Origin of the sequence: Acutalibacter sp. 1XD8-33 (genome assembly GCF_003612555.1) — a bacterium.
Classification (GTDB): domain Bacteria; phylum Bacillota; class Clostridia; order Oscillospirales; family Acutalibacteraceae; genus Acutalibacter.
In genome coordinates this window covers 1-57,671 of record NZ_RAZF01000011.1, presented here as the reverse complement: position 1 = coordinate 57,671, position 57,671 = coordinate 1, and the positions used below count along the sequence as shown (strand labels likewise).

Here is a 57,671-nt window from a genome sequence, read left to right as displayed (position 1 = left end):
GGATTTGTCGCTGAACAGTGGGTAGAACAGGTGCTGGGCCTGTAGGTAGGATTCCAGGCTTCGGTAAGAGGAAAGCTCGAAGCTCAGAGCGTGGAGCTGGCTGTCATAATCCGGGCTTTTCAGCAGGGTGGGACTGGAAGTGCTTTCAAAGGCCTTCAGCACCTGATAAGGAGTGGTGCCTCCGGCCCGCAGGGTATACAGTGCCGCTTCATATTCCCCAGAGGCAATTTTTTCTTGGAACTCCGCGTCCTCCAAGGGCTGAATATTATAGGCGGTGCTGAATTTTGAGTTCCAGGAAAGCAACAGGCCGTTGGCGATATTGATAGATTCCTCGTCGTTGGGACAGATTACGGTGATGCTGGGGAGGCGCTCCAGCTCCAGGGTTTCTAAGAGGGCGGGGAGCCGTTCTTCCAGAATACTGTCGTCCTGGGTGGAGAACATGACCGCGCCATCGGCATAATAGGGTTCTCCCCCCCAGCGCACACAGCTTGCCATAATCCCCATAGCTTCGCTGCTGTTTTTGTCCATGCGCCGGTCTAAGAGAGCCTGCCGGTCAATGGTTTTGATAAAGATTTCCCGGGCTTCCAGATGTTTTAAAATTCCAGACTCCGGATTGAGCAGCAGACCGGTTACAGAGTCGTCCAGCACCTGAATACCGCAGCCCCGATTGGCGGCTTCTTCGGCAGCGGTTTCCATCAAGCTGGCGTTATCAATGGCGCCAGAAACCAGGGCGGAAACGGGATCCTGGACAACGGCTTCCTCGTAGTCGATCAGATATGTCAGCTTTGCAGGGGCCACGTCCTTTGCCCGATGGTAATTCTCAGAGGGGGTAAGCTCAACTTTTCGGCTGCCATAGGTAGTATTCCAGGCATAGATGCTGGAAAAGGTGAAGGGACCGTTGGTAATCAAGTATTCAGAGGATAGGCCGTAGTGTCCGGCACAGCTTTCGAAGTATTCCTGATTGCAGGGCATATAGTGGGCGCCGGCGGTGAGAGCGGGGAAATCCGCATAGCTCCGCTCCAGCTGCACAATGAGGGTATGCTCATTCTCTGCCCAGACCCCCAGAAAGTCCTCGCTGGCTTCTCCATTATAGACCGCCCTGGCGCCCTGGATGATGAAAAGATCGTCTACAGAGGGGGTGGCGGTTTCCGGGCGCAGCGCTCTCCGGATGGCGAACAGAAAATCGTTAGCCGTAACGGGGGTGCCGTTGCTCCATTTTGCATTGGGATAAAGATGAAAGGTGAAACGGGTATTATTATCAGAGGCCTCCCACTTTCGGGCAACGCCGGGGATGATATCCCCGTCAGAATCTATTTTGCACAGACCTTCAAAGATAGAGCCGATTACCAGATACGAGGATTGCCGGGCGGCGGTTTGAGGGTCCAGAGAGTCTACGTTTTGGGGCAGGGCATAGGTGAATTCCATGCCGGACTGATATCCATCGCCGCAGGCGGGAAAAGTGGCCAGCAGAGAGAAACAGAGAAGCAGGGATAAGACGCGGCGCATGGAGGGCCTCCTTTTGCTTTTTGATTATTTTATGGAGAGGGCAAAGATGGCGTGAAAGCAGGGTGAGGAGCACAGGGCTGGGCACGCAAAACGGCTGGGAAACTGCGCAGGAAGGGTGAATGAAAGTCTCCGGTGGAGACTTTCAGAGGGAACCCCTCGCCGGGGGTTTCCCTAGATGTGCTCTCAGCCAGCTCTGTGCGCATGGAATCAGCCGAAAGGCCCGCCTGGCCCTGTGCTCCGCAATCAGCCAGTGCGCGCACTCACGCGCCCATATAAAAACAACACACAGTACAAAGCTGGCGGGTTCCGGTTTCCAGGCCCCTTTTTCTCTTGCAAAAAGGGGCCTCTTGCAAGAGTTTTGCTTTGCAAAACTCGGATAGTTAACCGAGCAGAGCGAGTGTTAACTTATTATTCACACACCCAAAATGCGCTTCTCAGGTGTTGAGGTCAAGAGATAAGACCTTGGAGGCTCTGAGTCTTAGCTGGTCTCGTCTGCCGACTCGGTCGGGTCAGAACGCTCCCCACTGGGGAGCTTCCCCGCTTTGGTCGGTTTGCAGCATTGTCTGCAATACTTGGCTTTGCCAAGTATCCGGCAGAACGCTCACCCCTCAAACTCCCACGAGCTTTTGAAGAAAGCTAAGACTTCGCAGAGCGAAGTCTGCAAAACTTTTTCCCTGGTTAGCTGGGTGCGTCCCCAAAAAAATGCGGGCAAGACGACATTTTCACGCCCTCTACCCCTAAAGTATACACAGTCAGGCGGAAATTATAATTCTTAACAAGAAATATCATAGGATTACAGACCCGAAATCAATAACAAAAAGGCCCCCTGCCAAGGCAGAGAGCCATTTGTTCACGAAAAATTTACAGGTTGGCTTTTAGCCAGGCGATATCCTCTTTCAGGCAGTCCATACGGGCTTTGCCGCCGTAATTAGCTTCGCGCTCGACAACATAAATCACGCCATCGCGCTGGGCATCCGCAGCCGCCTTAACAGCCTTCCAGTCTACAATACCGCTTCCGGTAGGCACGTTCAGCTTGTCCCGCTCTTCCATCATCTTTAGGAATTCAGGGGGGAAGATGGGCTTGCCGTTCTCATCCAGCTCAAACTTGGGCCACTCCGGAGGATTTTTCCGGGAGGAAGCCTTGTCCGGGCCGATCACCGCGCCATTTTCTTTGATGTGGATGGCGGCAATGCGGCCGGCGTGCTGGTTGATATACTCCACCGGGTTGATCCCAGCCGCAGAAGCCCAGCCGCAGTCGATCTCAAAAGCGACGGTTTCCGGGTCGGTATTCTCCATTACCCAGTCGAATAGGTACTTGTCCTGATCCTTGTTGAACTCCTGGGTGTGGTTATGATAGCCAATCGTAATGCCGTATTTCTTGGCTTCCCGGCCCCACTTGTTTAGCTCTTCCGCCACTTCCTTGGCCTCTTCCGCGTCGCAAAAAGAGGTCATGGGGCAGGCGACATATTTTACGCCAAGCTCCGCTAGATAGGGCAGGTGCTCCCCCATTTTCTCAAAGGGGACATGAGCAGAAACAGCCTTGACCCCGGCGTCCGCCAGAGCCTTCTTGATGTCCTCCACAGGTACGCCGTCATACTCCTGGGCAAATTCTACGCCTGCGTAACCCATCTCGCCCGCAGCCTTGATCTTTTCTACAGCGGAAAGGGGGCAGTCGTGGCCAAAAGAGTACATTTGCAGATTGATATTTTCCATTCTCTCTACCTCGAAGTCGGCTTAAAACTTGATAGCCTGGCCGGTCTTGGAGGACTGATAGATGGCGTCCAGAATCTTGGTGACTACGAAAGCCTGGTCGGCGGTGACGAACAGCTCACCCTCGCCGCGCAGAGCCTTCACCCAGATGTCATGCTCCTTGGAAAGGGGGGCGGGACCCTGGCTAAAGCCGGGGATAAAGCCCATCACCTTATCGCCAACCCAGGAGATGGTCTGCTGATTGGCAATAACATGGTTCAGGCGCACACGGCCTTCCAGAGTGTCCAGACCGCCCTTGGTGCCGCAGAGCAGAACATGAGCGGAGTTGTCGCAGCCGGCTTTTTCCGCCATGTTGAGAGCCCAGGAAGCGCGCAGGTTGATCACGGCGCCATTCTTCATCTTGATGTGGCCCACGGCGGAATCCTCTACGTCATAGGTCTCGTTGTTCCAGTTGTCGGGCTCGCCGCGCCAGTTGTTCTGGCCCTGATGCTCGGGGTCCAGCAGCCGGCCCAGCTTCTCGAAGGAGGTGCCTACCACATAGTCTACATCGTAGTTGTTCATCATGAACAGCGCGTTGTCCAGGGCATGGGTGCCGATGTCGATCAGGGGTCCGCCGCCCTGCTTGGACTTGTCGGTGAACACGCCCCAGGTGGGCACGCCACGGCGACGCAGATAGGTGGCCTCGGCGTAATAAATGTCGCCCAGCCAGCCGTCGGCAACCACCTTGCGGGCCACGGTGTTCTCATGGAAATGACGGTACTGATAGCCGATGGTCAGCATCTTGCCGGTGCGGTCCCGGGCCTCCAGCATCTTCTGGGCGTCCTCGGGGGTGGCGGCCATGGGCTTCTCGCAGAGAACATGCTTGCCGGCTTCCAGAGCGGCCACAGTGATCTCACAGTGGGCGATGTTGGGAGTCAGCACGTGAACCGCGTCGATGGTGGGATCGGCCAGCAGCTCGTGATAGTCGGTATATACCTTTGCGTCGGGGGTGCCGTACTCTTTCGCGGCTTTCTCGGCACGCTCGGGGATCAGGTCGCAGAAAGCGCACAGATCTACATACTCAGTCTGCTGGGCCATGCCGGGCAGATGCTTCTGGTTGGCGATGCCGCCGCAGCCGATAAAGCCAATTTTTAACTTAGCCATGGGAATCATCCTCCTAATATTCTATGCCTCCCGGAGGGGGAAAGGCTTTCAGAAGCCCTCTCCGCCGCTCTCATCCGGAGCCATACAGATTACAAGTCTATTGTACAGCAATTGGAAGAAAAAGTAAAGCCTTCTTTGTGATTTTTATAGAAATAATTTCTTTGCTCTTTGAAATATTGGGAAATTAGCTTGGCCCGCTGGAGTGCGCTCCGTTAGTTTACATAAATCAAGATCAAGAGCTTATCCCCAAATTAGGCGCGTGCAGATTGCCAAGGAGATTTTTCGTCAGAGCCGTGTGGATTGAGCGCCGTCAATCCCGCGATTGGCAAGCGAAATTGGCTGGTTATGGGGGAAAATCCACTGGCAAGCTGCGCGCGGATAATTTCGGGATAAGTTCTAATACTGCCGGCCCCAATAGAGCATATGCTTGGCTGGCTTGCCGCAACAGGCGCATACATCGGAGATGTGCTCCTCCTCAAAGGGGATGCAGCGGGATTTTACGCCGCCGGTTTCTTCCTTCAGCTTGTCCTCACAGGCGCTGTCCCCGCACCACATAGCCTTGATGAAGCCGGGCTTGTTCGCGGCGATGTCTAGGAACTCCTCGTGGTTGTGGGCGGTGAAGGTCTTGGAGTCAAAGTTCTCCTGGGCCCTGTGGAGCATGCTGTCGTGGATGATGTCCAGGGAGGCGGCCACCTTCTCCTCCAGGGTGTCCAGGTCCCTGGGGAACTTCTCCCCGGTGTCCCGGCGCACGAACATGCACTGGCCCTGCTCGATGTCCCTGGGCCCGATCTCGATGCGCAGAGGCACGCCCTGCATCTCATACTGGGCAAACTTCCAGCCGGGGGAGTTGTCGCTGTCGTCCAGCTTCACCCGGAATTTCTCGCCGAGGCGGTCCCGCAGCTCCGCCGCCTTCTCCAAGACGCCGGGCTTGTGCTGGGCGATGGGCACGATCACCACCTGGATGGGGGCGATCCGGGGGGGCAGCACCAGGCCGTTGTCGTCCCCGTGGACCATGATTACCGCGCCAACCAAGCGGGTGCTCATGCCCCAGGAGGTCTGGAAGGGGGCGTGGAGCTGGTTGTCCCGACCGGTGAAGGTGATGCCGAAGGCCTTGGAGAAGCCGTCCCCGAAATAGTGGGTGGTGCCCCCCTGGAGGGCCACGCCGTTGTGCATCATAGGCTCCAGGGTGTAGGTGGCCTCGGCCCCGGCGAACTTTTCCTTCTCGGTCTTTCTGCCCACCACCGGGGGGATGGCCAGGGCCTCCCGGTAGACCTCCTCGTAGACCCGCAACATCTTCAGGGTGAATTCCTGGGCCTCTTCGGCAGTCTCGTGCATGGTGTGGCCCTCCTGCCAGAGGAACTCCATGCCCCGCAGGAAGGGCCGGGTGGTCTTTTCCCAGCGCACCACGGAGCACCACTGGTTGTAGAGCTTGGGCAGGTCCCGGTAGGAGTGGATTACCTTCTGGTAGTGCTCGCAGAAGAGCACCTCGCTGGTGGGGCGGATATAGAGCTTTTCGGCCAGCGATTCGCCGCCTCCCTGGGTGACTACCGCGCATTCAGGGGCAAAGCCCTCGATGTGGTCTTTCTCCTTTTGAAGCAGGCTCTCAGGGATGAGCATGGGCATCGCCACGTTCTGCACCCCCAGCTTTTTAAAACGGGTATCCATTTCCCGCTGGATGTTCTCCCAGATAGCATAGCCGTAGGGCTCGTAGACAATGCAGCCCTTCACGCTGGAATAGTCCGCCAGCTCGGCCTTTTTCACCACGTCTGTGTACCACTGGGCGAAATCCACGTCCATGGAGGTGATGTCCTCCACCATCTTTTTCTGTTGCGCCATATTGAACCGTCCTCTCTTTTCGCTTTGGAACTATTATAGCGGGAACGGGTGGGATTTGCAAGGTGTTTTTGTGGACGGGAGTGTCCAGAACGCGTGTTTTTTGAAGGAATGGGAGGCCTCCGGGCGTACAGGTCACGGGTCTCGCCTACCGGCTCGGTCGGTTCGCAGCTTGTGTGCCACAGGCACACGCTCACCCCTACGGCAAGACCGTGGGGCTCCGCGCCCCACACCCCCGCCAGCTTAAGACCAGCTGGACCGGTCAATGTTGTTAACTGTAGCGTTCCAAGCTAACCAGGGCAAAAGTTTTGTCCACTTTTTCAAAAGTGGCGGGGTTCTTAGGGGCGGAGCCCCTGAGCCGCCGGAGGGCAAAACGTCGTCCCCAAACATGCGCTTTGGACAGAGCGCAAAAGTGGCAGTGGGATAAAAATACCCCCCAAAAGGGGGTGGTTCATTTGGGCTACATAGCACCCATAAAAGCGTGTTAGCCGTTCGGCTGGCACCCAAACGGCTAACTATTTGAAAAAACTCTTAGTCAACAAGACTAATCGCTGGTAGTCGCTGAAAGTACAGGCAGTGTCCTTTCTATTTTTATACCCCCGGCGGTACTGAAATGTCAAGCACGAAAAATCAACGGGAGAACCCCAGCTCATTGCCGTCGGGGTCGGCGATGGTAAACTTCCTGGTGCCCCAGGGCGTGTCCCATATGGGTTCTATCACTGTGACCTTATCCTTCAGCCGTTCCCACAGGGCGTCCACGTCCTCCACCTCAAAGCCCAGCACCTGGGTGTACCACTTCACAGAGCGCTTCAGGTCGCTGGCTCCCAGCTTGATATGTCCCAGTTTCATCCGCATATCCGCTTCACCCTTTTAAAATCAGTATGATGTTGCCGTCCGGGTCCTGGAAGCTCAGCTCCTGGCCGCCCCAGTCGGCGGTCCTGGGCGGGTCGATGGCAAAGCCCTTGGCTTTAAGCTCTTTATAGGTTTTCTGCGCGTCGCCGGTGTTCAGCACAATGGTGGCAAAGTCCGCCGTGGATTTCCCCCAGACATTCTCGTCCCAGCAGCAGACATAGCCGCCTTTCTCCGGGCCGCCGATGTTCCACCCGTCATAGCAGTCGTTTTCCACGAATACCGAGGCCCCGATGGAGCGGTAAAAATCCGCCAGGGCCTTCGGGTCCTTGGAGCTGATGTCGACGCATTGAAAATTCAGAGCCATAGTCTTACTCCTTTCTGAAGGAAGAATACTATACTTTTTATGACCCTGTGCGTACGAAGGCCACACAGTATTACGCTCAAAACCTATAGCGACTCGCCGCTTGGAGGGCTTCCAGGCGGTTTTTTACGGAATTCTTACTTTTTTGATATACTGTTGACAAAAGCAGTACTATGCGGTACGATGTATATAAGGGAGGTGATGGAATGAACCTGGACGACTGGAAATCCCAAATCAAGCGAGGAACTTTGGAGTTCTGCATTTTGCGGATGATCTCCACCGCACCCCGCTATGGCTATGAAATCATCAGCAGCCTGGAGAAATGGCCCATTCTATCCGCAAAGGAGAGCACAGTCTATCCCTTGCTCCGCCGCCTGCAAAAGGAGGAATATCTTGTCTCTTTCTGGCAGGATACTACCCAGGGCCTTCCCCCCAGAAAGTATTACCGCATTACGGAAAAGGGCTGGGAAAATCTGGCGGCTATGAGCACGGAATGGGAAAATTTGACGGCGGCTATCGCCGGAATGCAAGAAAAATCGGAGGGTGAACGGTATGAATGAGCAGATGAACCGGTATTTGGAAAAGGTGGAGAAATATCTGCGGCCCCTTCCTGCGGGGGAGCGGATGGACATTGTGGTGGAAATCAAAAGCGGGATTTTGGAGCTTCAGGCTGAAGGAAAGAGTCCGGAAGAGATTGCCGCCCGACTGGGCACTCCGGAGGAGCTGGCCCGAGGTTATCTGGGCGAGGCCATTGGAAAAACTACCCGCTTCAGCTTTCGAAGGCTGTGCGCGGTGATGGCGTTTTACAGTCTGGCCGGGGCGGCCTGGCTGTTTGTGCTGCCGGTGACCAGCGTTACGGGAGTCAGCTTCATGCTGGCCGGAGCGCTGTCCCCTGTGGTGGGACTGATCAAATTCGCGGCTCACCTTTTGGGCTGGGAGCTGCCCTGGGTGGGGGCGCAGTTTGGAAGCTATGTGATGTCCGCCCCCCTGTTCCTGCCCTATTCCATTCTGATAGGAGCCGTCCTGTTTGTATTGGGCAGGCTGCTCTGGGGCTTCACGGTGAAAATTGTCCGGAAGATCAGCGCCGCGAAGGCTAAAATAGGGGGATAAGGAGGCATGGCTTTGGAAACGATTTTAGTGGTCGATGACGACCTGCACATTGGCAACCTTCTGGAGGAGATCCTCTCCAAGGCGGGCTACCGGGTGAAGCGGGCCTATTCCGGCACAGAGGCGGCCGGGATTTTGGGGGAGGAGGAGCCGGATCTGGTGCTTCTGGACCTGATGCTGCCGGGGCTTTCCGGGGAGGAGCTGCTGCCCCGGATCGACGGGATCCCGGTGATTGTGGTGAGCGCCAAGGCCGGGATCGACAGCAAGGTGGACCTGCTGCTGGGAGGCGCGGCGGACTATATCACCAAGCCCTTTGACACCAAGGAGCTCCTGGCCCGGGTGGCGGTCCAGCTGCGGGACGGCCCCCGCCGGGAGAAGAACCGCCTCTCCTATAACGGCCTCACCCTGCACACGGACACCCACAGCGTCTTTTGCGGGGACGCAGAGGTGCGCCTGACCCCCACGGAATACGCCATTCTGCGCCAGCTTATGCGCAATCCCGCCCAGGTGGTCACCAAGACTCAGCTCCTGGACAGGATCTCCCTGGACACCCCGGACTGTACCGAGAGCTCCCTGAAAATGCACGTGAGCAACCTGCGCCGGAAGCTGCGGACGGCCACGGGCCGGGAGTGCGTGGAGGCGGTCTGGGGCATCGGCTTCAAGCTGGCGGAGAATTAGGGGAGGCTGGCAAGGCCGTGGGGCGTTGCCCCACACCCCACCAGGGGCCTAACGCCCCTTGACCGCGTAATGTCACTCCTCATTACATTCGTCGTGAACGTTTTAGATGTTTTGACGAGCTAACCGAACAACCGTAAAAGTTTCGTCAACCTTTTTAAAGGTTGCAGGGTGTGGGACAGCGTCCCACGGTTTTATCTCTTGCCCTTAAACTCCTGAGAAAATAACGCAGGAGGGTAGCATAAACGTCCCGGTGGGACGTTTTGCGTAGGGGACCCTCGTCGGGGGTCCCCTATCCCGACTGCGGAGCAGGCGGGACAAAGGCCCTGGGTTTTGGAATCAGCCGTCGCCGGGCGGAGGAACATAGCCAATTCGCCTGCTTGGCCTGGTGCTCCGCAATCAGCCAGCGCACGCACTCACGCGCCCATATAAAAACGCCCCAAGGTCTCCCGGCGGGGGCCGAAAATCTTTACCATTTCTTTACGCTTTTCTTTACCGTTTTCTTTACCTTTTAGGTGTATGATGTCTTTCAAGAGGGGAACCCGTCCCTCCCAAGTCCTTTCATCACCCAAAGGAGGTACTCTCATGGAATACGTACTGCAGACCAGCGCTCTGGGAAAGAGCTACGGGCATTTCAAGGCGCTGGAAAACTTCAACATCGCGGTGCCCAAGGGCGCCATCTATGGCATTGTGGGCCGAAATGGCGCGGGCAAGACCACCCTGCTGCGGCTGGTCTGCGGCCTGCAGACCCCCACCTACGGCACCTATAGCATCTACGGGGCCAATAACGGCAGCCTGGAGATCATCAAAGCCCGGCGGCGCATGGGCGCGGTGGTGGAGACTCCCTCCATCTACCTGGACATGTCCGCCGAGAATAACCTGCGCCAGCAGTGCAGGATTTTGGGCCTGCCGGACTTCTCCTGCGTGCCGGAGCTTCTGGAGCTGGTGGGCCTGGAGAGCGCCGGGCGGAAAAAGGCCCGGAACTTCTCCCTGGGGATGCGCCAGCGGCTGGGCATCGCCGTGGCCCTGTGCGGAAGCCCGGATTTCCTGGTGCTGGACGAGCCGGTGAACGGCCTGGACCCCCAGGGCATTGTGGAGGTGCGGGAGCTGATCCTCAAGCTGAACCAGGAGCGGAACATCACCGTGCTCATCTCCAGCCACATCCTGGAGGAAATGCACAAGCTGGCCACCCACTACGGTTTTATCGACGGGGGGCGCATGGTCCGGGAGATCAGCGCCCAGGAGCTGGAGGCCACCTGCCGCAAGTGCGTGCGGGCGGACGTGTCCGAGCCCAAGGCCGTGGCCCTGGTGCTGGACGAGATGCAGCTGGAATACAAGATTCTGGACGGCAGGCAGGTGGACATCTACGACGCGGTGAACGTCTCCAAGCTGGTGAGGGCCCTCAGCGAGCGGGGCTGCGAGGTCTACAACATCCAGAACCACGACGAGAGCCTGGAGAGTTATTTCCTCAGTCTGGTGGGCACCGGGAAAGGGGGCGATGGCCGTGATTAACCTCCTCTCCGCCAATTTCTTCTCCATGATCCGCTCCAAGCGCTTCTGGCTGGGCACGTTTATCATGGCCGCCGGCGGCGTGTACATGGTGCTGGATATCAACCGGATGAAAGACATGGCCGAGTTCGACGGGCTGCTGGATTCCGGCGTGTTCCAGTACGCCATCCTGCTGTTCCTGATCCTCCCGGCCCTGGGGAGCCTCTTCATCAATACGGACTACAACGACGGCACCATCCGGAACAAGCTCACCGTGGGCCGCACCCGGACCCAGGTGTACCTCTCCAACCTGATCACCGTCTACGCCGCGGGGGTGTTCTACACCTTGGTCTATGAGGCGGTCTATCTGCTGGTGGGCTTTCCGGTTCTGGGGAGCCTGAGGCATCCCCAGGCGGCACTTAGCAAGCTGCTGATGATGCTCCTCCTGTTCCTCGCCCTCTCGGCCCTGTTCACTCTGCTTGCCACGCTGATCACCAACCGGTCGGTGCTGCTGATCTGTGTGTTCATGGCCTTCGGGCTGATCCTTGGGGCGCAGATTATCAACGCCAAGCTGGAGGCGCCCGAGATGATCGAGGACTACGGCGGCGTTACGTATATCACCACCGAGGACGGGAACATGACCGTCCAGTATATGGACAAGAACGGCAACCCCATCGACCCGGAGGACATCCCCCGGGTCCCCAATCCCCGCTATGTGGCGGAGCCTATGCGCACCGTTCTGCGCAAGGTGAACGACATCCAGCCGGGCGGCCAGCTGGCGGAGCTTCTGGAGGACGGCCACCTGGAGCCGGACGGGTTCAAGACCGCGACGCCTTATTGGCAGCTGGCGCTCTACGCCGCCGGGCTCGCCGCGGCCGTCACGGCCGGGGGATTGATCTTCTTCCGGCGCAAGGACCTGAAATAAGATAAGGAGTGAGAAATATGACGAATCTGCTTTCCGCCCATTTCGCCCGGCTCTGGCGGTCCGCGTGGTTCTGGGTGGGGTCCGTCGCCATGGCCTGGATCGCCTGGAGATCCGTGGAGGGCGCCCGCACCCTGGCAAACTACGGGGAACCGGTCTCCATTCTCAGCTATGCGCTCAACTTTGTGCTGGTGCTGCTCATCGCCCTGCCCGTGTTCGCGGCTGTCTTTCTCAACGCGGACTACTACTACGGCGTCATCCGCAACAAGCTCACCGTGGGCCAGAGGCGCGGCGCCGTCTACCTCTCCGATCTGATTCTGGTGGCCTCGGTGGGGCTGATCTACACCGGCGTCTATCTGGGGGTTCTGCTGGGCTTCGGCCTGCCCCAGGTGGGGGCGGGGGAGCGGTTCCCGTTGCTGCCCGGCTGGGGGGAGGTCGCGCCCAAGCTGGCGGCAAGTCTGGCGGTGATCCTGGCCATCGGGGCCATGTCCGTGCTGCTGGCCCGGCTGATGACCCATCGCGCCGTGCCCCTGGCGGCGCTGGGCCTGGCTCTGGCCCTGATCTTCGCCGCGCGAACCGCCGACCAGATGCTGCTGACCCCGGCGGAGGTGCCGTCCTACGACGAGATCGTGCCCATCATGGACGAGAGCGGCCGGACGGTGAAGGGCTACCGGAAGGACGGCGTGGACTATACCCTGGAGGACTGCCCCACGGAGCCCAACCCGGAATACATGGGGGAGCCCCTCCACGCGGCCCTGGCCTTTGCCCAGAATTTCAGCCCGGCGGGCCAGGCATACCAGCTGTATAGCGATACGGTGTCCGGGCCGGTGTCCGCCCTGCCGCCACCGCCCGGAGTGCTGGCCGGGTTTGCATTGGGATTCACAGCGGCGGCTACGGGCCTAGGGCTGGCGGTGTTCCAGCGGAAGGACCTGAAATAGAGGAGGGGAAACCATGAGAAACCTGCTTTCCGCCAACTTCGCCCGGCTCTGGCGCTGCGTCTGGTTCTGGCTGGGCGGGCTGGGGATACTGGGCTACACCCTATGGGAGCTGTCCGAGATGTTTTCCTGGGCCCTGGGGCCCAACGGTGGCCATCCCGCCGACTACCTGAGCAGCCGGATCGCGGATTTCACTGTGCCCTTGTTCCTGATTCTGGCGGCGCTCTGCCCGCTCTTCCTGAACGAGGACTACCACAACGGAACCCTCCGGAACAAAATCGTGGTGGGGCGCACCCGGGCTCAGGTCTATCTGGCCAACTATTTCGCCCTGCTGGCGGCGGCTCTGTTCTACGCGGCGGTCCATGTGGCTCTGTCTGTGGGGGCGGTGTGTCTGGTGAAGTCCCATATCTGGGTGTGGGAGGATACGGCGAAGGCGCTACTGCCCTGCCTGCCCTACATTCTGGGAATCACGGCCCTGTTCACTCTTCTGGGGATGCTAGTACGGTCCCGGGCGGTGTCCATCGTGGCGATTCTGCTGGCTGTGGGGCTGCTCTGGCTGCCCCAGCATCTGTTTCGGCATCTGTGCATTCTCCCCGCCCAGCCGGATTGGGACAAGGTGACCCAGACGCTGGAGCCCAACGAGGAGGGAGATTTCGATCTGGTATACTGGCAGGACGGCAGGCGAGTGGAGGAGGATGATCTGGAAATGATTCCCGATCCCCGTTATGTGGATGAACCCTTGCGCAGCCTGTATTATTTTGGGATGGAGGCCTTCCCCGGCGGGCAGGCGTTTCTGCTCTGCCAGAGCTTGCCCTTGGAGCGGGGTTCTCCTGGACTGCTGGCGGCGTACTCGCTGGGACTGTTTGTCCTGGCGGGCGGTGGGGGATTGCTGGCGTTCCGCCGGATGGACCTGAAATAATTTTTTGAGTGTTGACGGCCTCCGGCGGCTTAGGGAAGTTTTTGAAAAAAGTTCCCTAAGAAGCCTCAAAAACTTTTACCCTGGTTAGCTGGGTGCGTTTGCTCCTAGCTTGGTAGAGTTTTGTGAAGCAAAACTCATGACGCCTGACGAAGCCTAGCTTTCTCATCTCGCCATTCTCGGCGTCAGGCGCCCCGCTCGGGTTCGTCCTTCGGGAGAACCGCCGGGGGAAACGGGCAAAGCCCGTTTCCCCTACGGCCATTTTGCGGCCTGCCGCAAAATGCGAGCGGGGCGGATGCGGAGAGAGCCAGCTCTGTGCGCAGTTGCCGAGCCTTAGCGCCCGCCGGGACTTGGTGCTCCGCAATCAAGCGGCGCGCGCACTTACGCGCCCATAAAAAATAAAACGCAATCGAAACGAACGGATAAGGAGGCACGCGCCTTATGGAAATCCTGTGGTGGAGCCTGATTGGGGCGATGGGGGCGGCGGTCCTGCTGCTGGCCGGGAAAATCTATCTCATGCGCAGGGCCGCGCGGGAGCTGGAGGAGGGCCTTCGGGAAAAGCTCCGGGCGGACACCAACACCCTCATCGACATCTCCACCCGGGACCGAGACATGCGCCGGCTGGCCTCCCGGATCAACGGGGAGCTGGGGCGGCTGCGGGCCCAGCGCCTGCGCTACCAGCAGGGAGACCTGGAGCTGAAGGCAGCGGTGACCAACATCTCCCACGACCTGCGCACGCCCCTCACCGCCATTTGCGGATATCTGGAGCTGCTGGAACAGGAGGACGTCTCCGGGCAGGCCAGGGAGTATCTAGGGATCATCCAGGGCCGGGCGGAGTTGCTCCGGCAACTCAGCGAGGAGCTGTTCCGCTACTGCGTGGTGCTCTCGGACCCTGGGGGCCTAAACCGGGAGGAGCTGTGCCTGAACGGGGCGCTGGAATCCAGCTTGGCGGCGGCCTACACCAACCTCACCGGCGCGGGGATTATGCCCCAGGTGGAGATACCCGAGGAGAAGGTGGTGCGCAGGCTGGACCGGGCGGCGCTCTCCCGGATCTTCTCCAACCTGCTGAGCAACGCGGTGAAGTATAGCTCCGGCGACCTAGAGGTGACCCTCACCGGGGATGGGAAGGTGATCTTCGCCAACCGCTGTCGGGCCCTGACCACTGTAGAGGTGGAGAGGCTCTTCGACCGCTTCTATACGGTGGAGGCGGCGCGGAAGTCCACGGGCCTGGGGCTGTCCATCGCCAGGGCTCTGGCCGAGCGTATGGACGGCACCCTCACCGCCGAGTATAAGGACGGTAAGCTGGTGCTCACCGCGCACTTCCCCTAAGACCTTGGGGACTCCGGTTTCGCCTGGTCTCGTCTGCCGACTCGGTCGGGTCAGAACGCTCCCCACCGGGGAGCATCCCCGGCTCGGTCGGTTCGCAGCGTTGTCTGCAATACTTGGCTTTGCCAAGTATCCGGCAGAACGCTCACCCCCAAACCCCACAAACTTTTACTGCTTTTGACAAGCTAACCTAACAACCGTAAAAGTTTTGGTCGAGCTTTTTCAAAAGCCTCGCAGGGTGTGGGACAGAGTCCCATGGTCTTGCCCTTGCCCTTAACACCTGAGAAAACAACGCAGGAGGGTAGCATAAACGTCCCGGTGGGACGTTTTGCGTAGGGGACCCTCGTCGGGGGTCCCCTGTTTCGCTTCGCAAATGCGAAGCGAACGAAAGCTATATAGCACTGGGTGCTTCCGGTTTCCAGGAAACTTTTTTCTCTTGCAAAAAGTTTCCTCTTGGCGCTATGCGCCAATTCACCTTCAAAAAATGCGCTTCTCAGGTGTTTAAGGTCAAGACCTTGGAGGCTCTGAGTCTCAGCTGCCGCTTCGGTCGGTGACGGGAAATCGCCACTGGCGATTGTCGCCCTCCAAACCACCGCGAGCTTTTGAAGAAAGCTAAGACTTCGCAGAGCGAAGTCTGCAAAACTTTTACCCGTTTCGCGCCCGTTCTGTTGGCGTGCGCCGCCGCCGGGCCTCAGCGCTTGCCGGGACTTGGTGCTCTGCAATCGGCCAGCGCGCGCACTCACGCGCCCATATTCAAAAAATCCAAAGCACAGAAAAAGGACCCCTTCGAAAAGGGGTCCTTCGTTATGTTATGCAAGAATTCAGTCCCTGTGGGCGCATAGTTAACGCGGTTCAAAAGAGGTATTTGACCTCTTTTGAACTAGGCGGCGTAGCAGTCCAACTTAAAAATCAGTATATACCGATTTTTAAGTGCGTTTACTATAGTTGAGCAGGTAATTCTTCATGATCTCCGCGATCTCCACCCGCTTGGCATTTCCCCTGGGATCCAGAATGCGGTTCGGCCGGCCCTTGATGATGCCGTTCTCATAGGCCCAGCACATAGCGTTCCAGGCATAGCTGCTGGTGGCCCAGTCGTCATAGAAGGGGAGGTTATAGGACCGGGGGGCAGGGGAGCCCGCGTGCCGCCACAGGATGGTGACCACCTGTTCCCGGGTGATATTGTCGTTGGGGCCAAAAGCCGTGGCGCTGTAGCCGTTCACCACGCCTGTGCGGGTTGCCCAGACAATGCACCGGTAGAACCATTCCGTGGAGGGAACATCCTTATAGGGGCGGGTCAGGGCACCGCCTCCTACCGCGTCGGGACGGCCTTCCGCCCGCCAGAGGGCCATGGTGAGCATCGCCCGGCTGGTGGGCATATTGGGCCCATAGCGGTTGGAGGAGACGCCGTTCATGATTACCTCATCCAGGCAGTAATGGACCGCGTCATGATACCATTCTCTGGGATTCAGGTCGCTGAACCGGCTCAGGGGACAGGTGTAGTCCCGGGGGCAGGTAATATAATCATCTGGGGCGATCCGCTGGAATACCGCGTGAATGGTGTGGTTCTCCATCACAGAGCGGAAGGTATAGCTCTCCAGGGCATAGAGGCTTTCGCCGTCTACAATCAGGTCCACCAGCTCATAGCCATAGTTGGCGGTGGCGTTGAAGGTCACGTCCTGGCCCTTATCCACTGTGACGGTGTTGGACTGACCCGTGGTGGTAATCAGGGACCCGCCGGAGGTACAGGTGGCGGTGATGGTGACAGGGGATTCCTTCCAGGTAGCATAGAGGGTGGTGTTCCGGTTAAAGGTGTGGGTGGCACCGGCAGTCAGGTGCTCGCCCTTGAGAGAGCCCACAGCCCAGCGGTCAAACACCATGCCATAGGGAGGCGTAAAGGTACAGGAGGGCAGGGTGAAGGGGGAGTCCATGGGAGCGGTGCTGCTCTCCATTTCGCCGGAACCGCCGTTGGCCTCATAGCTGATCTGGAATCCCCAGTGGGCATACAAAGTGATGGAAAGCCCTTCAGTTTCATCCGTTCCTTCCGGCACGGAGACGGTGCTGTCTTTGGTAATCTGGGTTCCGCCGGTGGCGGCGGTGAACCAGCCCAGGAAGGTGTGGCCGTCCCAGCGGGCGGAGGCGGGAAGGTTGGTATACTTCGCGCCATAGTTGTAGGTTCTGGGGTCTCGGCTGCCAGGAGCGCCGTTGTAATCGAAGTTTACGGTGACCTTTCGGGCGGTCCAGTGGGCGTAGAGCTTCTCGGGGGCCTTTTCGCCCACGGAATCACCGCTTTCCACCTGAGAGCCGTCCTCGGCCTTGGTGAACCAGCCCTCAAAGGTATAACCGGTGCGGGTGGGCACAGGCAGGGTGGGGTATTTCCCCCCTGGGGTAACGCCGATTCTGCCGCTCACGCCATCGGGGAGCTTTCCGCCCTGGAGCTCCAGGGTCACAGGGTCGCCCCCTTGCCAGTGGGCGAAGAGCGTCTGTTTCTGGGTGATTTGCACCGTGTCCTCGGCCTTGACCTCCAGGCCGCCGGAGGGCTGGGTGAACCAGCCCAGGAAAGTATAGCCGGAGCGGTCGGGCTGGGCAAGAGGGCCGTATTTCTGGTCGTAGGTGACGGTTTTGTCGGTGGGTGCGGCAGGAGCGCCAGTGTAGTTCAGGTCATAGGCAACGGTGTAGGTGTTGGCTTTCCAATGGGCGTAGATCATCCCGATGTCCGCGGGGGAAACGGCGTCGCCCTCTTTTACCCTCACGCCGCTGTCCTTTTGGGCGGTGAACCAGCCCTGGAAGGTGTAGCCCGCGCGAGTGGGGTCAGGCAGCTCGGGATATTTGCCGTCTACAGGGGTCACGGACTTGGGTTCGCCGTCCGCCAGAGTGCCACCGTCCGGGTTTAGGTTGATGGAGCCCATCTGGCCCCAGTGGGCGTAGAGGGTGTGGGATTCCTGCTTGACCAGACTTCCGTTGGTTTTGGCCTCGGTTCCGCCGCTCTTCTCCGCGAACCAGCCTAGGAAATTGTAGCCGGCGCGGGTTACTTGGGGCAGCTGGCCGTATTTCAGGGTATCCCCGATTTTGATATCCGCCGGGCCTGCGGGCGCGCCGGTATAGTTCAGGTCAAAGGAGACGATGATCTCGTCGGCGGGGGGAGTGGTGACCGCTTTCCAGGCCGCGTGAATGGTAATGTCCTGGTTGAACTCGTCGTTATCCTTGAGGATATGGAATTTGGTGGCGTCGTTGGGATACATCTCATCCCGAAGATACCAGCTGGAAAATTCCCGAAGAGCGCTGTTGTCGGGTTTCAAAAGCTCCTGCTTCAGGTAGTTGGCCTTGAAGTCCGCGAAGGTGGTGCCGCTGGGAATATTTATGGATTTGGGCAGGGCGGATCCATCATATGTGCCGCCGTTGGGGTTAACGGAGACGGTGATCGCCGTTCCCCACACGGCATAGATGGTTTGGCTGCTGTTGATGGGAGCGGTCAGGTCAACCGGCACGTATCCAGTAGATGAGGTGCTCCAGCCCTTAAGGATGAGGCCAGAGTCCGTGTTGGTGGCGGTGACATCCTTAAGAGCGTTCCCAAAGGTAGTGCCAGAGGCAACATTGATGTCAAAGTTATCTCCTTTATCCACGCCTTGATAAGTGAATTTGCCGCCGTTGCCTGTCAGGGTGAGCTTCACCGTATCGGCGGAGACAGTGCCGTAGACGGGGTAGAGCGAAAGAACAGGAACCTCTTTCCCATCGTGCACTTCCAAGGGAGCGTAGGCGGCATTGTCGCAGAGGAACTGCAAAATAGTGCCGGAATTGGCTCTGGCACGGGATGCAGTGCTGGCCGCGGGCCTCTTTAGAACAATATCCGCATCAGTATAGGCAGACTGATCTTTATCCACGAAACTCCAGCCAGTAATGATTTCGCTATTGGGTCCTTGAATGTTTTGCCGGTCCACTTCATCCCAGAAATCCTGAAGAGATGTAGTTTGGTTGTAAGAAACGGAGATATTGAGAGTGGAGGAATTTTGAGGTAAGTAAGCCGTTAATTTGCTGCTTTCGGGAATCCACCGGGCATAGAGCTGCTTAACCTCTCCCGCCGAAAGCCCGTTGGCATCGGTTTCTTCAAATTTTGTCGCGCCTTTGAGTGTGTCGTCATACCAGCCGCAGAACCGATAGCCGGAACGGGTAGGAGCAGGCAGAAGAACACTGGTCCCTGTGCCCTGACTGGATATGGCTTCTAAGTAAGTACCTGTGGCGTTCCGATAATTATAAACAATCAGATAACTGTTTGTCAGGCTGGATTTGTCAAAATACTGGGCGTACAGATGGGTGATATCCGGATTAACCAGCTCGTCATTGGAGATCTTTATGCCTCGGTCATTGAAAGAGGAATTTGTGTACCATCCAAGGAACACTTTATCGGAATAAAGCGTTTCGGAAATAGTAGGCAGAGCCGGGTTCTCATATGCGCCGTTCTTCTTATAAGGAAACGTCGCGCTTTGGCTGCTATCGCAGCTGTCATTTTCAGAGCAGTTCCTATTAAAATTGTAATGGAATTTGACGGATATTTCTTCATCCGAGCCCTTCACGGCCCAGGTGTTCAGGACCAGCCGAGAGTTGATGTCGTCGGGGTCCTCATAGTGAAACGTAATCGTATGGGAATCGCCCGGATTCTTTGCCGCCCCCGCCGAAAGGGGCAGAGCGCCCAGGGCGAGAATCACGCAGAGCAGCAGACTGACGAATTTTTTAACCATATTTTCAGCCTCCGTTTTTCTTTTATATGTAAATTTATTATAGCCGCGCCGCCCTGGAAAGTCAAGGCAAAAAACAGCGGCGGAGCCCGCGCCCCGCCGCCAATTTTTTCCTATTTTTTCGCGATGAGCCCGTCCACATACTGCCGGGCCGCCCGGGCCGAGCGGCTGCTCCGGGACAGGGCGAACCGCTCCGCCCCCGCGCACAGCTCCTCGTCCGGCAGGTCCAGCTCCGCCTCTTCGGCCAGACTGCGCACGATGTTCAGGTAGGTGCTCTTGTCCGGCCGCTGGAAGGTGATCCGCAGGCCGAAGCGCTCCGCCAGGGAGGCCGCCTCCTGCATGCTGTCCCGCCGGTGGACCTCGTCCCCCTCCCGGTCGGAGAAGCGCTCTTTCACAAGATGCCGCCGGTTGCTGGTGGCGTACACCGCCACGTTCCCGGATTTGGCGGAGACCGAGCCCTCCAGCATCCCCTTCAGGGCGCTGAAATCGTCGTCGTCCCGCTCAAAGGACAGGTCGTCGATGAAGATGATGAATTTCAGGGGGTTCTCGGTGAGCTCCTCCAGGATTCCCGGAATCTCGTGGAGCTGCTCCTTGCGCACCTCCAGAATCCGCAGGCCCTCCTCCCACAGCTCGTTCACCACAGCCTTCACGGTGGAGGACTTCCCCGTGCCCGCGTCCCCGGTGAGGAGGATGTTGGCCGCGGGCTTGCCGGAGAGCAGCGCACGGGTATTTTCCAGGATCAGGTCCTTTTCCCGCTGGTAGTCGATGAGCTGGGAGAGGCGGATGGGGTCCGGGGAGCGCACCGGGACCACCCGGCCCTTGCCGTCCAGACAGAGCATCCGGTTCCGGGAGTAGATGCCGTAGCCGTAGCGGCCCACCTCCTTGGCCCGTTCGCCGTATTCGTTGGTGAGGTTGACCTTTTTCCCCTCGAACCGGGCCAGGGCCAGATTGCAGTTGGCCTCTTCCAGCAGACGGGCGGCGTCCAGGCCGGCGGCGTCGCTGAGGGTGTCCAGGTCCAGAATGGTGCTGTCTAGCAGGAGCTTGTCCGGCAGCCTGCCCACGCCCATCATTCGGATGTATACATTGTCGCTGTCAAAGACCAGGTCCCGCAGGTAGTCGGTGAGGCTTATATATCCCGCCTGGTACAGCCGGGAGACGAACTCCCCATAGGCCGGCACAAACCGTTCTGGGCCGCCGGAGGTCCTTTCCAGGCAACGGATCAGAGCGGAAACTACCGGATCCTCCAGCAGATTGCGGAAAACAGTCATGGACCGCAGCCGCAGGGCTAGTTTGGATAATTTTTTCGCCATTAGTTCAGCACCGCGCCCTTCGCCCCGCTGGAAACCAACGCCGCGTACCGCTGCAGATAGCCGGAGAGATCCTTCTGCTTGGGAGTGAAGCCGGCCATGCGGGCGGCGAATTCTTCCGGAGTGATTTTCAGCTCGATTTTATTTGCCGGGATGTCGATGAGGATCTGGTCCCCCTCCTCCACAATGCCGATGGGCCCGCCGCTGGCGGCCTCGGGGGAGACATGCCCCACGCAGGCTCCCCGGGTGGCTCCGGAGAACCGGCCGTCGGTGATGAGGGCCACGGAGTTGCCCAGGCCCATGCCCATAATGGCGGAGGTGGGGTTCAGCATCTCCCGCATACCGGGGCCTCCCTTGGGGCCTTCGTAGCGGATGACCACCACGTCGCCGGGGTGGATTTCTCCGGCGTTGATGGCGGTCTGGGCGTCCTCTTCGCACTCGAACACCCGGGCCGGGCCCTGGTGCCGGAGCATCTCCGGGGCCACGGCGGAGCGCTTCACCACCGAGCCCTCTGGGGCCAGATTGCCCTTGAGCACGGCGATGCCGCCGGTCTCGGAGAAGGGGTTCTCGATGGGGCGGATCACGTCTGGGTTTTTATTTTGGGCGGGGGCGATGTTCTCCCCCACGGTTTTTCCGGTGACGGTGGGGCAGTCCGTGTGCAGCAGGCCCTTCTTGTTCAGCTCGTGCATGATGGCGTAGACGCCGCCGGCCTCGTCCAGGTCCTCCACATAGGTGCGCCCGGCGGGGGCCAGATGGCACAGGTTGGGGGTCTTTTCGCTGATGGCGTTGGCGATGTCCAGGTCGATGTCAATGCCGCACTCGTGGGCGATGGCGGGCAGGTGGAGCATGGAGTTTGTGGAGCAGCCCAGAGCCATGTCCACGGTGAGGGCGTTCTGGAAGGCCCCCTCCGTCATGATATCCCTGGGGCGGAGGTCCCGCTTCAGCATGTCCATCACAGCCATGCCCGCGTGCTTGGCGAGCTCGATCCGGGCGGAGTACACGGCGGGGATGGTGCCGTTGCCGGGCAGGCCCATGCCCAGGGCCTCGGTGAGGCAGTTCATGGAGTTGGCGGTGTACATGCCGGAGCAGGAGCCGCAGCTGGGGCAGCCCTTCTGCTCGTATTCCCGGAGCTTTTCCTCGGTGATCTTCCCGGCGTTGAACTGGCCCACCGCCTCGGAGATGGAGGAGAAGCTGGTCTTGCAGCCGTCCACCCGACCGGCCAGCATGGGCCCGCCGCTGACGAACACCGTGGGCAGGTTCAGCCTTGCCGCCGCCATCAGGAGGCCGGGGACGTTCTTGTCGCAGTTGGGCACCATGACCAGGGCGTCAAAGCCGTGGGCCAAGGCCATGGCCTCGGTGGAGTCGGCGATCAGGTCCCGGGTGACCAGGGAGTACTTCATGCCCACATGGCCCATGGCGATGCCGTCGCACACGGCGATGGCGGGGAACACGATGGGGGTGCCCCCGGCCATTGCCACGCCCAGCTTCACCGCGTCCACGATCTTATCGATGTTCATGTGGCCGGGCACGATCTCGTTATAGGAGCTGACAATGCCCACCAGGGGCCGGGCGATCTCCTCTTCTGTGAGGCCCAGCGCGTGGTAGAGCGCCCGGTGCGGGGCGTTCTGGGGCGTCAGCTTGATTTTGTCGCTTACCATAAGAATTCTCCTTTAAAAAAATGCAGAGCGAAAGCCCGGTTCTCTGCCGGGCTTCCTTTGCCGCGTTCTAAGGTTTCAGAAGGTCGAAGAGCGGCTGAAAATATTCCGGGTCGGCGCTGTCGTAGGACACGGAGCCGCCGTTCCCCTTTGAAAATTTGATCGCGCCGGGGGAGACCCCAAAGGATGTGGGCTGGAACAGGATCGGCCCGCCAATGGTGGCCCAGGTCCCGCCGCTGCCGGCCGGGGGATACTGCACCCTGGCCTCGTAGCGGAAGCCGTTGAGCAGGTCCACAATCTTTTGCAGCTTCTCATCGTCCGAAACGTTGATGTGGGTCTGCATGTCCCGGTTCTCGAAGGAAATGGTGACCACAGTGCCGGGAAGGAAAAAGAACAGGCGGTGGGAGGCGGCCTGATAGATGCGCAGGGAGACGATGGAGACCGCCAGAAGGGCGCAGGCCCCCAGAAGGAATTTCCTCGCGATTTTCTTGAGCTTTTCCTTTTTCATAGAGACCTCTCCCTTCCAAACAGATTCTATGGGTTTTTGTGGGCCCGGCTATCCCTCCGGGATTTCCAGCTCTTCCACCGTCACGCCCTCGCCGAACTCCTGGAACAGCTCCTCCAAGGCCCCGGCGGAGCCCTCCTCCAGCGCGCCGCTGAGCAGAAACGCGGCGTTGGCCTGCAGAGAGGCCGTGCCGTTGTGGAAGGAGACCATCACCGGGCAGGCGTCGGGGTAGAAGTAGAAGAAAATGGCGTTTTCGGGGATATTCTCCACCTCGTAGGTCTGGGAGACCGTGCAGATGCTGGCCGCAGCAAGGGTCTCGGCCCCGGCCCGGCTGTTGAGCATGGACAGGACGGAATTCTGCATCCGGTGGAGCACGAACTTCCGCAGGGGCCGGGAAAACTCCTCCAGGTCCACCGCCCCCTCGCTGGCCAGGGAGGCCAGAACCTCCTGGCTGAAGGTGACCCTGTATACGCTCTCCGGCCGGCTGAAGTCCTGGCCCTCCAGGGGCTCCAGCACCGCCCGGACGCTCTCCGCTGTGCTCATCAGGTCCAGATATTGTTCGCTGTTCACCATCTCCTCCAGCAGCCCGGCCATTTCCAGGCCCTGGCTATAGAGGGTGGCGTCGTCCGCCAGGGGCACGTCGGTCTGGGCGGACTGCCCCACGCAGGAGCACAGGAGCGCGCACAGGCAGAGCGCCAGCACAGAGCATATGATTCGTTGTCTCATGAAAATTTCCTCATTCCAGATCAATATACGCCTCGCCCTGGGCCCGCCGGGTGTAGATCTCCCGCAGCTCCTCCAGCACCTCCTCCTTTGGGCGGGCGAAGGGCTCCCCGTGGCTCAGAAGGAACCAGGGAGCGGAGAGGGCCTCCAGGGTCCGGATGGTGTCCTGGAGCAGGGTGGCGTTGTAGCGGATTCTGCCGTCTACGCGGGTGCTATAGGCGGCGTCCCCCAGAAAGGCGTACCGGCCCCCGACCTCCATCCCCAGGCAGCCTTTCGCGTGGCTGGAGGGGATGGGGAACAGGCGCAGGCCGGGCTCGGGCTCCATGGGCGCTTCCACCACCTGGCCCGCCCCCGCGTGGCGGAGGGTGTACCGGCCCAGGTAGAGCTCCTCCCGGGAAATCCGGGGCAGATTGCCCATGTGGTCCTGGTGGAAATGAGAGATCGCCACCCGCTTTTTTCCGGGCAAGCGGTTGATCCGCTCCGCGGCCTGCTCCCCGCAGCCCACGTCGAAAATCCACAGGCTGTCCCTGCCCTCATACACGCCGATGTCCGCGCAGAGGGGGTCCGGACTGGCGGGCCAGTAGCCGAGCCTCGGCGAGATAGATATTAGACCAAGCTCACCAGACGCCCACAGGCCAAGGTTCTGTTCCATAGGCGCGCTCACTGCTTGTCGGGGTTTGGACAGGTGACAAACCAGACATATCCAAACCGGTCCCGGGTGGCGGAGCCGCAGCCGCCGTCGTCTGGGGCAGGGTGGGGGTGCAGGGGAGAGAGGACGGTTCCGCCCCCGGCCGCCAGCGTGTCAATGGCGTGCCGCGCCTTCTCCATGGTGTCCAGGTGTACCATCAGCTTCACGGCGGGGTCCCCGGAAAAGTCGAAGTTGTCGCCGGCTCCCATGGGGGTATTGCCCAGCCGGAACTCCACGTGCATGACCGTTCCAATTTGCTCGGGCCTCCCGCAGTTCTGCCGGTCCCAGCGGGACAGATGATGGATTTTCCCGCCAAAGGCCTCCATATAGGTACGCAGGGCCTCCTCGCAGTTCCCGTTGAAGGTCAGGTATGGGATGATGTCAATCCTCTTCTCCATAGCGGAATGCTCTCCTCAGTTGTTGATCAGCTTGTCCTCGTCGCTCCAGCTGTAGAGCTTGCGGATGTCCTGTCCCACGATCTCGGCGGGGTGCTCGGAAGCCAGCTTCCGCATGGCGTTGAAATGCACCTGACCGCCCGCGTCGGACATATCCAGCAGGAATTCCTTGGCAAAGGTGCCGTCCTGGATGTCGGAGAGGATCTTCTTCATGGTTTTCTTGGTCTCCTCGGTGATGAGCTTGGGCCCGGTGATGTAGTCGCCGTACTCAGCGGTGTTGCTGATGGAGTACCGCATTCCGGCGAAGCCGCTCTGGTAGATCAGGTCCACGATGAGCTTCATCTCATGGATACACTCGAAATAGGCGTTCCGGGGGTCATAGCCGGCCTCGCAGAGGGTCTCGAAGCCTGCCTGCATCAGGGCGCACACGCCGCCGCAGAGCACGGCCTGCTCGCCGAACAGGTCGGTCTCGGTCTCGGTGCGGAAGGTGGTCTCCAGCACGCCGGCCCGGGCGCCGCCGATGCCCAGGGCGTAGGCCAGGCCGATGTCCCAGGCGTCGCCGGTGGCGTCCTGCTCCACGGCGATGAGGCAGGGCACGCCCTTGCCCGCCTGATACTCGCTGCGCACGGTGTGGCCGGGGCCCTTGGGAGCGATCATGATCACATTCACGTTCTTGGGGGGCTTGATGCAGCCGAAGTGGATGTTGAAGCCGTGGGCGAAGGCCAGGGTCTTGCCCTCGGTGAGGTTGGGCTCGATGGACTCCTTGTAGAGCTTGGCCTGCTTCTCGTCGTTGATGAGGATCATGATGATGTCCGCGGCCTTGGCGGCTTCGGCGGAGGTCATGACCTTGAGGCCCTGGCTCTCGGCCTTCTGCCAGCTCTTTGAGCCCTCATACAGGCCCACGATCACGTTGACGCCGCTGTCTTTCAGGTTCAGAGCGTGGGCATGGCCCTGGGAGCCGTAGCCGATGATGGCCACCGTCTTGCCGCTGAGGCGCTGGAGATCGCAGTCCTGCTGATAGAAAATTCTTGCCATGATAAAAACCTCTTTTCAATTTTTTCTATATTTATACTTTCTGAAAGAAAGTATACTTTATTATAAAGTAATACTGTATGGCCGTAGTCGGCGAAGAGTTCGCAAGCGAACTCTTCGCCGACTACGGCAAGGTCGTGGAGCTCCGCTCCACACCACGCAACCTTTGAAAAGGTGGACGAAACTTTTACGCTGGTTAGCTGAGTGCGCTAAAGTTAGCGGAATGCGTGGTGGCGGATCCAACGCCGCCTTTGCGTTGGCGAGGATTCTCAAGGGCGAGTAGCCCTTGAGTCGCCGAAGGCCATGCCCGTACTACTCCCAAAAAGTATACCTTTCGGTATTTTTACGGAAGAAACCTGAGAAAGTAACAGTCGTTCCCCTCCATATAGGCCGTTTTCCGGAACCCATGCCGGAGGTAAAACCGCTCCGCTTTAGGGTTGTTCTTATGGACCCCCAGCGCGATGGGCCTTTCCCCGAACTCGCTGTACACATGCTCCACCGCCAGCTCCAGGGCCAGGCCGCCAAGCCCCATGCCCCGCAGCTCCCGGTCCATCACAAAGCCCATGAGCCGGTAGAAGGGTTTTTCCCGCATCTCGGGTGGGTCGGTGTCCCAGGGAATGGCCTCGCCCAGGAGCAACACTCCTGCGCACCGGCCCTCGTACCTGATGAGAAACGTGCGCCCGATGCAGCCGTGCTCCGCGCCGTACTGCGTCAGCTCCCAGAGGGTGTCCACACTATCCACTAGCTCCTCGCTCACATCCTCCCGGCGTATGCCCCGGGCCTCGTCCAGGTTTGCTTTGGTCAGCGGCTCCAGGGTGATGAGGGAGGCCATCAGTAGATCTCCGCCTTCTTCTCGATGGTCATGGCCCCGCGCTCCAGGGAGATGACGCCGGTGCGGCAGATCTCCAGCACAGTGTAGTCCTGCATGACCTCGATGAACGCGTCGATATTCCGGGCGGTGCCCACCATCTGCAGCACCACGGAATCCCGGGTGTAGTCCACAATCTTCGCTCCGAAAGCCTCAGCGGCGGCGTGAATGTCGCTGCGGAGCTCGGGCTTGTTCTGTACCTTCAAGAGCAGCAGCTCGCAGGTGACGCAGTCCTCCTCCTTGATCTCCGCGATGGATACCACCACCGGCAGCTTGTAGAGCTGGTCGATGAGCTGGTCCTTGTCCCGGCCCCCGCCGTCAGCGGTGATGGTGATCCGCGACCGGGTGTCAGATTCCGTGACGCTGACACTAAGGCTGGTGATATTGAACCTCCTGCGCCGGAACATGCTGGTCACCCGGTTCAGCACGCCGAACTGGTTCTGCACCAGCACAGCCAAAGTAAAGCTCTCCATATCAGTCACCCACCTTTGTTATGATATCATCCATGCTTCCGCCGGGGGGCAGCATGGGCAGCACGAACTCGTCCTTGTCGATCATGCACTCGATCAGGTACGGCCCATCGCTTTGAAAGGCCGTCTTAAGGGCTTCGTCCAGCCCGTTCAGGTCCGTCACCCTCCTGCCATCGGCCCCGAAGGCCTTACTGAGCGCTACAAAGTCCGTTTTCCGGTCCAGGACCGTGTTGGAATAGTGCTTGTCGAAGAACAGCGTCTGCCACTGGCGCACCATGCCCAGCACGCCGTTGTTCATGATCAGGATCACCAGGGGGATGTTCTCGTGGACGGCGGTGGCCAGCTCGTTGAGGCACATGCCGAAGCCGCCGTCCCCGGTGACCAGCACCGTGCGCTGGCCGGTGGCGATCTGCGCCCCCATGGCCGCCCCCATGCCGAAGCCCATGGTGCCCAGGCCCCCGCTGGAGACGAACCGCCGGATCTTCCGGAACTCTAGGGTCTGGGCCGCCCACATCTGGTGCTGGCCCACGTCCGTGGCCACGGGCAGCTCCCCCTTGGTAAAGCGGTTCAGGGCCAGCAGCACATTGCGGGGGGTCAGGCCCTCCCGGTGGTCCAAAGACCAGTTCTCATCGTTTTTCAGCTGGGAAATGGCCTGCCGCCAGGGGTCGTGCCGCTTCTGCTCCAAGAGGGGCAGCAGCTTCTGCAGGGTGAGCTTCAGGTCTCCCCGCAGGGCGTGGGCCGGAGAGATGTTCTTGGAGAGCTCCGCCCCGTCGATGTCGATATGGACAATCTGGGCCTTGGTGGCAAACTTCTCCCGGTTGCCAGTGACCCGGTCGTTGAAGCGCACGCCCAGGGCGATGATGCAGTCCGCGTGGTGCATAGCCATGGAGGAGGCGTAGTGCCCGTGCATCCCCTGCATCCCCAAAAACCGGGGATGGCTGGTGGGTACGCCGGAAATGCCCATAAAGGAGCAGCCGATGGGCGCGTCGATCCGGTCCGCCAGGGCCAGGACCTCCTCTTCCGCCTGGGAGTTGATGAGCCCGCCGCCGAAGTAGACATAGGGCCTGTGGGCCTGGTTGATGCACTCCGCCGCCTCCTGAATCCGCACGTCCTTGGCGGCCTTTTTTTCGTCGGCCTTCACAGGGGGCAGGGGCTCGTATTCGCACTGGGCGATCTGGATGTCCTTGGGCACGTCCACCAGGACCGGGCCCGGCCGGTCGGACATGGCCAGGCGGAAGGCCTCCCGGATGGTGTCCGCCAGTTCCTCCACCCGCCCCACCACATAGTTATGCTTGGTGATGGGCAGGGTGATGCCCGTGATGTCGATCTCCTGGAAGCTGTCCGTGCCCAGCTGGCCGCTGGGGACATTCCCCGTGATGGCTACCAGGGGGACGGAGTCCAGGTAGGCGGTGGCGATGCCCGTCACCAGATTGGTAGCCCCGGGGCCGGAGGTGGCGATGACCACCCCGGGCCTGCCGGTCATGCGGGCGTAGCCGTCGGCGGCGTGGGCCGCCCCCTGCTCGTGGGCGGTGAGCACATGGCGCAGCTCGTCCCGGTATTTATACAGGGAGTCGTACACGTTGATGATCTGCCCGCCGGGGTAGCCGAACACCACATCGCAGCCCTGCTCGATCAGGGTTTTCACAATAATATCCGCGCCGGACAGCATCATAGGCAATGGCCTCCCTCCTGGTACTCCTCCGCCAGAATCGAGTAGAAACAGGCGTCGCAGTAGCCCTGGTTGTTCCAGTCGTAGTTCCGCAGGGTGCCCTCATACTTCATGCCGCACTTCTTCATGACCTCGCCGGAGTGGGGATTGTTGGGGTCGTGGCGGCTGTCGATGCGCTGGTAGCCCTCCCGGAACAGGAATTTGATCACGGCGGCGAGGGCCTCGGTCATAATGCCCTGGCGCCACCATTTCTTGCCGATGCAGTAGCCCACATGGGCCTTTCTCAGGGTGTCGTTCTGGTCCACCACGCTGATGGACCCGATGGGCTCGCCCAGCTCCTTGAGCACGATGGCCCAGTTATAGCAGGCGCCGTTTTCATAGCGGCCCTCCCAGTCCTCCAGCAGCTCGGCGGTGGCCTCCACGCTCACATGGGGCTGCCAGGTGAGGAACCGGGTGACCTCCGGGTCGCTGGCCCAGTTGTGGTACATGGCCCCGGCGTCCTCCACCTTGAAGCGGCGCAGGATCAGCCGGTCCGTCTCGATGGTGCGGGTGCCGGAATGGCGCAAGGCCTGGGGGGCGGTCCCGGCGTCCTGCTTCCTTTTTGTGAGCTTGGCCCAGGCCACGCCCGCGGCGGCTCCCGCGGCGACCCATGCCAGAGACCGAACGATTCTATTCATGTTGATTTCCTCCATTGCTTATATAGTGTTTGAGTGTTTTTGCTTTTGTATGGGGGCCTTCGGGGCGCGGCGGCGCGTCCAGATTTCAGCTGGCAGGGCGCGCTCTCGGCTGGTACGCCCGTGCGCTCAGCTGGCTTGCTCCGGGACTAGGGGGGCTTTTTATTCTTGCAAAAAGCCCCCCTCTTGGCAGACTCCGTCCGCCAATTCACCCCGCAAAAATTGCGCTTCTCAGGTGTTAAGGTCAAGGGCAAGACCGTGGGACGCTGCTAAGGCACACCCTGCGGCCTTTGAAAAGGCCGGCGAAACTTTTACGGTTGTTAGGTTAGCTGGTCGAACAACATAAATCGTTCACGACGAACGTAGTGAGGAGTGGGTAAAAGTTTTTGATCAAACTTTTTTCAAAAAGTTTGTGGGGTGTGGGGCAACGCCCCACGACCTTGCGCGCCGGAGGCCCTCACCCCGCCTGAACCAGCTTGAAGCCGTTGTCCCGCAGGGCCTGGGCGATCATCTGCACATGGGCGTAGTTCCGGGTCTCCATGCCGATCTTCAGGTAGCAGCCGTTGATGCTCTCGATCTCCCCGGCCCGCTCATACTGGACGCTGGTCACGTTGCCGCCGCACTCCGCGATGATCCGGGAGACGTTCTGCAGCTGGCCGGGCTTGTCGATGAGCTCGATCACCAGAGTGCTGGACCGACCGGACTTCATCAGGCCCCGCTCGATCACCCGGGACAGGATGGTCACGTCGATGTTGCCCCCGGAGACCAGGCTCACCACCCGTTTGCCTTCGGTGGGGAACTTATTGAACATGGCCGCCGCCACGGACACGGCCCCCGCCCCCTCGGCGATCATCTTCTGCTTTTCCATCAGCGCCAGGATGGCGGAGGAGATCTCGTCCTCCGTGACCAGGGCGATGTCGTCCACATATTTCTGTACCAGCTGGAAGGTGTGCTCCCCCGGCTGCTTTACCGCGATGCCGTCCGCGATGGTGGACACATTGTCCAGGCATCCGATGGACCCGGCTCGCACGGAGTTGAACATGCTGGGGGCCCCCGCCGCCTGGACCCCGTAGACCTTGATGGAGGGGTTCATGGACTTGATGGCGCAGGCCACGCCGGAGATCAGCCCGCCCCCGCCCACGGGTACGATCACCGCGTCGATGTCGTTGATCTCCTGGACGATCTCCAGGCCGATGGTGCCCTGCCCGGCGATCACGTCCTCGTCGTCAAAGGGGTGGACGAAGGTGTAGCCCCGCTCCTCCCGGAGCTCCAGGGCCCGGTTGTAGGCGTCGTCGTAGACCCCCTCCACCAGACAGACCTTGGCGCCGTACTTCTTGGTGGCCTCGATTTTGGAGATGGGGGCGCTGTCCGGCAGGCAGATCACCGATTCCACCCCGCTTTTGGTGGCGGCCAGGGCCACGCCCTGGGCATGGTTCCCGGCGGAGCAGGCGATCACCCCCCTGGCCTTCTCCTCCTCGGAGAGCATGGAAATCTTGTAGCCGGAGCCCCGCAGCTTGAAGGAGCCGGTTTTTTGCAGGTTTTCCGGCTTCAGGTAGAGGGAGCAGTTCTCCGTGATGCCCTCGGTGTGGACGATGGCGGTGCTACGGATGATGTTTTTCAGCACCACGGAGGCATGAAAAATTTTGTCGATAGATAGCATAGTAGAAGTCCCCATTCTGTAAAACTCCCGGCGTATTTGCATAAATAACAGTCGCGCACCCGTTCAAATCGCTTTGAAGGGTGCGGCGTTCAACCGGAAATTCCAGCTTTTTCAAGCGGCTTACGTTGGAAGAAACGGTAATTTCCCAGCGGTCCGCCACAGCTTTAGTGTGTTATTGAACTATACTATACCATCTGTAGAGCAGTTTGTCAAGCGCCAGAGATTGCCTGGGCCAGCCTCGCAAATTGACAGTTGAATTGCCCTGGGCTTTGTGCTATAGTTAACGTGGTTTGAGGGAGTATTTGTTGGCCCGCGCCGTGGAAGTATACTTTGATAACATTATAATAGTTATGTGCTGGCCTCTGGGCACACAGCCTCCGGCAGGGGGGCTCCGGGTCTCGCCTCCACCTCGCCGCCTTTTAAGAAAGGCGAGACTTCGTTTCACGAAGTCTACGAAACTTTTACTGTCATTCCTCATTTCATTCGTTGTGAACATTTTGATGTTTTTCACAAGCTAACCAGGGTAAAAGTTTTTGATCCAAACTTTTTTCAAAAAGTTTGGTCCAGTCCAGGGTGAAACCCTGGCTGCCAGAGGCCAAAACACACTCTAGATAAAGTATACTTGGCTACGCACACGATCTCTCAAAAGTATTATTTTGGGAATATGGGAGGAGTTTTTATGACAAGACGGGAAGCCCGGGAGCAGGCCTTCTGCCTGCTGTTTGAACAGGCTGCGGGAGGCGAACGGATGGAGGATATCCTCAAGGCGGCCCACGAGGCCCGGGATCTGGTTCCCAACTCCTTCACGGAGGAGCTGGTTTTCGGGGTGGAGGAAAACCGGGAGAAAATCGACGGCGTTGTCCGGGAAAACCTGCGGGGCTGGAGCATTCACCGCATCTCCAAGGTCGCTCTGACGCTACTGCGCCTGGCGGTATACGAGATGCTGTTTGATCCCGCTATCCCCGCCAGCGTGTCCATCAACGAGGCCGTGGAACTGGCAAAGACCTACGGCGGCAAGGGGGACGCACCCTATATCAACGGGGTTCTAAGTTCTGTGAACAAGAGCCATTGCGCTTAGGGGCCTCCTATGAAAACCCTGGGGATTGATACCAGCAACTATACTACTTCCGCCGCCGTCTACGACGGGGAACAGGTCCTGGAGAACCGGAAGCACCCCCTGCCCGTACCAAAAGGGGCCCGAGGCCTGCGCCAGAGCGACGCGGTCTTTCACCATACCCGCCAGCTCCCCCGGCTGCTCAGCGGCCTTCTGCCTGTGGAGGGGCTTCGGGCCATCGGCGTCTCTGTGAGCCCCCGGCAGGGGGAGGACTCCTACATGCCCTGCTTCCTGGCCGGGAAGGGCTTCGCGGAGGTGCTGGGCGCGGCTCTTAGCGTGCCTGTGGCCCCGTTTTCCCATCAGCAGGGACACATCGCAGCCGCGCTCTATTCCGCCGGGCAGCTGGACCTTCTGGAGGAGAGATTCCTGGCGTTCCATGTCTCCGGCGGCACCACCGAGGCCCTGCTGGTCTCTCCCGGCGGCGAGGAGGGCCCGGCCGTGGAGATCGCCGCCGCCTCCCTGGACCTGAAAGCCGGGCAGGCCGTGGACCGGGTGGGCGTGGCCCTGGGGCTCCCCTTCCCCTGCGGACCGGCCCTGGAGGAGCTGGCCCTCCGATGGCCGGAGCCCGTGCGGGTGAAGCCCGTGCTACGGGGGGCTGACTGCTCCCTCTCCGGCATTGAAAACCAGTGTATGGCCATGATCCGGGCGGGCAGCCCGCCGGAGGAGACCGCCCGGCACTGCCTGGAGTCCATCGCCGCCGCGCTGGAGGCCATGTGCCGTCTGCTGCTCCGGGAGCGGGGCCCCCTGCCCGTGGTGTTTTCCGGCGGGGTCTGCGGCAATTTCCTGATCCGGGAACGGCTCTCCGGGGCCTTCGGGGCCTATTTCGCCGCGCCGGAATTTTCCAGCGATAACGCTGCGGGCGCGGCCATTCTTGCAGCAAAAACGAGGTGATTTTCTTGAGCCAGGCTTTGCTTACCGTAACCCAGGTGAACCGGTTCCTCAAGTCCCTGATCGAGGGAGACGGCCGCCTGGGGGACATTATGATCACCGGGGAGCTGTCCAATTTTACCGGGCAGCACCGCTCCGGCCACATGTATTTTTCCCTGAAGGATGACCGCTCGGTGATTCGGGCGGTGATGTTTTCCTCCGCCGTCTCCCGCCTGCGCTTCCGCCCGGCGGACGGCATGAAGGTGATCATCCGGGGTCGCGTCTCCGTCTACGAGGCCTCGGGCCAGTACCAGCTCTATGTGGAGGATATGCAGCCCGACGGCATCGGCGCCCTTGCCATGGCCTTCGAGCAGCTGAAGGCCCGGCTTACCGCCGAAGGTCTCTTTGACCCGGACCGGAAGCGCCCCCTGCCCCCCTATCCCCAGCGAATTGGGGTGGTGACCTCCCCCACCGGCGCGGCTGTCCGGGACATCCTCCAGATCACGGCCCGGCGCTGGCCTCTGGCGGAGATCGTGTTCTGCCCGGTGCTGGTCCAGGGGGAGAGCGCCTCCGCCCAGATCACCGCCGCCGTGCAGGCCTTGAACCGGGCAAGGGCCTGCGACGTGATGATCGTGGGCCGGGGGGGCGGCTCCATGGAGGACCTGTGGGCCTTTAACGACGAGGCCCTGGCCCGGGCGGTGGCGGCATCGGAGATCCCGGTGGTGTCGGCTGTGGGCCACGAGACGGATTTCACCATCTGCGACTTCGCCGCCGACTTGCGGGCCCCCACCCCCAGCGCCGCCGCCGAGCTGTGCACCCCGGACCGGGACACGGAGCTGGACCGGCTGCTGGCCTATCACCGGTATTTCCAGGACAAGGGCCTGGGGACGGTCCAGGACCTGCGCCAGCGGGTGGACCTGCTTTTGCGGGACTCCCCCCTGAACCGTCCGGGAGACTACACCCTGGCCCGCCGGGCCCGGCTGGAGGAGCTCTCCGCCCGGCTGGAGGCCCAGGGCCGGGAGCAGATGAATACCCGCCGTCAGACCCTGGCCCTGCTCTCCGGCAAGCTGGACGCCATGAGCCCGCTGAAGGTGCTCTCCCGGGGCTACTCTGTGGTGTACCACGGGGGCAAAGCCGTGCGGGACCTGACCGGGCTCCCCGCCGGGGAGGAGGTCACTTTGCAAGTGGAAACCGGCCGGCGACAGGCCAAGCTGGTGTGAGCCCAAGGTCGTGGGACTCCGTCCCACACCCTGCGGCCTTTGAAAAGGCCGGCGAAACTTTTACCCTGCTTCCTCACTACGTTCGTCGCAGACAATTAACGTTTTTAGCTTAGCTAACCAACGTAAAAAGTTTTGCAGACTTCGCTCTGCGAAGTCTTAGCCTTCTTCAAAAGCTCGCGGTGGTTTGGAGGGCGACGGGAAATCGCCAGTGGCGATTTCCCGTCGCCGACCGAAGCGGCAGCTGAGACTCAGAGCCTCCACGGTCTTGCCCTTGACCTTAAACACCTGAGAAGCATATTTTTGCCAGGGTGGTGAATAATAGGTTAACACTCGCTGCGCTCGGTTAACTATCCGAGTTTTGCAAAGTAAAACTCTATAAGAGGGGACGCGGAGAGTTCATCTCGCCGCGCGAGTGCTTATCTTTTTGACGCACTGACGAAGCTCATCTCATCTCACTATTCTCGGCCTCAGGCGCCCCGCTCGGGTTCGTCCTTCGGCCGAACCGCCGGGGGAAACGGGCTCTGCCCGTTTCCCTACGGCCATTTTGCGGCTCGCCGCAAAATGCGAGCGGGGCGGAGCGAACACGGAAAAGGCCAGCGGAGATTAGGCTGAAACATCCACCCGGCCTTGGCGCCCGTCCACCGGACTATTGCACAATGAAAGCCCCCATATAAAAATCCAAACGGCAAAACCGTGCCACAATAGAAAGGAACATCAAAATGCCCGCGAAAAAGCTGAACTTTGAAAGCACCCTGACCCGGCTGGAGGAGATTGTCGCCCGGCTGGAGAGCGGCGACGCCCCCCTGGAGGAGGCCATGGCCCTGTTTGAGGAGGGCGCGAAGCTCTCCGCCCTGTGCTACAACACCCTGAACAAGGCCGAGCAGAAGGTTCGGGAGCTCACCGCCTCTCTGCGGCCGGAGGAGGACCCCCATGATGAAAGCCTATCTTGAGGCCGTGGAGCGGGCCCTGGAGCAGATCCTGCCCGCCCCCGCCCCCCAGGATCCCGCCGCTTCCGTCACGGAGGCCATGCGCTATAGCCTGCTGGACGGGGGCAAGCGGATCCGTCCGGCGCTGGTTCTAGCCTTCTGCCAGCTGTGCGGCGGAGACTGGCGAGAGGCCCTGCCCTTCGCCTGCGCTGTGGAGATGGTCCACACCTATTCCCTCATCCACGACGACCTGCCCTGTATGGACGACGACGAGCTCCGCCGGGGACGGCCCACCTGCCACAGAGTCTACGGCGAGGCCATGGCCCTGCTGGCCGGGGACGGCCTGCTCACCTTGGCCTTTGAGACCGTTCTGAGCTTTCCCGACGCCCTCCGGGGGGCCGAAGCCGGGAAAACTCTGGCCCGGCTGGCCGGATACCGGGGCATGGTGGGGGGCCAGTGCGTGGACCTGTTCTCCGAAGGCAAGGAGGCGGACCTGGACCTGCTGAAGATCATGGACCAGGGAAAGACCGTGGCCCTCATCGATGCCGCCTGCCGCATGGGCTGCATCGCCGCCGGAGGGGACGAGGCCGTTCTTTCTGCCGCCGGACGGTACGCCCAGGGGGTGGGCATGGCTTTCCAAATCCGGGACGACATCCTGGACCTCACCGGGAGCGCGGAAAAGCTGGGGAAGAACACCGGCATGGATGCCGCCCGGGACAAGCGGAACTACGTGACCCTTCTGGGGGTGGAGCGGGCCCAGGCCCTGGTGGATTCCTACACCGCCCAGGCCGTGGAGGCCCTGGAGGCCTTCCCTGGGGACAGCGGCTTCCTCCGGGAGCTAGCCCTCTCCCTGGCCGGGCGGGAAAACTAGTGAGGATTCTCCGCTACGTGGTTCCGGCGGAATGGGAGGGGGCCACGGTGAAGGCCTTTGCCCGGGGATATCTGGAGCTCTCCGCCCATGCCCTGGCGGGGCAGAAATTTCCGGGGGGCATTCGGGTGAACGGCCAGGACTGCCATGTGCGCCAGCACCTGCGGGCCGGGGACGTCCTTGCCCTTTCCCTGCCCCCGGAGGGGGCGGACTACCCTTGTGAAAACCTGCCTCTGGCCGTCGTCTATGAGGACGAGGATTTCCTCATCGTTGACAAGGCTTCAGGGATGCCCGTGCACCCCTCCCCCGGCCACGACTGGGACAGCCTGCTTCAGGCCGTCTCCTGGCACTACCGGCGCACCGGCCAGAGCTGCGCCGTCAAGCCCCTCTTCCGCCTGGACAAGGACACCAGCGGACTGCTGGCCATTGCCAAGCACCGGATCGCGGCGGGGGCACGGACCAGGAAAACCTATCTGGCCGTCTGCGAAGGGGTTCTCTCCGGCTCCGGCACGGTGGACGCGCCCATCGGGCTGGCGGAGGGCAGCAAGATCCTGCGGGTCTGCGGCCCCGGCCCCCAAAGCCAGCCCGCCGTCACCCACTGGCGGGCCCTGGCCCAGGCGGAGGACCACACCCTCCTGGCCCTCTGGCTGGAGACCGGCCGCACCCACCAGATCCGGGCCCACATGGCATGGCTGGGCCATCCCCTGGCCGGGGACGATCTGTACGGGGGCGGCCTCCAGCTGGTTTCCCGGCAGGCCTTGCACTGCTGTTCCCTGGAGCTGGAGTGCAGGGCCCTGGGCCTCCGCCGGGAGTTTCACTCCCCCCTTCCGGAGGACCTTGCCCAGGCGTTTTCCTGGGCAAGACCTTGGGGTTGTCTCGGCTACCGCCTCGGTCGGTTCGCAGCGTTGTCTGCAATACTTGGCTTTGCCAAGTATCCGGCAGACGCTCACCCCCAAACCCCTGCCACCTTTGAGAAAGGTAAGACTTCGTAGAACGAAGTCTACGAAACATTTTACCCACTCCTCACTGTGTTCGTCGCACATGACGCCAAGAATGGAGAAATGAGCCAGCTGAGTTTCGTCATGTGTCATGAGTTTTGCTACGCAAAACTCTACCAAGCTGGGTGCAAGCGCACTCAGCTAACCAACGTAAAAGTTTTGCAGACTTCGCTCTGCGAAGTCTTAGCTTTCTTCAAAAGCTCGCGGTGGTTTGGAGGCAGAGCCTCTACGGTCTTGCCCTTGACCTTAACACCTGAGAAGCGCATTTTTTGAAGATGAATTGGCGCGTAGCGCCAAGAGGAAACTTTTTGTAAGAGAAAAAAGTTTCCTGGAAATCAGAACCAGCCTGCGCCGTGTATCCAGCACCCAGCCCGGCGAGTTTTGCGAAGCAAAACGGAAAGATAAACCGAGCGATGCGAGTGTTTATCTTTTTGACACTACCGCGAAACCTAGCTTATTCCTCGCACTTGCTTGGCGCGGTGTGCCCCGCTCGCATTTTGCGGCGAGCCGCAAAATGGCCGCGAGGAAACGGGCAAAGCCCGCTTCCTCCGGCGGTTCGTCCGAAGGACGAACCCGAGCGGGGTGGATGCGGAGAAAGCCAGCGCTGGGCGCAGCTACCAAGCCTAAACGCCCGCCGGGCGTGGTGCTCCGCAATTAGCCAATGTGCGCACTCACGCGCCCATAAAAAAATAAAAACTCTCAAAATCTCTATCAGTTACGAAAGGAGCACCCCTATGCCCGCCTGTATCACCCACAATCTGTTCGCCAGGGACGTTCTGGCCCGGCTCCGGGAAAGCGTGGACGAGTGCGCCTGTTTCTGGGGCGCCCAGGGCCCGGATTTCCTCTTCTGCCACCGGTACTTCCAGTCCGCCCTGAAGAAAACCGGCGCCTCCCTGAAGGAGTACGGCTCTGCCCTGCACCGGGATCCGCCCTCCGCCACCTTGAACGCCATGCGGGACTTTCTCTCTCGCCACAGTGACCCCTCCTACCGCTCCTATGTGCTGGGATTTCTGTGCCATTACGCCCTGGACTCCACCGCCCACCCCTTTGTGAACGCCCGGGCAAGGGAGCTGGCGGAGCGCCGCCCCGGGGAGAACCCCTCCACCATGCACGGGGAGATCGAGGCCTCCCTAGACGCCATCGTCCTGCGCTGGAAAACCGGGAAGCTGCCCTCCGAGGTGAAGCTGGGAGACATGTTTCCCAAGAACGAGGGGGCCCAGCGGAAGATCGCCTGCCTCTACCAGGACGTGCTCTCCACGGTCTACGGGGCCCAGGTCTCCCAGGAGGAGCTCTATCAGGCCACCAAGGACGCCCACTTTGTCTTTGCCTGCTGCACCGACCGCACGGGCCTCAAGCGCGGCCTGTTCCGGGTGATTGAGAAGGGCCGGCCCAGCTATGTGGCTTCCCATCTGGTGCCCATCACCGAGGACCCGGAGGAGGACTTCGCCAACCTCAGCCACGAAAGCTGGACCTGGGAGGGGACGCGGCGAGACCGGGATTTCTTCCAGCTCTACGAGGAGGCTCTGGATCTGGCGGAGCTCCTGTGGAAGCGCTTCGACACCGGGGACTTCGCCTCCCTTACCCAAGAGAGGCCCTTTGGATGAGAACCCGGTGATCTGAGAGTGGGCCAAGCGCGCTTTTGGGACGATATTTTGGAGTCTCGCCTGCTGGCTCGGTCGGTTCGCGGCGTTGTCTGCAATACTTGGCTTTGCCAAGTATCCGGCAGAACGCTCACCCTCCGGCGGCCACTCCGTATCACTTATTAAAAAAGTGTGCAAGCATTACAATTAGGTTACACAAGTTTAAACGACCCGTGAACCTAATTTTTTGTATATCCGGGCCGGAAAGTCACAGGAGGACACCAAAATGAAGCACGTTACATTTGAAGGGTACAAAGCCGCGAAAGCCGAAATTCTGTTAGGCGTACAGTGCAAAGAAGATTCCACGTGGGAGGGCAATGCTATTCGCAAGACCTACGCCACAGAGGAAAGCGGCGTGTTCTATGAAGGAAACGACGGAGCGCATTGAGTTTTGGAGCGACAAACACCCGGAAAGCCGAATTTATGATGAAAACGAGCGGGCGGCGGTCCCTGTTGCCGAAACCGCCGCGGCGGAAGCTACCACCCCGGAACGGGTCTCCGGTTACGGTGAACTGTTGCAAGAAAAGATCAGGACGGAAACAAAGGATTTTAACGCCCTGAACGAGTTTGAAAAGTTCATTCTTAGTAGCGGGTATCTGTATGACACGGAAGAGGAATTGAAAGCCGGTTCTTAAGTTCGGCGGCTCTGCCGCCTAGTTCAAAAGATTCTTTTAAAATAAATTAACTATATCCGCAATTGTAAAGATACCCTTTTCAGTTCACGCGCTATATAAAAAGAACCCGCCGCTGGCCGCGACGGGTTCTTTTCACTTTTTCAGGAGCAGCCTTGTCTCTCCTGGGTTCAGGGTGTGCAGCCGGGTTTTAATCTTTTTGTGTGCCAGGTCCTCCCAGATCATATCCCGGAGCACCGTGCCCTGGTTGGAACCGTGAATCACCCGCAGCTCGGTCACTCCCGCCGGAACATGGTCCAGCCAGTTCAGCAGCAGCTCCTTGGCGTCTGCCTGATACATTCCATGAAGGTCCACCCGCATCCCATCACCCTCCCGTCGGAACCGCACGGCCTACTCCTGGGGCAGGACCACCACTTTGATGGACTCGCTCCCCTGTTGGGCGGCGATGGCCTCCGGCAGCTGGCCGATTCCAAAGCGGTGGGTGATGATGGGGCCAAAGTCCACCCGTCCGGCGTTAATCAGCGCCACGGCCCGGGCATGGGTATCCGGATTCACGAAAGACCCCTTTACTGTCAGTTCTTTCTTATAGAGGTCAAACAGGGGCAGAGGGAATACGGCGTCCACCTTGGGCACGCTGAACAGCACCAGCGTGGCTCCTTTGTTGGCAAAGGCAAAGGCGCTTTCCACCGCCAGATGATTGCCCACGCACTCAATGACCACATCGGCGGAATTCTCTCCCTGGACGCGGCTTTGGGCATCCGCGGGATCAATCGCCAGATCCGCCCCCAGAGCCAGCGCCGCCTCCCGGCGTTTGGGGTTGGGCTCGCTGAGGAACACCCGCCCCGCGCCGGACAGCCGCGCCAGTTGGAGCATCATCAGGCCGATGGCCCCGCCGCCCACAACGCACACCGTCTGCCCAGGCTTGATTCCCGCCAGGTCGATGCCGTGAAGGCAACAGGCCAGAGGCTCCGCCATGGCTCCCGCCTGGAAGGGGACCCCTTCCGCCAGCTTGAAGGCCTGCCCCTGGGGCACCAAGCTATACTGGGCAAAGCCACCGTCCCGGGTTACCCCCACGGCCTGCATACTCTCGCAGAGCTGCTTTTTGCCGTCGCGGCAGTATTCACACCGGCCGCAGTAAATATTGGGATCTACCGTCACATGGTCGCCGGGCTTTAAGCCGTCGACGCCCTCCCCCACTTCCACGATCTCGCCAGAATATTCGTGCCCCAGCACCACCGGCGGTGTCACATCCGCAGAGCCCGGTTCTCCGTAATAGATGTGCACATCCGTGCCGCACACCCCGCAGGCCATGTTCTTGATCACAACCTCCCCAGAGCCAGGGCGGGGAATCTCCCTCTCCCGGACCTCAAAAGCCTGGTTTCCCAGGAAATAGCTTGCTTTCATGATAGTCGCCATCCGGTACGGAACGCGCGAAAGAGAGGGATGAACCCCGTCTTTCGCGCCCCGTGTCGCTCCTTTCGTTGTATTTTTCTCATTTCGGTTTTTATAGTTAACACAGTTCAAAAGAAGTATTCTGCCTCTTTTGAACCAGGCGCGTAGCTGCCCAGCTTAAAAATCGGTAGCTACCGATTTTTAAGTGTGTTTACTATATCTTTGGTTTCCGTCCCTGCCAAAAGCCCGCTTCTCAATCACTGGCCCCACGCCCTGTCAGGGAGCCGGAATTTGGCAGATCCGCCCGCCCCTGGCCGTGCTCTCCGCCTCATGCCATCGATTACGCCGGGACTATTGTAGAAAAAGGAGGCCCTTTCGAGCCCCCTTCTTCTCAGGTTTATGTTTCTATTTCGTCAGGGCAGAGCTTGCGGGCCGCGCTTATTCGTACTCGACCACGTTTACCCAGCCCATGAGGAATTCCTTCTCCTCGGGCTTGCCTTTCACAGACTGGCTGGCGGCCACAATGGGCAGCCACTTCTGCACATACTGCTTGGCGGTGTCGGACTTCTTGCAGAAGATGTCCAGATACTGCTCCGCGCCGTCCATGTCGCCCTGAAGCCAGAACAGCAGATAGGTCCGGGCCGCGTCGGCGCTGGCATTGCCCTGGGTGGCATGGGCCCAGTCCAGCACAGCGTAGCCGCCGTCGGGCTTGATAATCACGTTAGAGGGGTTAAAGTCTCCATGGCACAGCTTGCGGTGCTTGGGCAGGCTGTCCAGACGGGCGTCCAGCTCATAGCGAGTGGTGGCATCCAGGCCGGTCTGGCTGATCTTCCGGCGCATTTTGTCCTGAAGCAGAGTGAGCATGGGGGCGGTGTGCTTGTGGATCTCCAGCTGAATGTCCACTAGACGCTCCAGATACTCCTGCTTCTTCTCCGGATTCTCCTTCATCAGCCGGTCCATGGTCTTGCCCTCAATATAATCGGTGACAATGGCCCACTTGCCCTCTACCATCTCAACGCCCTGCACCCGGGGCATGGGTACGCCCGTCTCTTCCACCCGGGCAATGTTCAGCGCCTCGTTGAGGATGTCCGCCTTGGAGTAGTCCTCGTCAAAAACCTTAATCACCTTGTCATTTTCCCTGTAAAGGGTCTTGGAGGTGCGCGCCGCGATTACTCTTGCATTTTCCAGATTCATAACTGATACTCCTCCTTCTTATTTGCCGTTGTAGCACTTGAGGTAGATTTCTTTGATCTCGCTCATCAGCGGGTAACGGGGGTTGGCGCCTGTGCACTGGTCGTTAAAGGCGTTCTCCACCATCTCGTCCAGCGTGGCCTGGAAAGCCTCTTCGGTTACGCCATAATCCTTGATGGTTTTCTTGATGCCGATCTTATCCTTCAGCTCTTCCAGAGCCTTAATCAGGCTCTCCAGCAGCTCGTCGTCATTGCTGCCGGGCAGGCCGCAGGCCTTGGCAATCTCCGCGTAGCGGGCCTTGGCGTGGGGATACTGATACTGAGAGAAGGTGCCCATCTTGGTGGGAACCTCGGCGGCGTTATAGCGGATCACATCGGTGAGGATCACCGCGTTGGCAATGCCGTGGGGCAGGTGATGGTAGGCGCCCAGCTTGTGGGCCATAGAGTGGTTCAGACCCAGGAAAGCGTTGGCAAAAGCCATACCGGCGATGCAGCTGGCCTCTGCCATTTTTTCACGGGCAATGGGGTCATTGGCGCCATTCTCATAGGCGGAGGGCAGATACTGGAATACCGCTTTGATAGCCTGCAGAGCCAGGCCGTCGGTGAACTGAGAAGCCATAATGGATACATAGGCCTCGATGGCGTGGGTCATGGCGTCAATGCCGGAGGCGCTGGTCAGGCCCTTGGGCTGGTTCATCATGTTGTCCACGTCCACAATGGCCATGGTGGGCAGCAGCTCATAGTCTGCCAGGGGCCACTTGGTGCCGGTTTTCTCGTCGGTGATGATGGCGAAGGGGGTAACCTCGGAGCCGGTGCCGGAGGAGGTGGGGATGGCCACCATCATGGCCTTCTGGCCCATCTTGGGGAAGCGGTAGATGCGCTTGCGGATGTCCATAAAGTCCATGCTCATGGCCTGGAAGTCCGCGTCCGGATGCTCATAGAGCACCCACATGATCTTGGCAGCGTCCATGGGGGAGCCGCCGCCCAGGGCGATAATGGCGTCGGGCTGGAAGGAGCGGATCTGCTTTACACCCTCCAGAGCGCAGGCCAGGGTGGGGTCCGGGGCAACGTCGGCAAAAACCGCGTACTGGATGCCCAGTTCGTCCAGCTTGTCGGTGAGGGGCTTGGTGTAGCCGTTCTGATACAGGAAGCTGTCGGTAACGATGAAGGCTTTCTTCCTCTCATACTCGGTTTTCAGCTCTTCCAGAGCCACGGGCATGCAGCCCTTCTTGAAGAACACCTTCTCAGGCGTGCGGAACCACAGCATATTCTCTCTCCTCTCGGCCACGGTCTTGATATTGATCAGGTGCTTGACGCCCACGTTCTCGGAAACGGAGTTACCGCCCCAGGAGCCGCAGCCCAGGGTCAGGGACGGGGCCAGCTTGAAGTTGTACAGGTCGCCGATGCCGCCGAAGGAGGACGGGGTGTTCACCACGATACGGCAGGTTTTCATGGCTGCCTGATGAGCGGCCAGCTTCTCCTTCTGGGTCACGTCAATGTACAGGGAGGCGGTGTGGCCGTAGCCGCCGTCCTCGATGAGGCGCTCGGCCTTCTGGATGGCGTCCTCGAAGCTGACGGCCTTGTACATGGCCAGCACGGGAGACAGCTTCTCGTGGGCAAACTCCTCGGAGATGTCCACGCTCTCCACCTCGCCGATGAGAATCTTGGTGGTCTCGGGCACGGTGACGCCGGCCAGCTGGGCGATCTTGAAGGCGGACTGGCCCACGATCTTGGCGTTCAGGGCGCCGTTGATGATGATAGCCTTGCGCACCTTGTTCAGCTCGGACTTGGAGAGGATATGGCAGCCGCGCTTAACGAACTCGGCTTTTACCTGCTCATAGAGGGGCTCCAGGGTGATCACGGACTGTTCGGAGGCGCAGATCATGCCGTTGTCAAAGGTCTTGGAGTGAATAATGGAGTTCACAGCCAGAATGGGGTCGGCAGTGTCGTCGATGATGGCGGGCACATTGCCCGCGCCCACGCCCAGAGCCGGAGTGCCGGAGGAGTAGGCGGACTTCACCATGCCGGGGCCGCCGGTGGCTAGAATGATGTCGGCCTCAGCCATAACCAGATTGGTCAGCTCCAAAGAGGGAGCGTCGATCCAGCCGAAGAGGCCCTCGGGAGCGCCTGCCTTGACAGCTGCTTCCAGAACCACCTTGGCGGCGGCAATGGTGCACTTCTTGGCCCGGGGGTGGGGGCTGATAATAATGCCGTTGCGGGATTTCAGAGCCAGCAAGGTCTTAAAGATAGCGGTAGAGGTGGGGTTGGTGGTGGGGATGACGGCGGCGATCACGCCAATGGGCTCGGCGATTTTCCGGATGCCGAAGGCCTTGTCCTCCTCAATCACACCGCAGGTCTTGGTGTTCTTATAGGTGTTGTAGATATACTCGGCGGCATAGTGGTTTTTGATCACCTTATCCTCCACTACGCCCATGCCCGTCTCTTCCACAGCCATTTTTGCCAGCGGAATCCGCTGCAGGTTGGCGGCCATGGCCGCGGCGCGGAAAATCTCGTCCACCTGCTGCTGGGTATAGGTGGCGTACTTTTTCTGCGCCTCGCGCACCCGGGCCAGCATTTTTTCAAAGGTTTCCACGTTTTCCACGATTTCAAAATTTGTCTCCATGAAATTGCCCATCCTTTGCTGTTTATTTTGTGCTGAATCGTTCTTTCAGGTGGTTAGAAAGCAATGCCAGTGAAACCGCCATGTTTTCGTTCTGCACCAGGATGCCTTCCGGTACGTTCAAATGGGCATTGGCAAAGTTCCAAACCGCCAAAATGCCGCTGTCTATCAGCTGGTCGCACACCTTTTGGGCATGTTCCCCCGGCACCGTAATGATCCCGATGTGTACGCCCACTCTGCGGCACAGCCCCGGGAGCTTTTCCATGGGCAAGATCCGTTTTCCGGCCACCTCTGTCTCCACAAGGGCGGGGTCGGAATCGAATCCGGCCAAAATGTTCAGCCCATATTGGGGAAAACCGCTGTAGGAAAGCAGCGCCTGCCCCAGCTTGCCCGCCCCCACCAAAATGGCGTCTTGGGTGTTGTCGTAACCTAAAAAGCACTCCAACTCCCGAATCAGCTCCAGGCGGACATAGCCCACCTTTGGCCTGCCCCGGCTGCTCACCGAAGCCAGATCCTTGCGCACCACCACATCGTTGATGCCCAAAGCCTCTGCAATGGCCGTGGCGGAAACATATTTGCCCGCCTGCTCCCCGGAATTCCGCAGAAAGTTCAGATAGGCCGGCAAACGCTGCAAGGCCTGCTTTGAAACACACCGGTCCGGCATTTTTATCACCTCTCTTCCCTGTTTCCTGGATCGATTCTTCTACTATTTATAATATAGCACATTCTTCAGAAAAAGAAAAGAAAAAAATCAAAATATCGATAAATAAATATCGATAACAATTTCTTGACTATTTGTGTACTTTCCACCAGGGAAGCTCCCACAAAAAATTCCCGGACAGCGCCCGGGAGTTTTTGCATTTATTCCTTTTTTCTTCTGCCGCGCTCTGCCGGAAAGGCCCATACAATCGCCGCGGCAATGCAGAACGCAGATCAAAAAAGAGAAACGCCTAAAACCCCCATGTTCCTCGGCGCTCCTCTTTGGCGCAAGCCAATATTTTCTGGAGATGGATGTCGGAATCGAACCGACCACCTCATCATTACGAGAGGAATCAAAACACACCCTGGTTTTACAGAATCCCGCATAAAATCTGGCTTTTTCGGCTCCCCCGGCACGGGCGGGAAACCACCCCTCCCGTAAGTCCTATTATACTATAAGGCGCCTGCAAAATAAATCAATAATGCAGACAGAAAGGACTTAAATTATGACTATCTCAAAAGGAAGTTACAGAATACACGATTAGAGAGCAGCGAGAATGCTGGATCGTTTCACACAAAATTGGCAGTTTGTCCGTCGAATACAAAATCTCAAAAGATATTTGTGAAAATGAAGATAGCCTAAAAAAATATATTGCCATATTGCCAAAGGAAATATTTTGAGGTGGAGATATGGAGCCAAAAAGGAAAACAACAACCTCATCCGCTGTGAAGAACCGCTATAAAAAAAGTTTACGGTTCCATCATCGTTCGAATTCCCAAGGACATGGCGGAACAGTTCAAAGCGAAGTGCGTTGAAACCGGGATCCCGCAAGCGCAGATTGTCAAAGGCGGCTATGTAACTGTACCAGAGGACGCAGGACACAAAAATTCCGATGCCTTTGAAGGCTTTGCCTATAGGAAAGGATCCTGGGCATCCGGAGGCGCGGGGGCCAGGTTGACGATGTTCAGGCCATTGGCCAAAGCATACCGCACGGTGTAGGAGGTGCCGCCGTTTCGCCGGCGCTGGTCCAGATAACAGAGGCAGTGGGCGCTGTGCTCCACCAGATAGCGATCTCGCAGCAAGAGGCTTTCCCGGCTGAAAAAGTCACCGGTATAAAAGGACTCGTCGGCCTGGCTCAGCAACGCGCGATAGAGGAGCTGCTGCTTTTGCGTCCACCGGCTCTCCTGGCCGGGAAAGGGCAGCACTAAAATCAATTTGAGGCGGGGCTCCAGATCCTCTTTTAGGTGCAGAACCTCTTGAGCCGCCATAGTATCAAACCCCAGTGCGCCCCCCGCTAAAAAGGTATCCACGCCCTGTTCCCTCCACAGCTTTGCGGCTTCCTCGCGGATCCGCCGGCGGATCCAAAGGCTGTCCCGCTCTGCCAGATGCCGGTGGCCGGTAAAGCAGCAGGTTTTTTCCCGGATAATCTGTACGCCCATGAGAACCTCCATTGTATGGTTGAGATTATCATAACACAAATGGCGGAGATTGTCAAAAGAGCGGGCGCGGCGGAAAGCGCCGGTTTGCTCTGCCAGCGCCTGAAACGAACTCTATATTCCGAACCATTTCACGGTGGCCACAGACAACACCACCGCCGCCATATCCCCCAGCAGGGCGGCGGGCAGGGTGTAGCGGAGCTTTTTGCATTGACAGGCGCCAAAGTAGACGGTGATGGCATAAAAGGTGGTTTCCGTGGAGGAGGCCAGCACAGAGGCGATCTTTCCGGTTTCGCTATCCGGGCCAAATTGTTCCAGCAGAGATAGGGTATAGGCCGAGGCTCCGCTGCCGGAAATGGGGCGCAGCAGGGCGAGAGGGATAATCTCTGGAGAAATTCCCACCTGCTGGGCCAGGGGAGCCGTCACGGCGCAGACAGCGTCCAGCAGGCCAGAAGCCCGGACCATGTTTACCGCCACGATTAGGCCGATAAGAGTGGGCAGAATGCCCAGAGAGGTGTGAATGCCCTCTTTGGCCCCGGAGAGGAAGGCGTCGAACACATCCACGCCGCGAAAAAAGCCGAAAAGCAGGATCACGCCGATGATTACCGGAAGAGCAGCCGCCCCTATCTGTTCCATAGCCGCTCCTCCTGCCCCAGGGATTCCCGCCGTTCCGCCAGCTTGCAGCACAGGACCGCGGCTGCCAGAGAGCACAGGGAGGTGACCCAGATTTCCGGCAGAATCCCAAAGGGCGTTGTGCTGCCCTGAGCCGCCCGCATGGCAGCCATGTTGATGGGCAGAATCTGTAAAGAGGCGGTGTTGATTACGACAAAGAGGATCATTCCCCGGGTGGGCAGAGCGCCGGGAGATTTTTCCGCCATGGCCTGAATGGCGGAAAGGCCCAAGGGCGTGGCGGCGTTGCCCAGGCCCAGCAGGTTGGCGGAAAGATTCATACAGATTTTGCCCTTCAGCTCCAGATCTTCCCGGTAGTCGGGGAAAAGCCGGTCGATGATGGGGGAGAACCCTGTGGCCAGCACTCGGGTGAGCCCGCCGCGCTCGGCGATTTTCAGGAATCCCAGCCAGGCGCACATGCTGCCCAGCAGGGACAGGGAGAGCTCTACCGCGCTGGAAGCGCCCTCCATCACTGCGGAGGAGAGTTCCCCCAGACGGCCGTTTATGGCGGCACAGAGTATGCTGAGGACGATCATGCCGAACCAGATGAGATTGATCATGGGGATCCTTCCTTTTTGAAATGGGTATTGACTTTGCGGCAAAAAAGGACTATCTTATGTAAGAACGGTTTTAACATCAGAAAGGACATGAAGATATGTTTGGAGAAAAGATTCTGGAGTATTGGGATGACATTGTAAGCGACCTGGGTAAGCTGGTGGCGATTCCCTCTGTGGCGGTGCCTTCTGAGGGAGAACATCCCTTCGGGGACCAGTGCGCCCGGGCCATAGATACGGTGGTCGAGATGGCGAAAGGCTATGGCCTGGAGGCAAAAAACGTGGACTATTACGCGGCCCATGCGGAATATGGCCTGGGCGAGGGCAATGCCGTGGTTATGGCCCACCTGGACGTGGTGCCTGCCGGGGAGGGCTGGGACACGGATCCCTTCACCATGGTGGTCAAGAACGGCAAAGCGATTGGCCGGGGTGTTTCTGACGATAAGGGTGCGGCTGTGGTAGCGCTTCATTGCCTGCGGGCTTTAAAGGACGCCGGGGTCAAGGGCAACCGGAAGCTGCGGGTGGTGTTCGGCTCGGCGGAGGAGATCGGCATGGCGGATATGCCCTACTACTTCTCCAAGGAGCAGCATCCGGATATGGGATTTACCCCGGATTCCGGCTATGGAATCTGCCACTGTGAAAAGGGAATTATCGACCTGAATATCAAGGCGGAAAATGATTCCCCGCTGATCAAGAGCTTTTCCGCCGGTACGGTTGTCAACGCGGTGCCGGCCAAGGCGGAGTGCCAGATTGTCTGCACCGCCGATGAATTTGAGCGGCTGACCCAGGCCGCGGGAGGCCGGGCGGCGAGCTTTGAAATCACCCGCACAGAGGATGGGGCAAGGCTGCTGGCAAAGGGCAAGGCTGCCCATGCCGCCGGGCCGGAAAATGGCCAGAACGCCGCCACGCATACGGTGGAGCTCTTGGCGGAGGTGTTCGGGAAAGAGCGTCTGGGCAAATTCTTTGGATTTATCCATGAGAAGATCGGGCTGTGCACCACCGGGGAAAAACTGGGGGTGAACATTTCTGACGAACCCAGCGGGGCCTTGACCTTCAATCTGGGTCTGCTCAGCGCCAATTCCCAGGGGTGCAGTCTAACGGTGGACATCCGCTATCCGGCCACCAAGGATGGCGCGTGGGTATCTGAAACCATCCAAAAGGCCGCGAAGGAGGCCGGGCTGGCATACACCCTTCTTTCTGATGCAAAGCCCTTGTATCTGCCCAAGGAGAGCCCTCTGGTGACTCTGCTCTCTGGGGCCTATCAGGATATAGCCGGGGAGGAATGCGACATTTTCTCCATGGGCGGCGGCACCTATGCCCGGCAGATGTTTGGAAAGGGAGTTGCCTTTGGGCCCGGCTTTCACGATGACGAGCCCAGCAACGCCCACGATGTGAACGAGCAGATTGATCTGCGCCGGTTCAAGCTCCATGCCCAGATTTGCCTGGAGTCTATGTACCGGATGCTGACGGCGGAATAAGATATAATTATTAAAGAAAAGGGCTTTTTATGCCCAGGCCGCGGCATAAAGTTGAACAGAAATCTCCAGTTTCTTATACTTTATTGGAGCATGTGATGGCCTTCGGCGACAAGAGTTCGTGAGACTTCGTCTTACGAACTCTCACCCTGGACTGGACCACACTTTTTGAGAAAAGTGTGGATCAAAAACTTTTACTTTGTTTAGCTTTATCTCACCCAGTTAACCAGGGAAAAAGTTTTGTTCACTTTTTCAAAAGTGGTGGGTTTTTTGGGGGGCGACAATCGCCAGTGGCAATTTCCCGTCGCCGACCGAGTCGGCAGTCGAGACCAGCCGAGACCCAGAGTCCCCCAAGCGCCGAAGCCGCACCCCTTGGGGCGGGGGCCACACAGTATTACTCTCAAAACTATCCTTTTGCGAAACCACGGCGGCTGGGAAAATCAGAAATCTTTTGGGTAAAGAGAAGGAATGGCAATGAAAATCGTAATTGTGGGTGATGGCAAAGTAGGCTCGGCCCTGACCGTTCAGCTGGCCAAGGAGGGCCACGACGTGGTGGTCATCGACAGCAACAAGCTGGTGCTGGAGGAGGCCCAGAAATCCCTGGATATTATTGTGGTTCATGGCAACGGCGCCACCATCAAGACGCAGAACCAGGCCAACGTGCAGGGGAGCGACCTGCTCATCGCGGCGACTTCCGCAGACGAAACCAATCTGCTCTGCTGCATTACCGCCCACAAGCTGGGCTGCGCCCACACTATCGCCCGGGTGCGGAATCCCGACTATTTCAGCCAGCTCTACGAGTGGAAGGACGAGCTGGGCCTGTCCATGATGATCAACCCGGAGCTCTCCACAGCCAGCGAGATCTTCCGGCTCTTACAGTTCCCCTCCTTTCTCCGGCGGGACTCCTTTGCCAAGGGCCGGGTGGAGATTGTGGAGATCGAGCTGGGGGAGGACAGCCCGCTGGACGGCTGCCTGCTGATGGACTTCGGCAAAAAGGTGAAGGTCCAGGTGCTGGTCTGCGCGGTGCAGCGGGGCAGCGAGGTCTTTATTCCGGACGGCCGCTTCCGGCTGCAGAAGGGGGACAGGCTCCATGTGACGGCCCCTTCGGGAAACCTGGCAAAGCTCATCCGCAACCTGGGGGTGAGCCAGCGGAAAATCCGGGACGTGATGATTATCGGCGGCAGCAGGATCGCCTATTATCTGGCCACGGAGCTGCTCAAATCCGGCGTAAACGTAAAGCTCATCGAAAAGGACCCGGCCCGCTGCAACGAGCTCTCCGACACCCTGCCCAAGGCCACCGTCATTAACGCCGACGGTTCGGACCGGAATATTCTGGACACGGAGGGTCTGGCCCAGACCGACGCGGTGGTAACGCTGACGGACTTTGACGAGGAAAACCTCATCATCTCCATGTACGCTAACTTCCTGGGCATCTACAAGGTGATCACCAAGATCAACCGCACGGAATTTAACGAGGCCCTGACCGGCAAGGGCATCGACTGCGCTGTAAGCCCCAAGGACCTGTGCTGCAGCGACATCATGCGGTATGTGCGGGCCATGGGCAACCGGAAGGGCGGCTCTGTGACCACCCTGCACCGGATTGTAGAGGACCGAGTGGAGGCGCTGGAATTTCAGGTGGGGAAGGGCCTTCCCTTTTTGGGCCAGCCTCTTTATAAACTGAAGCTGAAGCCGGGCACGTTGATTGCCTGCATCAACCGCCGGGGCCGGGCGATCATTCCTGGGGGCAGCGACGCCATAGAGGCCGGCGACTCGGTGATCGTGGTGGCCACGGCCGACATGGCAATCCAGAATCTCAGCGATATTGTAACCGGCTGAAAGCGAGGCAGTAGAAGTGAATCACAGAATGATTTTGCGCCTTATCAGCTATATCCTCCGGGTGGAGGCTGTATGTCTGCTGCCCTCTGTAGGCATCTCCCTGTTTTATGGGGAGACGCGGGCGGTAGCCGGCACGGCGGCGGTCGTCGTCATTTCGGCGGTGCTCAGCCTGGGCACCTTTCTGCTTCCCCCTAAAGACAGGCAGATCGGCGCCCGGGAGGGGTTTTTGAGCGTGGCGCTGTGCTGGGTGGCGGTTTCCCTGATTGGCGCCCTGCCCTTTTTCCTCAGCGGCGCTGTGCCAAACTATATCGACTGCCTGTTTGAAACTGTTTCCGGCTTTACCACCACCGGGGCCAGCATTCTGACGGACATTGAGGCTCTTCCCATGGGACTGTTGTACTGGCGCAGCTTCACCCACTGGCTGGGCGGGATGGGCGTGCTGGTGTTTCTGCTGGCGGTGATGCCTATGGGCAAGGGGAAGAACTCCCTGCTGCATGTGATGCGGGCGGAGAGCCCCGGCCCCCAGGTGGACAAGCTGGTGCCTAAGCTCCAGGACAGTGCCAAGCTGCTGTACGCCATCTATATCGGGCTGACCCTGGTACAGATCATTCTGCTGCTGGCGGGAGGAATGCCCCTTTTCGACAGCGTCACCACCGCCTTTGGCACGGCGGGCACCGGGGGCTTCGCCATCAAAGGCGATAGCCTGATGAGCTACAGCCATTATCTGCAAGGGGTCTGCACGGTGTTCATGGCTCTGTTCGGGGTGAATTTCTCCATCTTCTATCTGCTGCTGATCCGGCAGTTTATGAAAGTGCTGAAGAACCAGGAGTTGATCCTCTACCTTAGCCTTATGCTGGGCAGCATTCTGGTGATTACCTGGGACATTCTGCCCATTTACCGCCATGTGGGGGAGGCCCTGCATCAGGCGGCCTTCCAGGTGTCCTCCATTATGACGACCACCGGCTTTGCCACGGCGGACTTTAACCAATGGCCCGCCCTGTCCAAAACCTTGCTGGTGGTGCTGATGTTCGTGGGCGCCTGTGCCGGCTCCACCGGCGGCGGCATGAAGGTTGCCCGGGTGCTGCTGCTGTGCAAGGCAGGCAGGAGGAATGTAAAGCGGATGCTCCGCCCTCGCTCCGTTTCCCAAGTACACATGGAGGGACAGACGGTGGGAGAGGAAGTCATCCAAAACACTTACAGCTATCTGGCCGTCTATCTGGCGATCACGGTGGGGTCCATGGTACTGGTTGCCCTGGACGAGTTCTCCCTGGAAACCAATTTGACCGCGGTAGTAGCCTGCCTGAACAATATTGGTCCCGGCCTGGACGTGGTGGGCCCCATGGGCAGCTACGCGGGATTCTCTCCCTTCAGCAAGCTGGTGCTCTCCTTTGACATGCTGGCCGGCAGGCTGGAGATTTTCCCCATGATTATGCTGTTCCTTCCCACGGCATGGCGCAAAACGTAAGGGGATCCGAGGTGTTTCTATGCGGACCAAGCTGGTAAGTCTGGATGAAATCCGAAATTTTTTTGGCAGAGAGGACTCCCTCGGCCCCGACCAGGGCCGGGGGATAGACCGCCGTTCCGCCAAAGCGGTGCTCCAGCTGGCCATTGAGCGGGATTTAACAGACCGGCAGCGGGAGTGTGTTCGGCTATACTTTTTTGATGGACTGACCATGGAGGAGGCCGGACAGGCGCTGGGGGTGAACAAGGCTACGGTTTATCGCCATCTGCAAAAGGCCCTGGCGCGGCTGGAAAGGGCGCTGGCCTACGCGGCGGCAATCCGCCGGGCAGAGCAAGAGGAGGATTAGGGTCTGGTTTAAAACCTATAACAAAGGGAACATGACAACAATCTGTCATGTTCCCTTTTATAATCAAAAAGATTGGCCGAACCGGCAGTGGAGCCTTCAGATGTGGAAGCTCACGGATTGCAGCTGGGGGTTCACCTGGAGCAGTGTGCCCAAAGGCGTGGCCTCCGCCTCGCCCACAAAGCCGTTGGCGCTGTGGATGGCGTCCACGTTCCGCAGCAGCAGCTTTAGCCCAGCGGCCTTGCCCTCGAAGGAGACGGTGATCTTGTCCCCCTCCCGCTTGGCCGTGACAGAGAGGAACTTCTCCCCGCGCATGTCCACCACATCGCAGCTGGCCTCCCCGGTGAGCTCAAACAGGTGGAGGGTCAGGCCGTCGCTGTAGTCGTACTCCACATCGTGGTCGTTGGCCCCCACGGGCAGGATGGTGTTCTCCCGGACCATCAGGGGCAGGCTCATGAAGCCGTGGACCTCGTGGAGCCAGCGGCCGCCCTCCACAACCTGGTTGGAGAGGAGGTTGGTCCAGCGGCCCTGGGGCAGGTAGTAGTCCACGTCCCCGGACTTGGTGAACACCGGGGCCACCAGCAGACTGCCCCCCAGCATATACTGGCGGTCCAGCCCGGCGCAGGGGATGTCCTCCGGGAACTCCAACAGCATGGCCCGCATGAGGGGCACGCCGGTTTCGTGGGTTTCCACCGTGCCGGTGTACAGGTATGGCATCAGGGAGCACTTCAACTTGGTGAACTGGCGCACCACGTCCACGGACTCCTCGTCGAAGAGCCAGGGCACCCGGTAGGAGTTGGACCCGTGCAGGCGGGAGTGAGTGGACAAGAGGCCGAAGGCTGCCCAGCGCTTGTACACGTCGGCGGGAGCGGTGCCCTCGAAGCCGCTGATGTCATGGCTCCAGAAGCCGAAGCCGGAGAGGCACAGGGAGAGCCCGGCCCGGAGGCTCTCGCTCATGGACAGGTAGTTGGAGGAGCAGTCGCCGCCCCAGTGGACCGGGAATTTCTGGCCCCCCGCCGTGGCGCTGCGTGCAAAGAGGCAGGCCTCGTTCTTGCCCTTGTGCTCCTCCAGAAGCTCAAAGACGCACTTGTTGTAGAGGTAGGTGTAGTAGTTGTGCATGAGCACCGGGTCGCTGCCGTCGTAGTAGACGCAGTCCGTGGGGATGCGCTCGCCGAAGTCGGTCTTGAAGCAGTCCACGCCCATGTCCAGCAGGGCCCGAAGCTTGCCCTGATACCACTTCCAGGCCTGGGGATTGGTGAAGTCCACCAGCCCCATCCCGGCCTGCCACAGGTCCCATTGCCACACGCTGCCGTCCGGGCGCTTCAGGAGGTAGCCGTTCTCCATGGCCTCTTTGAAGAGGGGGGATTTCTGGCCGATATAGGAGTTGATCCACACGCAGATCTTCAGGCCCCGCTCCTTCAGGCGCTTGAGAAGGCCGGGGGCGTCCTGGAACATCTTGGGGTCGAATTTGAAGTTGCACCACTCGTTCTCCGCCATCCAGTAGCAGTCGAAGTGGAACACGTGTAGGGGCAGGTCCCGGTTCGCCATGCCGTTCACGAACTGGGAGACGGTCTCCTCGTCGTAGTTGGTGGTGAAGGAGGTGGAGAGCCACAGGCCGAAGGTCCAGGCCGGGGGCAGAGCGGGACGGCCGGTGAGTGCGGTGTAGTTTTGTAGGACGGTTTTGGCGTCCCCGCCGCCGATGACCATGAAGTCCAGCTTTTCTCCGGGCACGGAGAACTGGGCCCGGGTGACCACCTCGGAGCACAGCTCGTAGCTGACCTGGGCGCTGGAGTTCACGAACACGCCGTAGCCCCGGTTGGTGAGGTAGAAGGGGATGTTCTTGTAGGAGATCTCGGAGCAGGTGCCGCCGTCCTCCTGCCACATGTCCACGATCTGGCCGTTTTTCACGAAGGGGGTGAAGCGCTCTCCCAGGCCGTAGATGTTCTCGCCGATGTCCAGGTCCAGCTGGGCCCGCATGAAGGGGCCCTCCGGGGTCTGCACATAGCTGATCATGGAGTGGCCGAAGCGGTCTCCCACCTTGGTGAGGGGCTTGCCGTCGTAGAAATAGGAGAAGCTGGCGGGGCTTTTGGTGATACGCAGCTGGGTGCGGCCGCTGGTGACGGTGAGCCCGCCGTCAAATTCCTCCACCTGCAAGGGCGCGTCCACGGTTTCCAGCTCGAACTGGGGGACCTTCTGGGCGCCGCCCATGAAGTGCCAGGCCTCGGTGCGGATCACGTCCGGGCGGGGGGCGCTGATGAAGATTTCCAGCACCGGGCCGCCCATGCCTCGCTCGTCCTGGGGGTAGGGCACGGAGTAGAGGTAGAGGCGGTCGTCCTCCACCCGGGCCTCCCGGATCTGGACGCAGTCAAAATTTTGTACGCCGGGCTTGTTCAGCCAGTAGCCTTTGGTGAATTTCATAATCATTTCCTTTCTTTTGTCCACGGGCTTGCAAAAGTCTCGCGGTTGGTATATGATAGGTTTTAAAAGTAATACTGTGTGGCCTCCAGTCGCAGAGAGTTTCGCTTCGCGAACTCTGCTGCGCCTTACGGCAAGACCGTGGGGCTCCGGTCTCGCCTGCCGGCTCGGTCGGTTCGCAGCTTGTCTGCCACTGGCAGACGCTCACCCCACACCCGCGCCAGCGTAAGGCCCGCTGGACCGCCCAATGCTGACCAGGGTAAAAGTTTCGTCCACCTTTTCAAAGGTGGTGGGGGTGGAGGGGGCAACGCCCCTCCCTGCCAGAGGCCATCAACACTCTCAACCCCTGTCCTTTTGCAAGCCATATTTTTCATATTATAATACAAACAAGATAAAAAAGAAAGATAGTTTGGAGGAAAAATCATGAATTTTTTTCGTTTTCTGGATGTATCCACCAGCGGACTGGGCCTGCCGGGCACAGTGGCCCTGGTTCTCTTGGGAATCGCGGCCCTGGCCGGGCTGGTCTGGCTGTGGCTGATCGCGCCCCAGCTCGCCCATAGGCCCAGCTTCCAGGAGTTCCGGCGGTTTGACTACGCCCACAGAGGCCTGCACAACCTGGAGAACGGCGTGCCGGAGAACTCCATGAAGGGATTCCGGCTGGCGGAGCTGGGGGGCTTCGGGATGGAGTTTGACCTGCAGCTCACCAAGGACAAGCGGGTGGTGGTGCACCATGACGCCAGCATCAAGCGCAGCTGTGGGGCGGACAAGGCCATCGCGGATCTGACCTATGAGGAGCTGAGGGCCTACCGACTGTTCGGCACCGAGGAGCCTGTGCCTCTGTTCCGGGACGTGCTGGCGGGGCTTCGAGGGACCACGCCGCTGATTATCGAGCTGAAGGGCTACAACGACCCGGCGGAGCTCTGCCAGCTGGCCATGAAGGAACTGGAGGGCTACAAGGGCCTCTACTGCGTGGAATCCTTCGACCCCAGGATCGTGCGCTGGTTCCGGAAGAACCGCCCGGAGATTGTGCGTGGCCAGCTGATGGCCCATTTTAAAGAGGGGGACGACAACCTTACTGCCTGGGAGGCCTTCTGCGGCAGAAATCTGCTGACAAACTGGTACACCCGGCCCAATTTCGAGGCCTACGACCTGCACGCCCGGGACATTCCGGCCATGGGCGCGGTGAAGCGGGTGTTCGGGATGCAGGAGGTGAGCTGGACCATCCGCAGCGAGGAGGAGTACCGGCGGACCAAGGACCTGGGGAGCCTGTGCATTTTCGAGAACATCCTGCCCGCGAAGGCGGAGGGGGAGAGGCAGGAGGCCTATGCCCGGCTGCTGGAGGCGGAATGCGTCATCGTAAACGCGCTTGAAAATCGGTAAATACTGGTTTTCAAGCTGGGCGGCTGCGCCGCTTGGTTCAAAAGAGGCGGTGTACCTCTTTTGAACCGCATTAACGATTCAGTTGCCCGGAGGGTGGAGCAGTAAAGTTTTCATACATAGAAAAATCCCCAGCGGCTGCCGGGGATTTTTTTCATTTTTTGGGGGATTTACCGTTTGGCCCGCTCCATGACGATCTGGGCCATCTCGCCCACGTTTTTCATGGAGGAGATCTCGCCCATCTTGAATTTCATGCGGAACTCCCGCTCCACGGCGGAGATCAGGGTGATGTGCTCCAGGCTGTCCCAGTCCTCGATGTCGTCGGCGGTAGTCTGGGGGCCCACCCGGATGCTGTCGTCGTCGAAAACCTCCTGGAATACCCGGTTCAGGCGGGTGAAAACTTCTCTTGTGTCCATAATTTTCCTCCTATGTCTTTATTGTATTCTTTTTGAGACGCGCCCCAGGCGGAGCGCGTTGGGCTGGCTGTTCACACGCGGGGATAGCAAAAGGCGAAAGACAGGATGGGAAGCCGCTGGATGGTTCCGAAACTAGGGGACGCTTTTCTCAGTTGCAAAAGAGATTCATCTCGCTGTGCGAGATGAACTCTCCGTCCCCTCTTAAGAGTTTTGCTTTGCAAAACTCGGATAGTTAACCGAGCGCAGCGAGTGTTAACCTATTATTCACCACCCTGGCAAAAATACGCTTCTCAGGTGTTTAAGGGCAAGACCTTGAGGGCGTTGAGTCTCAGCTGGTCTCGTCTGCCGACTCGGTCAGGTCAGAACGCTCC

At 59.5% G+C, this 57,671-nt stretch carries 51 protein-coding genes (1 of these 51 running past the window's edge); 22 read left to right on the top strand and 29 right to left on the bottom strand.

Going from position 1 to position 57,671, the window contains the following annotated elements; translation table 11 throughout:
* The 6 genes from D7X94_RS09485 to D7X94_RS09460 form a co-directional block, all read right to left on the bottom strand.
* Positions 1-1,506 carry the 5' portion of an ABC transporter substrate-binding protein gene (locus D7X94_RS09485; protein WP_120427481.1) on the bottom strand. 87 nt of this gene lie to the left of the window's left edge, so only the first 1,506 of its 1,593 coding nucleotides appear in the window; the start codon lies at positions 1,504-1,506; the stop codon falls past the left edge of the window.
* 861 nt (positions 1,507-2,367) lie between these two features.
* Positions 2,368-3,219, bottom strand: a complete 852-nt coding sequence (locus D7X94_RS09480) for a sugar phosphate isomerase/epimerase family protein (RefSeq protein WP_120427480.1) — start codon at positions 3,217-3,219, stop codon at positions 2,368-2,370.
* 21 nt (positions 3,220-3,240) lie between these two features.
* Positions 3,241-4,359, bottom strand: coding sequence for a Gfo/Idh/MocA family protein (locus D7X94_RS09475; protein ID WP_120427479.1), 1,119 nt, complete (start codon positions 4,357-4,359; stop codon positions 3,241-3,243).
* 396 nt (positions 4,360-4,755) lie between these two features.
* Entirely contained in the window at positions 4,756-6,195 is a 1,440-nt protein-coding gene (gene proS / locus D7X94_RS09470; protein WP_120427478.1) for a proline--tRNA ligase, read from the bottom strand.
* Positions 6,196-6,822: 627 nt separating this feature from the next.
* On the bottom strand, positions 6,823-7,047 hold the full coding sequence (locus D7X94_RS09465; protein WP_120427477.1) for a VOC family protein: 225 nt from the start codon (positions 7,045-7,047) through the stop codon (positions 6,823-6,825).
* A 7-nt stretch (positions 7,048-7,054) separates the two neighbouring features.
* On the bottom strand, positions 7,055-7,408 hold the full coding sequence (locus tag D7X94_RS09460; RefSeq protein ID WP_120427476.1) for a VOC family protein: 354 nt from the start codon (positions 7,406-7,408) through the stop codon (positions 7,055-7,057).
* A 203-nt stretch (positions 7,409-7,611) separates the two neighbouring features.
* Between D7X94_RS09460 and D7X94_RS09455 the strand changes: the two genes are divergently transcribed.
* The 8 genes from D7X94_RS09455 (at position 7,612) to D7X94_RS09420 (ending at position 14,777) form a co-directional block, all read left to right on the top strand.
* Complete coding sequence (locus D7X94_RS09455; protein WP_120427475.1) at positions 7,612-7,965, top strand: PadR family transcriptional regulator; 354 nt, start codon at positions 7,612-7,614, stop codon at positions 7,963-7,965.
* Complete coding sequence (locus tag D7X94_RS09450; RefSeq protein ID WP_120427474.1) at positions 7,958-8,515, top strand: DUF1700 domain-containing protein; 558 nt, start codon at positions 7,958-7,960, stop codon at positions 8,513-8,515. Before D7X94_RS09455 ends, D7X94_RS09450 begins: the two co-directional genes overlap by 8 nt.
* 12 nt (positions 8,516-8,527) lie before the next feature.
* Positions 8,528-9,190, top strand: coding sequence for a response regulator transcription factor (locus D7X94_RS09445; RefSeq protein WP_442857900.1), 663 nt, complete (start codon positions 8,528-8,530; stop codon positions 9,188-9,190).
* Positions 9,191-9,772: 582 nt separating this feature from the next.
* Entirely contained in the window at positions 9,773-10,699 is a 927-nt protein-coding gene (locus tag D7X94_RS09440; protein ID WP_120427472.1) for an ATP-binding cassette domain-containing protein, read from the top strand.
* Positions 10,692-11,600, top strand: a complete 909-nt coding sequence (locus tag D7X94_RS09435; protein ID WP_158590974.1) for an ABC transporter permease subunit — start codon at positions 10,692-10,694, stop codon at positions 11,598-11,600. Before D7X94_RS09440 ends, D7X94_RS09435 begins: the two co-directional genes overlap by 8 nt.
* A 17-nt stretch (positions 11,601-11,617) precedes the next feature.
* Entirely contained in the window at positions 11,618-12,535 is a 918-nt protein-coding gene (locus D7X94_RS09430) for an ABC transporter permease subunit (protein WP_120427470.1), read from the top strand.
* A gap of 13 nt (positions 12,536-12,548) precedes the next feature.
* Positions 12,549-13,451: an ABC transporter permease subunit gene (locus D7X94_RS09425; protein ID WP_120427469.1), complete on the top strand. Its 903-nt coding sequence runs from the start codon at positions 12,549-12,551 to the stop codon at positions 13,449-13,451.
* Positions 13,452-13,889: 438 nt separating this feature from the next.
* Positions 13,890-14,777 carry a sensor histidine kinase gene (locus D7X94_RS09420; protein ID WP_120427468.1) on the top strand — a complete coding sequence of 296 codons (888 nt, stop codon included), beginning with the start codon at positions 13,890-13,892 and terminating at the stop codon, positions 14,775-14,777.
* Between the two features lie 923 nt (positions 14,778-15,700).
* Here the strand turns inward: D7X94_RS09420 and D7X94_RS09410 are convergent.
* The 13 genes from D7X94_RS09410 to ilvA all read right to left on the bottom strand — a co-directional run bounded on the left by D7X94_RS09410 (position 15,701) and on the right by ilvA (position 31,150).
* A complete protein-coding gene (locus D7X94_RS09410; RefSeq protein ID WP_120427466.1) occupies positions 15,701-19,507 on the bottom strand; it encodes an InlB B-repeat-containing protein in 3,807 nt (1,268 codons plus the stop codon).
* Positions 19,508-19,617: 110 nt separating this feature from the next.
* Complete coding sequence (locus tag D7X94_RS09405; RefSeq protein ID WP_120427465.1) at positions 19,618-20,814, bottom strand: DUF815 domain-containing protein; 1,197 nt, start codon at positions 20,812-20,814, stop codon at positions 19,618-19,620.
* Positions 20,814-22,469 carry a dihydroxy-acid dehydratase gene (gene ilvD / locus D7X94_RS09400; protein ID WP_120427464.1) on the bottom strand — a complete coding sequence of 552 codons (1,656 nt, stop codon included), beginning with the start codon at positions 22,467-22,469 and terminating at the stop codon, positions 20,814-20,816. Before ilvD ends, D7X94_RS09405 begins: the two co-directional genes overlap by 1 nt.
* Before the next feature lie 67 nt (positions 22,470-22,536).
* Positions 22,537-22,974 carry a hypothetical protein gene (locus D7X94_RS09395; RefSeq protein ID WP_120427463.1) on the bottom strand — a complete coding sequence of 146 codons (438 nt, stop codon included), beginning with the start codon at positions 22,972-22,974 and terminating at the stop codon, positions 22,537-22,539.
* A gap of 48 nt (positions 22,975-23,022) precedes the next feature.
* A complete protein-coding gene (locus D7X94_RS09390) occupies positions 23,023-23,697 on the bottom strand; it encodes a hypothetical protein (protein WP_147401699.1) in 675 nt (224 codons plus the stop codon).
* Between the two features lie 10 nt (positions 23,698-23,707).
* A complete protein-coding gene (locus D7X94_RS09385; protein WP_147401698.1) occupies positions 23,708-24,346 on the bottom strand; it encodes a hypothetical protein in 639 nt (212 codons plus the stop codon).
* A gap of 8 nt (positions 24,347-24,354) precedes the next feature.
* The gene (locus D7X94_RS09380) at positions 24,355-24,780 is read right to left on the bottom strand and encodes a VOC family protein (protein ID WP_120427460.1); all 426 of its coding nucleotides are present in this window, start codon (positions 24,778-24,780) and stop codon (positions 24,355-24,357) included.
* Positions 24,781-24,795: 15 nt separating this feature from the next.
* Positions 24,796-25,815: a ketol-acid reductoisomerase gene (gene ilvC, locus D7X94_RS09375; RefSeq protein WP_120427459.1), complete on the bottom strand. Its 1,020-nt coding sequence runs from the start codon at positions 25,813-25,815 to the stop codon at positions 24,796-24,798.
* 337 nt (positions 25,816-26,152) lie between these two features.
* Positions 26,153-26,641, bottom strand: coding sequence for a GNAT family N-acetyltransferase (locus tag D7X94_RS09370; RefSeq protein ID WP_120427458.1), 489 nt, complete (start codon positions 26,639-26,641; stop codon positions 26,153-26,155).
* Positions 26,641-27,150 carry an acetolactate synthase small subunit gene (gene ilvN, locus D7X94_RS09365; RefSeq protein ID WP_120427457.1) on the bottom strand — a complete coding sequence of 170 codons (510 nt, stop codon included), beginning with the start codon at positions 27,148-27,150 and terminating at the stop codon, positions 26,641-26,643. Before ilvN ends, D7X94_RS09370 begins: the two co-directional genes overlap by 1 nt.
* Position 27,151: 1 nt before the next feature.
* Positions 27,152-28,819: a biosynthetic-type acetolactate synthase large subunit gene (gene ilvB, locus D7X94_RS09360; RefSeq protein ID WP_120427456.1), complete on the bottom strand. Its 1,668-nt coding sequence runs from the start codon at positions 28,817-28,819 to the stop codon at positions 27,152-27,154.
* Positions 28,816-29,382, bottom strand: a complete 567-nt coding sequence (locus D7X94_RS09355) for a GNAT family N-acetyltransferase (RefSeq protein ID WP_120427531.1) — start codon at positions 29,380-29,382, stop codon at positions 28,816-28,818. The genes ilvB and D7X94_RS09355 overlap by 4 nt, the downstream gene beginning before the upstream one ends.
* A 565-nt stretch (positions 29,383-29,947) precedes the next feature.
* Entirely contained in the window at positions 29,948-31,150 is a 1,203-nt protein-coding gene (gene ilvA, locus D7X94_RS09350) for a threonine ammonia-lyase (protein WP_120427455.1), read from the bottom strand.
* A gap of 679 nt (positions 31,151-31,829) precedes the next feature.
* Here ilvA and nusB point away from each other — a divergent pair.
* The 9 genes from nusB (at position 31,830) to D7X94_RS09310 (ending at position 39,418) form a co-directional block, all read left to right on the top strand.
* Positions 31,830-32,228, top strand: coding sequence for a transcription antitermination factor NusB (nusB, locus tag D7X94_RS09345; protein ID WP_120427454.1), 399 nt, complete (start codon positions 31,830-31,832; stop codon positions 32,226-32,228).
* 9 nt (positions 32,229-32,237) lie between these two features.
* Positions 32,238-33,155 carry a peptidase M22 gene (locus D7X94_RS09340; RefSeq protein ID WP_120427453.1) on the top strand — a complete coding sequence of 306 codons (918 nt, stop codon included), beginning with the start codon at positions 32,238-32,240 and terminating at the stop codon, positions 33,153-33,155.
* The gene (xseA, locus tag D7X94_RS09335) at positions 33,152-34,351 is read left to right on the top strand and encodes an exodeoxyribonuclease VII large subunit (protein ID WP_442857899.1); all 1,200 of its coding nucleotides are present in this window, start codon (positions 33,152-33,154) and stop codon (positions 34,349-34,351) included. The genes D7X94_RS09340 and xseA overlap by 4 nt, the downstream gene beginning before the upstream one ends.
* A 719-nt stretch (positions 34,352-35,070) precedes the next feature.
* Positions 35,071-35,301, top strand: coding sequence for an exodeoxyribonuclease VII small subunit (gene xseB / locus D7X94_RS09330; RefSeq protein WP_120427451.1), 231 nt, complete (start codon positions 35,071-35,073; stop codon positions 35,299-35,301).
* Entirely contained in the window at positions 35,282-36,148 is an 867-nt protein-coding gene (locus D7X94_RS09325; protein ID WP_120427450.1) for a polyprenyl synthetase family protein, read from the top strand. Before xseB ends, D7X94_RS09325 begins: the two co-directional genes overlap by 20 nt.
* Complete coding sequence (locus tag D7X94_RS19505) at positions 36,148-37,137, top strand: RluA family pseudouridine synthase (protein ID WP_120427449.1); 990 nt, start codon at positions 36,148-36,150, stop codon at positions 37,135-37,137. Before D7X94_RS09325 ends, D7X94_RS19505 begins: the two co-directional genes overlap by 1 nt.
* 740 nt (positions 37,138-37,877) lie before the next feature.
* Positions 37,878-38,747: a zinc dependent phospholipase C family protein gene (locus tag D7X94_RS09315; RefSeq protein WP_158590973.1), complete on the top strand. Its 870-nt coding sequence runs from the start codon at positions 37,878-37,880 to the stop codon at positions 38,745-38,747.
* Between the two features lie 262 nt (positions 38,748-39,009).
* On the top strand, positions 39,010-39,171 hold the full coding sequence (locus tag D7X94_RS18435) for a hypothetical protein (protein WP_158590972.1): 162 nt from the start codon (positions 39,010-39,012) through the stop codon (positions 39,169-39,171).
* Positions 39,146-39,418 carry a hypothetical protein gene (locus D7X94_RS09310; RefSeq protein ID WP_120427447.1) on the top strand — a complete coding sequence of 91 codons (273 nt, stop codon included), beginning with the start codon at positions 39,146-39,148 and terminating at the stop codon, positions 39,416-39,418. Before D7X94_RS18435 ends, D7X94_RS09310 begins: the two co-directional genes overlap by 26 nt.
* A 132-nt stretch (positions 39,419-39,550) precedes the next feature.
* On the opposite strand, the gene D7X94_RS09305 is transcribed toward D7X94_RS09310, so the two are convergent.
* The 8 genes from D7X94_RS09305 to D7X94_RS09270 form a co-directional block, all read right to left on the bottom strand.
* Complete coding sequence (locus D7X94_RS09305) at positions 39,551-39,802, bottom strand: Smr/MutS family protein (RefSeq protein WP_147401697.1); 252 nt, start codon at positions 39,800-39,802, stop codon at positions 39,551-39,553.
* 3 nt (positions 39,803-39,805) lie between these two features.
* The gene (locus D7X94_RS09300) at positions 39,806-40,819 is read right to left on the bottom strand and encodes a zinc-dependent alcohol dehydrogenase family protein (protein ID WP_120427445.1); all 1,014 of its coding nucleotides are present in this window, start codon (positions 40,817-40,819) and stop codon (positions 39,806-39,808) included.
* A gap of 426 nt (positions 40,820-41,245) precedes the next feature.
* The gene (locus tag D7X94_RS09295) at positions 41,246-42,001 is read right to left on the bottom strand and encodes a phosphotransferase family protein (RefSeq protein ID WP_120427444.1); all 756 of its coding nucleotides are present in this window, start codon (positions 41,999-42,001) and stop codon (positions 41,246-41,248) included.
* 18 nt (positions 42,002-42,019) lie between these two features.
* The gene (gene adhE, locus D7X94_RS09290) at positions 42,020-44,620 is read right to left on the bottom strand and encodes a bifunctional acetaldehyde-CoA/alcohol dehydrogenase (RefSeq protein WP_243111244.1); all 2,601 of its coding nucleotides are present in this window, start codon (positions 44,618-44,620) and stop codon (positions 42,020-42,022) included.
* 22 nt (positions 44,621-44,642) lie between these two features.
* The gene (locus D7X94_RS09285; RefSeq protein WP_442857898.1) at positions 44,643-45,281 is read right to left on the bottom strand and encodes a redox-sensing transcriptional repressor Rex; all 639 of its coding nucleotides are present in this window, start codon (positions 45,279-45,281) and stop codon (positions 44,643-44,645) included.
* 947 nt (positions 45,282-46,228) lie between these two features.
* Positions 46,229-46,756, bottom strand: a complete 528-nt coding sequence (locus tag D7X94_RS09280) for an SLOG family protein (RefSeq protein ID WP_158590971.1) — start codon at positions 46,754-46,756, stop codon at positions 46,229-46,231.
* A gap of 111 nt (positions 46,757-46,867) precedes the next feature.
* The gene (locus D7X94_RS09275) at positions 46,868-47,389 is read right to left on the bottom strand and encodes a spore maturation protein (protein ID WP_199715056.1); all 522 of its coding nucleotides are present in this window, start codon (positions 47,387-47,389) and stop codon (positions 46,868-46,870) included.
* A complete protein-coding gene (locus tag D7X94_RS09270) occupies positions 47,377-47,982 on the bottom strand; it encodes a nucleoside recognition domain-containing protein (protein ID WP_120427441.1) in 606 nt (201 codons plus the stop codon). The genes D7X94_RS09275 and D7X94_RS09270 overlap by 13 nt, the downstream gene beginning before the upstream one ends.
* A gap of 95 nt (positions 47,983-48,077) precedes the next feature.
* On the opposite strand from D7X94_RS09270, the gene D7X94_RS09265 reads away from it, so the two are divergent.
* From D7X94_RS09265 to D7X94_RS09250, 4 genes are all read left to right on the top strand, one after another.
* The gene (locus tag D7X94_RS09265) at positions 48,078-49,454 is read left to right on the top strand and encodes a Sapep family Mn(2+)-dependent dipeptidase (protein WP_120427440.1); all 1,377 of its coding nucleotides are present in this window, start codon (positions 48,078-48,080) and stop codon (positions 49,452-49,454) included.
* 471 nt (positions 49,455-49,925) lie between these two features.
* The gene (trkA, locus tag D7X94_RS09260; protein WP_120427439.1) at positions 49,926-51,287 is read left to right on the top strand and encodes a Trk system potassium transporter TrkA; all 1,362 of its coding nucleotides are present in this window, start codon (positions 49,926-49,928) and stop codon (positions 51,285-51,287) included.
* A gap of 16 nt (positions 51,288-51,303) precedes the next feature.
* Positions 51,304-52,752, top strand: coding sequence for a TrkH family potassium uptake protein (locus D7X94_RS09255; protein WP_120427438.1), 1,449 nt, complete (start codon positions 51,304-51,306; stop codon positions 52,750-52,752).
* Between the two features lie 19 nt (positions 52,753-52,771).
* Complete coding sequence (locus tag D7X94_RS09250) at positions 52,772-53,095, top strand: sigma-70 family RNA polymerase sigma factor (protein WP_120427437.1); 324 nt, start codon at positions 52,772-52,774, stop codon at positions 53,093-53,095.
* Positions 53,096-53,191: 96 nt separating this feature from the next.
* Here D7X94_RS09250 and yicI read toward each other — a convergent pair whose 3' ends face one another.
* A complete protein-coding gene (gene yicI, locus D7X94_RS09245) occupies positions 53,192-55,510 on the bottom strand; it encodes an alpha-xylosidase (protein ID WP_120427436.1) in 2,319 nt (772 codons plus the stop codon).
* A gap of 420 nt (positions 55,511-55,930) precedes the next feature.
* On the opposite strand from yicI, the gene D7X94_RS09240 reads away from it, so the two are divergent.
* Positions 55,931-56,887 carry a glycerophosphodiester phosphodiesterase family protein gene (locus tag D7X94_RS09240; protein ID WP_120427435.1) on the top strand — a complete coding sequence of 319 codons (957 nt, stop codon included), beginning with the start codon at positions 55,931-55,933 and terminating at the stop codon, positions 56,885-56,887.
* A 167-nt stretch (positions 56,888-57,054) separates the two neighbouring features.
* On the opposite strand, the gene D7X94_RS09235 is transcribed toward D7X94_RS09240, so the two are convergent.
* The gene (locus D7X94_RS09235) at positions 57,055-57,300 is read right to left on the bottom strand and encodes an acyl carrier protein (protein WP_120427434.1); all 246 of its coding nucleotides are present in this window, start codon (positions 57,298-57,300) and stop codon (positions 57,055-57,057) included.
* Positions 57,301-57,671: the final 371 nt, after the last annotated feature.

Coding starts and splice junctions, on each gene's coding strand:
- D7X94_RS09280 (WP_158590971.1), bottom strand. CDS start 46,756: ATGGGCGTACAGATTATCCGGGAAAAAACCTGCTGCTTTACCGGCCAC.
- D7X94_RS09265 (WP_120427440.1), top strand. CDS start 48,078: ATGTTTGGAGAAAAGATTCTGGAGTATTGGGATGACATTGTAAGCGAC.
- nusB (WP_120427454.1), top strand. CDS start 31,830: ATGACAAGACGGGAAGCCCGGGAGCAGGCCTTCTGCCTGCTGTTTGAA.
- D7X94_RS09380 (WP_120427460.1), bottom strand. CDS start 24,780: ATGGAGAAGAGGATTGACATCATCCCATACCTGACCTTCAACGGGAAC.
- D7X94_RS09310 (WP_120427447.1), top strand. CDS start 39,146: ATGAAGGAAACGACGGAGCGCATTGAGTTTTGGAGCGACAAACACCCG.
- ilvD (WP_120427464.1), bottom strand. CDS start 22,469: ATGGTAAGCGACAAAATCAAGCTGACGCCCCAGAACGCCCCGCACCGG.
- D7X94_RS09480 (WP_120427480.1), bottom strand. CDS start 3,219: ATGGAAAATATCAATCTGCAAATGTACTCTTTTGGCCACGACTGCCCC.
- D7X94_RS09465 (WP_120427477.1), bottom strand. CDS start 7,047: ATGCGGATGAAACTGGGACATATCAAGCTGGGAGCCAGCGACCTGAAG.
- D7X94_RS09425 (WP_120427469.1), top strand. CDS start 12,549: ATGAGAAACCTGCTTTCCGCCAACTTCGCCCGGCTCTGGCGCTGCGTC.
- D7X94_RS09420 (WP_120427468.1), top strand. CDS start 13,890: ATGGAAATCCTGTGGTGGAGCCTGATTGGGGCGATGGGGGCGGCGGTC.
- D7X94_RS09450 (WP_120427474.1), top strand. CDS start 7,958: ATGAATGAGCAGATGAACCGGTATTTGGAAAAGGTGGAGAAATATCTG.
- D7X94_RS09275 (WP_199715056.1), bottom strand. CDS start 47,389: ATGGAACAGATAGGGGCGGCTGCTCTTCCGGTAATCATCGGCGTGATC.
- D7X94_RS09295 (WP_120427444.1), bottom strand. CDS start 42,001: ATGAATCTGGAAAATGCAAGAGTAATCGCGGCGCGCACCTCCAAGACC.
- D7X94_RS09475 (WP_120427479.1), bottom strand. CDS start 4,359: ATGGCTAAGTTAAAAATTGGCTTTATCGGCTGCGGCGGCATCGCCAAC.
- D7X94_RS09440 (WP_120427472.1), top strand. CDS start 9,773: ATGGAATACGTACTGCAGACCAGCGCTCTGGGAAAGAGCTACGGGCAT.
- D7X94_RS18435 (WP_158590972.1), top strand. CDS start 39,010: ATGAAGCACGTTACATTTGAAGGGTACAAAGCCGCGAAAGCCGAAATT.
- D7X94_RS09240 (WP_120427435.1), top strand. CDS start 55,931: ATGAATTTTTTTCGTTTTCTGGATGTATCCACCAGCGGACTGGGCCTG.
- D7X94_RS09370 (WP_120427458.1), bottom strand. CDS start 26,641: ATGGCCTCCCTCATCACCCTGGAGCCGCTGACCAAAGCAAACCTGGAC.
- D7X94_RS09285 (WP_442857898.1), bottom strand. CDS start 45,281: ATGCCGGACCGGTGTGTTTCAAAGCAGGCCTTGCAGCGTTTGCCGGCC.
- D7X94_RS09300 (WP_120427445.1), bottom strand. CDS start 40,819: ATGAAAGCAAGCTATTTCCTGGGAAACCAGGCTTTTGAGGTCCGGGAG.
- ilvN (WP_120427457.1), bottom strand. CDS start 27,150: ATGGAGAGCTTTACTTTGGCTGTGCTGGTGCAGAACCAGTTCGGCGTG.
- D7X94_RS09455 (WP_120427475.1), top strand. CDS start 7,612: ATGAACCTGGACGACTGGAAATCCCAAATCAAGCGAGGAACTTTGGAG.
- D7X94_RS09430 (WP_120427470.1), top strand. CDS start 11,618: ATGACGAATCTGCTTTCCGCCCATTTCGCCCGGCTCTGGCGGTCCGCG.
- yicI (WP_120427436.1), bottom strand. CDS start 55,510: ATGAAATTCACCAAAGGCTACTGGCTGAACAAGCCCGGCGTACAAAAT.
- D7X94_RS09270 (WP_120427441.1), bottom strand. CDS start 47,982: ATGATCAATCTCATCTGGTTCGGCATGATCGTCCTCAGCATACTCTGT.
- D7X94_RS09315 (WP_158590973.1), top strand. CDS start 37,878: ATGCCCGCCTGTATCACCCACAATCTGTTCGCCAGGGACGTTCTGGCC.
- D7X94_RS09340 (WP_120427453.1), top strand. CDS start 32,238: ATGAAAACCCTGGGGATTGATACCAGCAACTATACTACTTCCGCCGCC.
- D7X94_RS09235 (WP_120427434.1), bottom strand. CDS start 57,300: ATGGACACAAGAGAAGTTTTCACCCGCCTGAACCGGGTATTCCAGGAG.
- proS (WP_120427478.1), bottom strand. CDS start 6,195: ATGGCGCAACAGAAAAAGATGGTGGAGGACATCACCTCCATGGACGTG.
- D7X94_RS09410 (WP_120427466.1), bottom strand. CDS start 19,507: ATGGTTAAAAAATTCGTCAGTCTGCTGCTCTGCGTGATTCTCGCCCTG.
- trkA (WP_120427439.1), top strand. CDS start 49,926: ATGAAAATCGTAATTGTGGGTGATGGCAAAGTAGGCTCGGCCCTGACC.
- D7X94_RS09460 (WP_120427476.1), bottom strand. CDS start 7,408: ATGGCTCTGAATTTTCAATGCGTCGACATCAGCTCCAAGGACCCGAAG.
- D7X94_RS09385 (WP_147401698.1), bottom strand. CDS start 24,346: ATGGAACAGAACCTTGGCCTGTGGGCGTCTGGTGAGCTTGGTCTAATA.
- D7X94_RS09325 (WP_120427450.1), top strand. CDS start 35,282: ATGATGAAAGCCTATCTTGAGGCCGTGGAGCGGGCCCTGGAGCAGATC.
- xseB (WP_120427451.1), top strand. CDS start 35,071: ATGCCCGCGAAAAAGCTGAACTTTGAAAGCACCCTGACCCGGCTGGAG.
- adhE (WP_243111244.1), bottom strand. CDS start 44,620: ATGGAGACAAATTTTGAAATCGTGGAAAACGTGGAAACCTTTGAAAAA.
- ilvB (WP_120427456.1), bottom strand. CDS start 28,819: ATGATGCTGTCCGGCGCGGATATTATTGTGAAAACCCTGATCGAGCAG.
- D7X94_RS09250 (WP_120427437.1), top strand. CDS start 52,772: ATGCGGACCAAGCTGGTAAGTCTGGATGAAATCCGAAATTTTTTTGGC.
- D7X94_RS09390 (WP_147401699.1), bottom strand. CDS start 23,697: ATGAGACAACGAATCATATGCTCTGTGCTGGCGCTCTGCCTGTGCGCG.
- ilvA (WP_120427455.1), bottom strand. CDS start 31,150: ATGCTATCTATCGACAAAATTTTTCATGCCTCCGTGGTGCTGAAAAAC.
- D7X94_RS09405 (WP_120427465.1), bottom strand. CDS start 20,814: ATGGCGAAAAAATTATCCAAACTAGCCCTGCGGCTGCGGTCCATGACT.
- D7X94_RS09395 (WP_120427463.1), bottom strand. CDS start 22,974: ATGAAAAAGGAAAAGCTCAAGAAAATCGCGAGGAAATTCCTTCTGGGG.